The organism is Clostridium sp. C8-1-8, assembly GCF_009928445.1.
In the GTDB taxonomy this organism is placed as follows: domain Bacteria; phylum Bacillota; class Clostridia; order Clostridiales; family Clostridiaceae; genus Clostridium_AR.
On record NZ_JAABNO010000038.1, the window covers coordinates 1 to 46685 of the forward strand.

General features: G+C 30.9%; 51 protein-coding genes and 1 pseudogene. 44 read left to right on the forward strand and 8 right to left on the reverse strand.

Features of this window, described 5'->3' with window-relative positions; genetic code table 11:
• Positions 1–381 (reverse strand): hypothetical protein (locus GXK57_RS23615; protein WP_160680474.1); only part of this gene is annotated, 381 nt, incomplete at its 3' end.
• Between the two features lie 150 nt (positions 382–531).
• Here GXK57_RS23615 and GXK57_RS23620 point away from each other — a divergent pair.
• Positions 532–1821 (forward strand): transposase, encoded by a 1290-nt coding sequence (locus GXK57_RS23620; RefSeq protein WP_160680475.1) that lies wholly within the window; start codon positions 532–534, stop codon positions 1819–1821.
• Between the two features lie 105 nt (positions 1822–1926).
• Here the strand turns inward: GXK57_RS23620 and GXK57_RS23625 are convergent.
• A pseudogene (locus GXK57_RS23625) lies at positions 1927–3074 on the reverse strand (IS3 family transposase).
• Between the two features lie 280 nt (positions 3075–3354).
• On the opposite strand from GXK57_RS23625, the gene GXK57_RS23630 reads away from it, so the two are divergent.
• From GXK57_RS23630 to GXK57_RS23695, 14 genes are all read left to right on the forward strand, one after another.
• Complete coding sequence (locus tag GXK57_RS23630) at positions 3355–3678, forward strand: hypothetical protein (protein WP_160680476.1); 324 nt, start codon at positions 3355–3357, stop codon at positions 3676–3678.
• Between the two features lie 964 nt (positions 3679–4642).
• Positions 4643–5587, forward strand: coding sequence for a MerR family transcriptional regulator (locus tag GXK57_RS23635; RefSeq protein WP_160680477.1), 945 nt, complete (start codon positions 4643–4645; stop codon positions 5585–5587).
• Positions 5588–5954: 367 nt separating this feature from the next.
• On the forward strand, positions 5955–6437 hold the full coding sequence (locus GXK57_RS23640; RefSeq protein ID WP_160680478.1) for a GNAT family N-acetyltransferase: 483 nt from the start codon (positions 5955–5957) through the stop codon (positions 6435–6437).
• A gap of 271 nt (positions 6438–6708) precedes the next feature.
• Positions 6709–7497 (forward strand): sugar phosphate isomerase/epimerase, encoded by a 789-nt coding sequence (locus GXK57_RS23645; RefSeq protein WP_160680479.1) that lies wholly within the window; start codon positions 6709–6711, stop codon positions 7495–7497.
• A 477-nt stretch (positions 7498–7974) separates the two neighbouring features.
• Entirely contained in the window at positions 7975–8652 is a 678-nt protein-coding gene (locus GXK57_RS23650; protein WP_160680480.1) for a class I SAM-dependent methyltransferase, read from the forward strand.
• 462 nt (positions 8653–9114) lie between these two features.
• Positions 9115–9774 carry a UDP-N-acetylglucosamine pyrophosphorylase gene (locus tag GXK57_RS23655; RefSeq protein ID WP_160680481.1) on the forward strand — a complete coding sequence of 220 codons (660 nt, stop codon included), beginning with the start codon at positions 9115–9117 and terminating at the stop codon, positions 9772–9774.
• Positions 9775–10152: 378 nt separating this feature from the next.
• Positions 10153–10818: a class I SAM-dependent methyltransferase gene (locus GXK57_RS23660; protein ID WP_243156498.1), complete on the forward strand. Its 666-nt coding sequence runs from the start codon at positions 10153–10155 to the stop codon at positions 10816–10818.
• A gap of 232 nt (positions 10819–11050) precedes the next feature.
• Complete coding sequence (locus tag GXK57_RS23665) at positions 11051–11590, forward strand: AAA family ATPase (protein ID WP_202127779.1); 540 nt, start codon at positions 11051–11053, stop codon at positions 11588–11590.
• Between the two features lie 236 nt (positions 11591–11826).
• Positions 11827–12381: a GNAT family N-acetyltransferase gene (locus GXK57_RS23670; protein ID WP_160680482.1), complete on the forward strand. Its 555-nt coding sequence runs from the start codon at positions 11827–11829 to the stop codon at positions 12379–12381.
• 56 nt (positions 12382–12437) lie between these two features.
• Positions 12438–12614 carry a hypothetical protein gene (locus GXK57_RS23675; protein WP_160680483.1) on the forward strand — a complete coding sequence of 59 codons (177 nt, stop codon included), beginning with the start codon at positions 12438–12440 and terminating at the stop codon, positions 12612–12614.
• A gap of 28 nt (positions 12615–12642) precedes the next feature.
• Positions 12643–13101: a GNAT family N-acetyltransferase gene (locus GXK57_RS23680; RefSeq protein WP_160680484.1), complete on the forward strand. Its 459-nt coding sequence runs from the start codon at positions 12643–12645 to the stop codon at positions 13099–13101.
• A 342-nt stretch (positions 13102–13443) separates the two neighbouring features.
• The gene (locus GXK57_RS23685) at positions 13444–14265 is read left to right on the forward strand and encodes a choloylglycine hydrolase (protein WP_160680485.1); all 822 of its coding nucleotides are present in this window, start codon (positions 13444–13446) and stop codon (positions 14263–14265) included.
• Positions 14266–14362: 97 nt separating this feature from the next.
• The gene (locus GXK57_RS23690; protein ID WP_160680486.1) at positions 14363–14923 is read left to right on the forward strand and encodes a histidine phosphatase family protein; all 561 of its coding nucleotides are present in this window, start codon (positions 14363–14365) and stop codon (positions 14921–14923) included.
• A 254-nt stretch (positions 14924–15177) separates the two neighbouring features.
• Positions 15178–15720 carry a GNAT family protein gene (locus GXK57_RS23695; protein ID WP_160680487.1) on the forward strand — a complete coding sequence of 181 codons (543 nt, stop codon included), beginning with the start codon at positions 15178–15180 and terminating at the stop codon, positions 15718–15720.
• 399 nt (positions 15721–16119) lie between these two features.
• Here the strand turns inward: GXK57_RS23695 and GXK57_RS23700 are convergent, their stop codons facing one another.
• A complete protein-coding gene (locus GXK57_RS23700) occupies positions 16120–16470 on the reverse strand; it encodes a YciI family protein (RefSeq protein WP_160680488.1) in 351 nt (116 codons plus the stop codon).
• 571 nt (positions 16471–17041) lie between these two features.
• On the opposite strand from GXK57_RS23700, the gene GXK57_RS23705 reads away from it, so the two are divergent.
• From GXK57_RS23705 to GXK57_RS23720, 4 genes are all read left to right on the forward strand, one after another.
• Positions 17042–17872 (forward strand): alpha/beta fold hydrolase, encoded by an 831-nt coding sequence (locus GXK57_RS23705; protein WP_160680489.1) that lies wholly within the window; start codon positions 17042–17044, stop codon positions 17870–17872.
• Positions 17873–17893: 21 nt separating this feature from the next.
• The gene (locus tag GXK57_RS23710) at positions 17894–19234 is read left to right on the forward strand and encodes a triacylglycerol lipase (protein ID WP_243156499.1); all 1341 of its coding nucleotides are present in this window, start codon (positions 17894–17896) and stop codon (positions 19232–19234) included.
• A 434-nt stretch (positions 19235–19668) separates the two neighbouring features.
• A complete protein-coding gene (locus GXK57_RS23715) occupies positions 19669–20517 on the forward strand; it encodes a sialate O-acetylesterase (RefSeq protein ID WP_160680490.1) in 849 nt (282 codons plus the stop codon).
• A 56-nt stretch (positions 20518–20573) separates the two neighbouring features.
• The gene (locus tag GXK57_RS23720; protein WP_160680491.1) at positions 20574–21083 is read left to right on the forward strand and encodes a helix-turn-helix transcriptional regulator; all 510 of its coding nucleotides are present in this window, start codon (positions 20574–20576) and stop codon (positions 21081–21083) included.
• A 144-nt stretch (positions 21084–21227) separates the two neighbouring features.
• On the opposite strand, the gene GXK57_RS26940 is transcribed toward GXK57_RS23720, so the two are convergent.
• Positions 21228–21353 (reverse strand): hypothetical protein, encoded by a 126-nt coding sequence (locus tag GXK57_RS26940; protein WP_279285529.1) that lies wholly within the window; start codon positions 21351–21353, stop codon positions 21228–21230.
• 276 nt (positions 21354–21629) lie between these two features.
• On the opposite strand from GXK57_RS26940, the gene GXK57_RS23725 reads away from it, so the two are divergent.
• The 17 genes from GXK57_RS23725 (at position 21630) to GXK57_RS23805 (ending at position 35535) form a co-directional block, all read left to right on the forward strand.
• Complete coding sequence (locus GXK57_RS23725) at positions 21630–22574, forward strand: ABC transporter ATP-binding protein (RefSeq protein ID WP_160680518.1); 945 nt, start codon at positions 21630–21632, stop codon at positions 22572–22574.
• On the forward strand, positions 22549–23247 hold the full coding sequence (locus tag GXK57_RS23730) for an ABC transporter permease (protein ID WP_202127780.1): 699 nt from the start codon (positions 22549–22551) through the stop codon (positions 23245–23247). Before GXK57_RS23725 ends, GXK57_RS23730 begins: the two co-directional genes overlap by 26 nt.
• Before the next feature lie 12 nt (positions 23248–23259).
• Positions 23260–23847, forward strand: a complete 588-nt coding sequence (locus GXK57_RS23735; RefSeq protein WP_160680492.1) for a TetR/AcrR family transcriptional regulator — start codon at positions 23260–23262, stop codon at positions 23845–23847.
• 474 nt (positions 23848–24321) lie between these two features.
• Positions 24322–24810: a helix-turn-helix domain-containing protein gene (locus GXK57_RS23740; RefSeq protein ID WP_160680493.1), complete on the forward strand. Its 489-nt coding sequence runs from the start codon at positions 24322–24324 to the stop codon at positions 24808–24810.
• Between the two features lie 14 nt (positions 24811–24824).
• Positions 24825–25187 (forward strand): DUF4180 domain-containing protein, encoded by a 363-nt coding sequence (locus tag GXK57_RS23745; protein ID WP_160680494.1) that lies wholly within the window; start codon positions 24825–24827, stop codon positions 25185–25187.
• Between the two features lie 379 nt (positions 25188–25566).
• The gene (locus GXK57_RS23750) at positions 25567–26448 is read left to right on the forward strand and encodes a M23 family metallopeptidase (protein WP_202127781.1); all 882 of its coding nucleotides are present in this window, start codon (positions 25567–25569) and stop codon (positions 26446–26448) included.
• Between the two features lie 505 nt (positions 26449–26953).
• Positions 26954–27268, forward strand: coding sequence for a hypothetical protein (locus GXK57_RS26715; RefSeq protein ID WP_243156502.1), 315 nt, complete (start codon positions 26954–26956; stop codon positions 27266–27268).
• 281 nt (positions 27269–27549) lie between these two features.
• Entirely contained in the window at positions 27550–28977 is a 1428-nt protein-coding gene (locus GXK57_RS23760) for a serine hydrolase domain-containing protein (RefSeq protein ID WP_160680495.1), read from the forward strand.
• A gap of 27 nt (positions 28978–29004) precedes the next feature.
• Positions 29005–29367, forward strand: coding sequence for a dATP/dGTP pyrophosphohydrolase domain-containing protein (locus GXK57_RS23765; protein WP_160680496.1), 363 nt, complete (start codon positions 29005–29007; stop codon positions 29365–29367).
• Positions 29368–29440: 73 nt separating this feature from the next.
• A complete protein-coding gene (locus GXK57_RS23770; protein WP_160680497.1) occupies positions 29441–30016 on the forward strand; it encodes a hypothetical protein in 576 nt (191 codons plus the stop codon).
• Between the two features lie 120 nt (positions 30017–30136).
• Positions 30137–30562: a VOC family protein gene (locus GXK57_RS23775; RefSeq protein WP_160680498.1), complete on the forward strand. Its 426-nt coding sequence runs from the start codon at positions 30137–30139 to the stop codon at positions 30560–30562.
• A 322-nt stretch (positions 30563–30884) separates the two neighbouring features.
• A complete protein-coding gene (locus GXK57_RS23780; RefSeq protein ID WP_160680499.1) occupies positions 30885–31694 on the forward strand; it encodes a MerR family transcriptional regulator in 810 nt (269 codons plus the stop codon).
• Between the two features lie 79 nt (positions 31695–31773).
• Positions 31774–32826 carry a BtrH N-terminal domain-containing protein gene (locus tag GXK57_RS23785; RefSeq protein WP_160680500.1) on the forward strand — a complete coding sequence of 351 codons (1053 nt, stop codon included), beginning with the start codon at positions 31774–31776 and terminating at the stop codon, positions 32824–32826.
• A 211-nt stretch (positions 32827–33037) separates the two neighbouring features.
• Positions 33038–33628 (forward strand): dienelactone hydrolase family protein, encoded by a 591-nt coding sequence (locus GXK57_RS23790; protein ID WP_160680501.1) that lies wholly within the window; start codon positions 33038–33040, stop codon positions 33626–33628.
• A gap of 362 nt (positions 33629–33990) precedes the next feature.
• Positions 33991–34587: an N-acetyltransferase gene (locus tag GXK57_RS23795; protein ID WP_160680502.1), complete on the forward strand. Its 597-nt coding sequence runs from the start codon at positions 33991–33993 to the stop codon at positions 34585–34587.
• An 87-nt stretch (positions 34588–34674) separates the two neighbouring features.
• Entirely contained in the window at positions 34675–35193 is a 519-nt protein-coding gene (locus GXK57_RS23800; RefSeq protein WP_160680503.1) for a GNAT family N-acetyltransferase, read from the forward strand.
• A 78-nt stretch (positions 35194–35271) separates the two neighbouring features.
• Positions 35272–35535, forward strand: coding sequence for a DUF3781 domain-containing protein (locus tag GXK57_RS23805; RefSeq protein WP_202127782.1), 264 nt, complete (start codon positions 35272–35274; stop codon positions 35533–35535).
• 520 nt (positions 35536–36055) lie between these two features.
• Here the strand turns inward: GXK57_RS23805 and GXK57_RS23810 are convergent.
• Together GXK57_RS23810 and GXK57_RS23815 are read right to left on the reverse strand one after the other, a co-directional pair.
• Complete coding sequence (locus GXK57_RS23810; RefSeq protein ID WP_160680504.1) at positions 36056–36685, reverse strand: class I SAM-dependent methyltransferase; 630 nt, start codon at positions 36683–36685, stop codon at positions 36056–36058.
• 195 nt (positions 36686–36880) lie between these two features.
• A complete protein-coding gene (locus GXK57_RS23815; protein ID WP_160680505.1) occupies positions 36881–37261 on the reverse strand; it encodes an Rrf2 family transcriptional regulator in 381 nt (126 codons plus the stop codon).
• 755 nt (positions 37262–38016) lie between these two features.
• Here GXK57_RS23815 and GXK57_RS23820 point away from each other — a divergent pair.
• The 4 genes from GXK57_RS23820 to GXK57_RS23835 all read left to right on the forward strand — a co-directional run bounded on the left by GXK57_RS23820 (position 38017) and on the right by GXK57_RS23835 (position 41451).
• Positions 38017–38994 (forward strand): mannose/fructose/sorbose PTS transporter subunit IIA, encoded by a 978-nt coding sequence (locus GXK57_RS23820; protein ID WP_160680506.1) that lies wholly within the window; start codon positions 38017–38019, stop codon positions 38992–38994.
• Between the two features lie 52 nt (positions 38995–39046).
• Complete coding sequence (locus GXK57_RS23825) at positions 39047–39853, forward strand: PTS mannose/fructose/sorbose transporter subunit IIC (protein WP_128213002.1); 807 nt, start codon at positions 39047–39049, stop codon at positions 39851–39853.
• Between the two features lie 19 nt (positions 39854–39872).
• The gene (locus GXK57_RS23830; RefSeq protein WP_160680507.1) at positions 39873–40784 is read left to right on the forward strand and encodes a PTS system mannose/fructose/sorbose family transporter subunit IID; all 912 of its coding nucleotides are present in this window, start codon (positions 39873–39875) and stop codon (positions 40782–40784) included.
• Positions 40785–41076: 292 nt separating this feature from the next.
• Positions 41077–41451, forward strand: coding sequence for a DUF956 family protein (locus GXK57_RS23835; RefSeq protein WP_160680508.1), 375 nt, complete (start codon positions 41077–41079; stop codon positions 41449–41451).
• 222 nt (positions 41452–41673) lie between these two features.
• Here GXK57_RS23835 and GXK57_RS23840 read toward each other — a convergent pair whose 3' ends face one another.
• Complete coding sequence (locus GXK57_RS23840) at positions 41674–42219, reverse strand: VanZ family protein (RefSeq protein WP_160680509.1); 546 nt, start codon at positions 42217–42219, stop codon at positions 41674–41676.
• Positions 42220–42579: 360 nt separating this feature from the next.
• A complete protein-coding gene (locus GXK57_RS23845; RefSeq protein WP_160680510.1) occupies positions 42580–43146 on the reverse strand; it encodes a DJ-1/PfpI family protein in 567 nt (188 codons plus the stop codon).
• Between the two features lie 420 nt (positions 43147–43566).
• On the opposite strand from GXK57_RS23845, the gene GXK57_RS23850 reads away from it, so the two are divergent.
• The 4 genes from GXK57_RS23850 to GXK57_RS23865 all read left to right on the forward strand — a co-directional run.
• Positions 43567–44190 carry a class I SAM-dependent methyltransferase gene (locus tag GXK57_RS23850; RefSeq protein ID WP_160680511.1) on the forward strand — a complete coding sequence of 208 codons (624 nt, stop codon included), beginning with the start codon at positions 43567–43569 and terminating at the stop codon, positions 44188–44190.
• A gap of 153 nt (positions 44191–44343) precedes the next feature.
• Positions 44344–44811: an NUDIX domain-containing protein gene (locus GXK57_RS23855; RefSeq protein ID WP_160680512.1), complete on the forward strand. Its 468-nt coding sequence runs from the start codon at positions 44344–44346 to the stop codon at positions 44809–44811.
• A 63-nt stretch (positions 44812–44874) separates the two neighbouring features.
• Positions 44875–45264, forward strand: a complete 390-nt coding sequence (locus tag GXK57_RS23860) for a VOC family protein (protein WP_160680513.1) — start codon at positions 44875–44877, stop codon at positions 45262–45264.
• A 163-nt stretch (positions 45265–45427) separates the two neighbouring features.
• On the forward strand, positions 45428–46685 hold a 1258-nt coding region (locus GXK57_RS23865), incomplete at its 3' end, for an AAA family ATPase (RefSeq protein WP_160680514.1).

A 46685-nucleotide genomic window follows, 5' to 3' on the forward strand; every position in this document is an offset into this window, starting at 1 on the left:
TTGGTGGGTCAAGTTTACTTGCAAGATGTGGGTCAGTTTTAAGTATAAATCAATAGTATTATCTTTTTTATTGGTTAAATCCACTTTATATATATTATATTTTTTTTCAATTAAATTAGAGTAATACAAAATATTATGTTTTTGATCTATACTAAAGTCTGAAAAACATTCATTTTTTCTCGAATAAACTTTTTTAAAGTCGTTTTTCTTTAAGTCGTATATTCCATAATTTGCGATATAATCTTTGTTAGTATACATTAATGATATTTTGATGTTATTTTCATTTTTGCCACTTGCGATTTTAAAACTAAATATAAATATAAGTATTGAAAAAGATATTACTATAAAAATTAATATATATATATAAATCTTTTTTTTCATATTATCCTCCATATAATTACCTAAGTTTCGTACAAACGAAATCTTAGTATATTCCATATTATAGTTTCCATAAAATAAATAAAGGATAACACCAAGCCTTGGAGTATAATTTTCTTGCGAAGAAAAATTAATAAAGGCAGGTGTTACCCTATGAACAATTTTACCTTTACTAACGAGACATGTAAAGAAGAAACTACTTCCACTTGGTTAGCTGCAGTTATGCAATTCGGTCTTAAAACTGATGTTTTCAGTCCGCTAGAGAGCTTTAAGCTCAAGATGAAGGAAGTAAAATACTCTGTATATCAGAAACTTATTATCACGATGATGTCTATAGTCACTGGATGTGAGACAACTAAAGATATCAATGAAAAGCTTTCTGGAGAAACACTAACACTAAGTATGTTTGGAATGGAAACAGCTCCAGACCAATCTCAAATTAATGAATTAATAAGACGCTTTGATTTGGATAGTATAAATCAGTTAAGAGATATTCATGATAGACTTTTTAAGCAACACAGTAATTCTGTCAACTCTCACGCAAGAGTTGTCGTAGACTGCGATCAAACAGGATTAATAGCTAAGGGAAAAAACTTTGAATTAGCTAAAAAAGGTTACTTCGCTAAAAAGAAAAATCAAAATGGATACCAGGTTTCCGCCGCATTTGCAGGCGATAATGCTGAAGCTGTAGATATGTTTTTGGATTCTGGTAACTCTCATTGTACAGACCACTATGGCGATTTACTGAAATCTATACTATCAAAATATAATGAACAACTTCGTGACGGTAATCTAATATTAAGAACCGATAGTGGTTTTGGTTCAACAGAAAACATTGAAAAGTTAAAATCAATTTCCAAGTTGAAATTTATAACAAAAGCATACTCTACTAGAACACCAAGCACTATTGCTAAAGATATAGATTACTCAAAATATACTCAAGCTGATGAAGCTACTTGGGTATATGAACTCCCCCAGAATGGCGGAGTTAGATATATCCTAGTGCAGACTCTCTCTAAAAGAGGGAACTTAAAATATTCTATGCTTATAACCAACATAGATATTAGTGAAATGAGTCCAGTAGAAATATTCCACTTTTATAACAAGCGTCAAACCATAGAAGCTTTCTTTAAAACAGCTAAGAACATATATCATATAAAAAATCTTAGAACTTCAAAGTTTCATGGGATATATGGTTTCTTATTGTTAGTATTTATGACGCATAACTTGATAAGTTGGTTTAAGTCGACCGTTCTTTATGGAACGGACCTTGAAAATGTAGGAGTAAAAGTATTAATTAAAAGCCTTGGAAATATAAAGGGATTTGTAAAAAGAACCACTGATGGAATTAAAGTAATTATTCCACCAATTACAAAGCTGTCTAAGCTAATTGCTGACGCACTTTGCCGGCCTAAATATATACAAATGACTCTTAAGATTTAATACTTTCAATAAAAATAATCAGTATAAGTTACTCCAAAAATGACAATTTATTTTGGGGATTAATGGTCTTATGTCAATATTTTGGACACAAAAAGTCAAACTTTCTTATACTGCACTTCTAGCCAATAATTCACATTCATTTGGAGTAATGTAGTTTAGCGAAGAGTGCAGTCTCTTTTGGTTATACCAGCCTTCAACATATCTAAATATAGCAACATTAGCTTCTTCGAAGGTGCGGTATGTATTTCTATAAATTTCTTCTTTCTTTATCGATGAATGGAACGATTCTATACAAGCGTTATCATAAGGACATCCCTTTTTACTAAATGATTGTGTAATATTAAATTCGTTACATAGTTCTTTTAAATCGTTGCTTGTGTATTGAGAGCCTAAATCACTATGAAATATTAGTTTTTTATCTTTATCAGGAACTTGGCTATAATATGCATTTTTTAAGGCTTTAGTAACCAAATCATTAGTCATTCTTTTACCGAAAGCGTAGCCAATAATTTTCTTAGAATATAAGTCAAGGACTGAAGCTAAATAGCACCAACCATCTTTGATAGTATGAATATAGGTAATATCGCCTACCCATTTTTCATTAATAGATTCGGCTGTAAAATCTCTTTTTAAAACGTTTTCTGAACCATCTAATACTTTCTTATTTGAGTGAGGTTTATATTTTTTTATAGTTATCGCCCAAAGGCCAAGTTCAGCCATACGTCTTTGAACTCTCTTTAAAGATACTTTATAACCTTCCTTTTTAAGTATATGGTGAATTCTAGGAGCACCATATATACCTTTATTATCATTGTAGATTCTTTTAATAGCTATTCTTAAATCCTCATTTTCCTTTTCTCTCACAGATTCACCCTTATCAAAAGAATTGTAATATGTACTTCTGGCTACGCCTAGAACGGTACACATAGTCTTAATATCATGGTTATCTTTATTGCTATCTATAATCTCTATTAATATATCTAATTTTTCGCTGCAAATATGGCCATAGCTTTTTTTAATATTTCATTTTCCTCTTTAATCATTGCCATTTCTTTTTTCAAGGCTTTGACTTCTTTTAATGTCATAACTTCATTATCATCAACTTTAATTTCTTTTACATCTTTGATCCAGCCGTTAATTGTTGATTTTGCAATGACATATTCGCTACTTAGCTCTGCTAAGCTCATCCCAGATTTATATATATCTACTATCATGTCTTTATATTCTTGGTTGTACCTTTTGCCCTTTCCCATATTGGACACATCCTTTCTTAACTAAATAACATTTTACTTAGTTCGACTTAATGTGTCCACTACTTTATACTAACACCATAATTGCTATGAATGTTTATTAGTTTCCATAATAATCCTTTGTGGTTTATGTAAGCAATTGCATTATTATGGTACATATTTCATTTAAATGGAATCCAAATACATACAAATATAATTATTATATTTGTACGAAATCTAGGTAATTAAGAAAAAATGTACAATAACAGTATTTTACATATAAATAAGTTAGGAGTATATATTTATGGATTTTCAATTAATATTAGGAATAAGTATTATCTTAATGTCAATGATATTGACGTTATCTATATTAATATCTAAGAAAGAACAGTATAATATTTTTCAAGTAAATATTGAAAAATATGAAATAATTAATAGACCTAAATATAGATTTAAACTATTCATTACAAACATTTTATTCGGAATACTTGGAGTTATAATGGGTTTTCTTATAATTTTTTATTTCTCAAGATATTCGGGATATATTGTAATTTCCTATTTCTTAATAACAAAATCATTAGAAATGTGGACAAAACAAGGTACTGTTAAAAGGAAGATGATTAGGTAGTAATATGAAAAAAGTGCGACGTAATTATTGGAATTAAGAATGCGAATAATGATCTTTGAAAATTGAATAATACGGTGTTTAAAATTCCTATGATTCCTATAGAAGAATGCAAATATATGAATATAGTGGTATAATTTTCATGATGATTAAATCGAAGTTGTAAAAAATGCGTCTTAATAAAAGTTATTACATAATTAAAACAGAAAGCGATGAAAATATGGTTAAAATGATATGTCCTGTTTGTAAAATTAAAATGCAAGACAAAGTGCTTAAAAAGGAATATGAATGTTCCAATTGTAAATCACATCTCAAAATTTCTAAACCTTTTTGGATTCTTTATACTATTCCAATACTTATAGGATGTTTATTTCCAGTAATAGGTTTCATTCTTGCACAACATGCAATATCTGATAACAATAACTTACTAAAGTTTTTACTGAAGTATATTATTTGTCCATTAATGGGAGGATTATTTGCAGGTAGCGTAAGTTTTTTATTAATGTCATTATACCCAAAAAAACTTACAAAAATAACCTAAAAGGACAACAGATATTAAATACCTATGTATTTAAAATAATAGATAGTTATTTAATATCTCAGTTTTCTTATTTAACGCAACAACTGAAAAAATGAGTAATTTCATGGACACCGCATTATTTATGAATTGAATTTTGGGGTGTTTTTATGTGGCATTTCAAGAAAACTGCCATATGACTTGAGAAATTTAGAATACCAACAATGCCCTTTGTAAACTGAATAATGCAGCAAAAAAATATTTTAAAATACCTTTCGGTATACGGGCTTCTTAGAGATAATTAGTATAATATGGTATAATTAATGATAATTAGCACAGAATGGTAAATTAAGACTAATGTTGTAAAAAGATATTGACTTGTACCTTACAGGCACCATTATTATAAAGTTAAAGAAATTAGATTTTTTTAATTTATCGGAGGTATACAGTATGAATATTAAAATTGCATCAGAAAAAACTGGTTTAACAAAGAAGGCTATCAAGTACTATGAGGGGGCAGGATTAATCAACCCCTCAAAACAGTGTGAAAATAATTATAGAGAATATTCTGAAGCTGATATTGTTAGACTAAATTTAATTGGAGCGTTAAGGGTTTTGGATATACCAATTAAAGATATAAAGGATATAGTTGTAGGTGAAAAAGGTTTGCTAGAAGTTTTAATGAATACTCTAAAAACAATAGATGAAAGTATCAATCATCTAGAGAAAAGTAAATTAATTATTACAAGTCTGCTAGAAAGAAATTTAAATGATTACAAAACATCAGGAGAACAAATTAGAAAACTAAGAGAAACCTTAGAACTATCTAAATGCGAAAAAAAAGAATTTATATCAAATACATTAATTAGAATATTTCCAGGAAATTTTGGTGGTATGGTTGTTTCTATGTGTGAACCTTTTTTAAATGTTACTATAGATAATGATGAAAAGAAAAAAACATGGTTAAGGCTTGTTGAATTTTTAGATTCTGTAGAGGAAGTAGAGGAAAATGATTATATAATAAAAGAAATTAATAAATCTAATAATACTATGTTAGATGAATCAAAAAAAATGATGAGTACTCAAATTAAAAACATATTAAATTATAATGAAAATACTAAGAATAATATGGCACAGAGTCAAATTGAATTTGCAAAATCAATAAAAGAAAATGAAGAAGTTAAACAAAAATTTATTAGTGCTATTGAAAAAGCAAAGCATATGAAGAAAATAATTGGACCAATTCAAAAGGAGTTTGAAGAATATTTATGTATACTTAATGAAGAGTATAAAAAATATAAGGAAAATGAAGCCAAAATGTTGTCTGATATTGATGAAGCAGTAAAAGATAAACTAGGTTTTACTATTGATGAGTCAATAAAAAAATTCAATTAAGTGGGTATTCATTGTTTAAACTTAATACTTTTGTTAGTACGGAATCTTATTATTTAACGTCACATAAATAAAAACGAATAATTAATTACAACACTGCATTATTCACAATTGAGTTTTGCAGTGTTTTTATGTCGTAATTCAAGTAAAATGCCATATGACTTGAGAAATTTAAAATACCAACAATGCTCTTTGTAAACTTAATAATGAGGTGGAAAATTTTTTTGAAACACCTTTAGGTCTATGGGTTTCTTAGAAATAATTGATATCATATGGTGTAACTGATGATAGTTGGGATATAGTGCCAAATAAGTTTGAATAAAAGATGAGATGTATACATATAAAAGTTTGCATATTTATGGAGGATAGGATGAGTAATATATCATTAATTAGAGTTACAAAAAATGAAAAAGAAATTTTCTATAATTTGAACCAATTATTTGCTTATGATTTTAGTGAATTGAACAAGATGGATATAAATGATGATGGATTATATCCACAATTACATGATGTTGATGATTATTATACTAAGGACGAGTACATTTCATTTTTAATTAAAGTCGAAGGAAAATTGGCTGGTCTAGCAGTTATAAAATTTATTAATGAAGAAGGTATTAATTATTTTAGACACTACTTTATAATGAGAAAATATCGAAGGTTAAAAATAGGAGAACAGGCTGCAAGTATGATTTTTGATATGTTTCCTGGTAAGTGGAGAGTTTCTCAATTTGATTTCAATGAACCAGCAATATGTTTTTGGAGAAAAATCATTGATAGATATACAGAGAAAAGTTATATGGAGATGAGAAGAATTGATGACAAGGGTATCCAACAAGAGTTTTTTTCAAGGTAACATGAAAGAACATAATAAATCCAATAAGATTAAAGTATGTTCTTAGTTCGTAGTTTGAAAATAATGGGACATAACTTATAAAATTAAAAATACGAATAATGATCTTTGAAAATTGAATAATGCGATGAAAATAAAGGTACGATCTATAAATAAACTCATCGTATGGAATTAATTGGTTCTAAATGATATAATTACAGGTAATTAAGTTGGATTAGTAATTTATTATGATTTAATCATTAAAAATAATTATGAAATAAGGGAGAATGATTATATGGATATTTCAGTTTCAACAGGTTTATATTATAAGAAAGGCTACAAGGAGATTTTAGACATTATTGAAAGTACATCATGTAAAAATATTGAATTATGTCTTAATCAAGCATTCATGGATGTAGATATTTCTGAACTTGAAAAAGAAGTTTCAAAAAGAAATCTAAATATATTAAGCATACATACTCCATTAGAGTTTATCGCCTTTGCAAGAAAAGAAAGTGAACATTATTGGATTAACAAAAGTATTGATATTTCAAAAACTTTTGGTTCAAAAATTATTGTATCACATATGGTGTATGGTGAATATTTTGATGATAAAATCAAGGGGTTAGATGAACTACATAGACAAAATATGATTGATTACTGCGAAACAAAAGATATTATTGTAACAACAGAAAATTTACCTTATATTAATGAGGGAACATTTTTGGGGAAATTTGATGAACTATTTAAGTTTATAGACGACAACAATATATATTTAACATTTGATACAACACATTGTGCTTTTAATGGTTTTCCTATTATAGAAACATTTAAAGAGTTTAAAAAATTTATCAAAAATATTCATCTAAGTGACTTTAACAATGGAATAGAACACAAGGTTTTAGGTGAAGGTAGTTTACCTTTAAAAGACTTCATTGTGCAATTGAGGAAAGAGAAATATGAGGGGATAGTAACTATAGAATTAGATTTTGATAATAAGAAAAGAAATAATATATTAAATAATGAACAAGCAATATCAGCAATACAGGGAAGTATAGATTTCATAAATAATATTATTAAATAATTTTTAAAGTTTTAAATATCTTTCATAAGAGAAATGTTACTTCGGAATATTCTTATTTAATTCTCCAAATCAAGATTATATCTAATGAATAACTATTAGATATGGTAAAACCAAGATAACTAATGATTTTATAAAGGGAATGTGATTTATGAAAAATAATAATTTTGGCATAACTATTTGCTGGCTTATTCTTTCAGTTGTTACTTTTATACGAGGTTTAAATCAAAATAATATTATTTTAAGAGTAGCATATATTTTGATATCAATCGGATTTATTTTGACTTCTGTGGTAGCTATTAAAGGATTAAAGCAAAAAAAAACGTGAAAATGATTCGTAACATTCTTATTTAACTTCATATAAATAAAATCGAATAATTAATTAAAACACTGCATTATTCACAATTGAGTTTTGCAGTGTTTTTACGTCATAATTCAAGAAAACTAAGAAGTAGAAAATTTAGATTTGGAGGAGATAAAATGAACACTGAAAATTTTACTGGCAAGGCAGAGGCCTATGCCAAAGGACGTCCAGGATATCCAAATGCGGCAATAGAAACAATAATAGGGCTTGCGCCATCGGGCACGGTATTTGCAGACATCGGCGCGGGAACAGGAAAATTCGCAGTGAAGCTTGCGGAGCGAGGCTACTCTGTGTTTGCTGTTGAGCCAAATGCAGATATGCGTGGGCAACTTGTCATTACGCTGGCACCTTTTGAAAATGCAAAGATTATTGATGGCACCGACGAAGCCACAACACTCCCAGATCACAGCATTGATATTATCACTGTAGCCCATGCGTTACACTGGTTCAATCTGGATGCCTTTCGCTCAGAATGCCGGCGCATTGTTAGGCCTGGAGGATTGGTTATTGCTATTTACAACCATGAACCTGGCAAGGAAATGACAGGTCTATACAAGCAGACCGTTGAAGCATTTTTTACAAAGCCTACAACTTGGGAATTTCAAAACTCAATTGAGTATACCCGAGATAACTGGCTGGCTTACATCGCATCACAGGACGACAATCCACTGCCCACCGACCCAGGATATGACGCACATATTGCTGCAATAAACGCTGCGTTTGACCGTGATAGCGTAGACGGTCTGTTACACTGCCAAAGGGTGACGAAAGTATATGCTGAAAGGATAGAATAAAAAATTTAAAGCATAATAATAAATTTAATAGGAGCTATCTATCATTAGATTAGTACACATTATGAAAAAATTCCATATGACTTACGAAATTTACAATACAAACAATGCTATTTGTAAACTGAATAATGTAGCAAAAAATATTTAAAAACAACATTCTGTCTAAGATTTTCCTAGAGCTAGTTGGAATAATATTGAGTGGTTATAGTGTTCCTAACTCAACTATTAGTTATACGTGCCAGATAATCCCCAGAAGCCGTGATTATCGAACAAGTATAACTTAAGTTTCCATATAGGAACCTTATATAGGGTTCACGGCTCGAAGTTTAAGTTATACTAGCCGTTAAAGTCTTGCAAGATCTATTGCAAGTAAAACTCATAACTTAAAGTTTGATCTTGTAACCCTATAGTAATAATTAACACAGAATGGTAATAAATCACGAAATAAATTGGAGGAGGATTATAATGAGAATTTCTTTAAATGAACTATTAAATACTGAAGAATTAGATGAAAGAGCAATCTTTACAGGTGTTAAATACCCTTGGGAAGCCCTTACAAAAATCAGGGATTTCATTCTTGAATACGCCAAAAGTCTGCCAAGGGATTTTGAAAGAATAGAGGAATTTGTATGGGTTGGCAAAGGCACTACTATAGAAAAAAGTGTTCTTATAAAAGGTCCAGCGATCATCGGCTATAATTGCGAAATCAGACATTCTGCTTACCTTAGAGACAATGTTATCATTGGTAATGAGGTTATAGTTGGAAACTCAACTGAAATTAAAAATTCAATCCTTTTTAACAAAACGCAGGTTCCCCATTACAATTATGTTGGTGATTCAATATTAGGGTATAAAGCCCATTTAGGTGCAGGCGCAATAACATCCAATTTAAAGTCCGATGGAACATTAGTAAAAGTAAAATACGGTACAGATATTATTGAAACTGGTTTAAGGAAATTTGGTGCAATTGTAGGCGATTTATCAGAAGTAGGATGTAATTCAGTTTTAAACCCAGGAACAATAATAGGAAAGGATAGTATTATTTATCCGTTAAGTTCTGTAAGGGGGTATATCCCAGAGAAGAGTATTTTGAAAAATAATGGTGAAATTGTTGATAGAAAATAAAGTCGGGGAATCAGAATATCCTATTATTGCAGAAGTGAATTTTACTCTATCTTAATTCTAATTTTTCTAAAAATGTGCATTAAGGGAACTTCAACAAGTTCCCTTAAAAAGTTGAATATTATCAAAACTTTTCTTTAACATACCCAAAATATTTGATACAGATAAGCAATAATGAAGGCTAAAGACTTTATAGCTCAAACCAGTGTAGCATATTAGTATAACAAAGTAAAAGATTTAAAGAATAGAGATCCAACGTATATAGCGTGTGTTATATATTGTAAATTATGTTATAATAAGCATTACGTAAAGCTATAATCTAATAAATAATGGTAAATTAATATGAGTTAAAGGTGATGAATATCATTGGGGGGAATCTGTATGAGTAACAATATAGAAATTGTAAAAAAGCTATATTCTCAGGAACCTGCAATAAAGGGTATGCGAGATTATACTAATAAGAAGTTGAAGATTTGGGAAAACGAAGTAGTTTCTTATTTTTCGGTTAAATCAAAGGTTCTCGATATAGGTTGTGGCATGGGAAGAGAAGCATTTTGCCTGTATGATAGAGGCTTTAGAGTTACAGCTATTGATATTTCTGAAAAGGTTATAGAACCTGCCAGACAATTTGCTTTAGAAAGCAAACGAGATATTGAATTTTTACTAACTAATGGACTAGACTTACCTTTTGAAAGTGATACCTTTGATGTTGTAATAATATGGGCACAGACTTTTGGTCTTTTTTATGAAGAGGAGAACAAATTACGTATTTTAAAAGAATGCAACAGGGTTTTAAAGAGTAATGGAATACTTAGTTTTTCTGGCCATGATAAAGAATATTTAGAAGAGAACTACTCACAGTATCTTGATGGTAAGAAGTTCTTTGCTTATGCAGATACAGATTGCTATTGGGAAGCCTTTACCATAAATGAAATAACAGATTTAGCACAAAGAACAGGATTTACAGTTTTGGAGTGTAAAAGAGGCTTGGTTTATAAGGAAGAAGATGGCCCGATACTTCATTGCGTATGCAGAAAATCAGTATAATAAAGTTTTAAGTTAGGTAACTTTATTCTTATATTGCTATGTAACTTTTGAAATTTAGAATACCAACAATGCTCTCCGAAAATTGAATAATGCAGTGAATAAATTATTTTGGAAAAGCCTTCTGGATACGGTCTTTCTAGAGGTAATTGGTATCATGGGGTGTGATCAGGGATAATTAATAGAGAATGGTAAGATATTGCGAACAAGATTATTTATATTTTGGGGAGAGAAAATGATGATAATATGGATAAATGGTTCTTTTGGAATTGGAAAAACAACGATATCAAATGAGTTAAATAAAAAAATGATAAATTCCTTTATATATGACCCTGAAATGGCAGGAGAATTCATTTGGAATAATTCACCTGATTGTATAAGTAGAAAAGGAGACTTTCAAGATATACCATTGTGGCGTGAGTTTAATTATAAGATGTTAAAATATTTGCACGAAAATTATTCTGGAACAATAATCGTTCCAATGACTTTAGTAAATAAAGTGTATTATAGTGAAATTGTTGATAAATTGAATGCTGATGGTGTTCCTGTTCATCATTATATTTTAGAAGGTTCAAAATCTACTATATTGAATAGATTGTTAAAAAGAGGTGAAGTAGATAATTCATGGGCTTCTCAGCAAATAGATAGATGTTTAACTGCATTTGAAAAGGACATTAAAGGAATTAAAATTGATACAAATAATTTGAGTATAGAAGAAGTAGTTATGTTTATCTTAGAAAGGAGTTATGGTCATACAAATTCTCAATATGAATAGAACTTATAGTTAAGATACTACGGAATCTTATTATATTGCTATGTAACTTGCTTAATTTAGAATGCAAACAATGCTTTCCGAAAATTAAATAATGCAGTGAATAAATTATTTTGAAACAGCCTTAGGGATAGGGTCTTTCTATAGGTAATTGGTATTATGTGGTGTAATCGGTGATAATTAATAGAGAATGGTAATTTAGGGCGAATTAGTTATATAGCATTTATGGAGGAGTGTTAGTGATTAATAAAAGATTATTCAAGAAGTTTCCTTGCTTATATTGTGGTAGTTTTACATTAAGAGAGTTAAAAATAAATGACTCCAAGGAATTATTCGAGATATACTCCGATTATGAAAATGTAAACTTTATTACAGTTAATATACACAACACATCAGAAGAAACAAAAGAAATGATAAAGAGATTACTATATGAATATGACAATGGAATTTCTGTTTACTGGGTTATAGCCTTTAATCATAGTGATAAACTCATTGGGTTTGTTGCTATCCATAAGATTGATTATATAAATAGTACAGCGAGGATAGCATATATTTTGAACAAGAAATATTGGGGGCAAGGTATTGCTAAGAAAGCAATTAAAAAGATAACAGAACTCATTTTGGAAGAAACTCAAATTAATAGGATTGAAGCAACTATTAAGCCTAATAATATTCCATCACTAAGGTGCATTAAAAATGCAGGATATACTTTAGAATCTAAAATCTCAGGATATGTCTCTGATACAGAAGCGGATAGTATAAGAACTAGATTTCTTTGTGTCAAAACAATATAAAATTTGTTACGGAATTGTAGATAAGAACGAAATGGAATGTTTATAGGAGAAAGTTAATGAACAAGGAGCAATATAAAACAATAACAAATAAAATTTGGTTCAAATTATTAGTGGATGGAGTTTCTAAACTTTATACGAAACATGAAGTTCTTGAAAAGTATATTGGATCTTTAGAAACAGAAGGTTTCGACATTTACTACTTTGATTGTAATTGCTGGAAAAGTGTGAACTGAAGATTATAAATATAAGGTGGTAAAAAACATGAAAGTAAGAAAAATCGTTAAAGAGGATATTGACCTCCTCATAAAGATCCGTATGGACTATCTGGCTTTAGAAAAAGGCGTGTGTTCTTCGGAAGAAGTGCAAGATATTAGAACCAAGTTAGAAGAATATTTTACTCAACATCTTAACAAGGGATTCATTGCTATCATAGCCGAGAATGAAAATGAAGTGTTAGCAACTGCATTTATGTCAATCGTGGAAAGACCTCCGATAATAGCTTTTTCATCATATCTTGTGGGCACGGTATACAATGTTTTTACATACCCTAAATATAGAGGAAAAGGCATTGCAACGAAAGTTATGACTGAACTTTTATCGGAAGCAAAGCTATTAGGCGTTGCTGCAGTTGATTTAATGTCCACTGAAGAAGGAAAACAGTTGTATGCAAATCTCGGATTTCGAGTATCGAATTATACATCAATTAATAAGTTACTATAACTCCTGAGAAATAAGCGTAATCAGAAGCATAGTTACTTTGCATTCTGAAAAAGATTACGTAACTTGCAAAATTTAGAATACCAATAATGATCCCTAAAAACTGAATAATGCAGTGAATAAATTATTTTGAAACACTCTTCAGTCTACAGTTTTCCTAGGAACAATTGGTATAATACGGTATAATTAAGACGAAATGGTAGTGGTTTCCGTAGGAACAGTTAGATATAATGAATTAGGTAAATTATAGACTCCATTGTTTATATATGTAGTCTATCTATAAAATAAATGAAATTAATCGATGTACAAGCAAGTACACGAGATTATATACAGGAGGTTTCTAAAATGTGCACAAGCTTTGCAGTATATGGTCAAAACAATCCAATTTATGGCATGAATTTTGATTCAGATGACATTGATTTAAAGCTAAATATTCATAATTATGCTGATAGTGATGTTTTTTACTTTTCAGGATTAATGGATAATATTTATAGAGATATTGCTGGTATTAATAGTAATGGCTTATTTATATGTAGCCAAGCGTTAGAATATGGCCCAAATTTTCAACCATGTAGTAACGAAAATAATGTATTTGCTTTTGATGTCATTGAAGAATCATTAAGGGGAGGGGACAAAGTATCAGATTTTTTAGATATTTTAAATAATAGAAATGCTTTCTTTTCTACAAACCCCTTTTTTCCTAATATGGGCTTACATACTATAATTGCAGATAAATACGGTGATGCTGTAATTCTCGAAGAGGGAATAAATACTAATGTTATAAGTAAAATAGATGGCAAATTTATTGTTATGACAAATTTCCCAAATGGCAATTTTGAAAAACAAAAATTTGACGAAGTTTACGGATGTGGTGCTGATAGATATATAGAAGCATATAAGAATATAAATGATAAAATCAATAACTTTGGAATAAATGATGCTTTTGACGTCTTAAGAAGAACGTGTCAGGATACAACTCTTTGTTCTATAGTATTTGAACCATTAAAATCGGAAGCATATATTTGCTTTAAAATTGATTTTGATAAAAAGTGGAAAGTGTCAATAAAAGAAAAAACAATTCACTCTTTGAACGGATTTAATAATAACAATTCAATTATTTTTACCTCTGAAGGAGTAAGTGTTAAACAGCTTTATAAATTTTACTAATAATGAAAATTGGCACAGTCTGGTACTTGAGTACGAAATAGTGATTATATGAGAATAGAGTATTTAGATAATTTATAATTTCGGAGGTTGATATATTTTGCAAAAGATAGTCTTTATGCTACATAGCGAACCTGATTACTCATTTGTTGAGGAAAAGAAATACATAGGCCATGGGATAGATTTAGCCCAACTTACCGAAAATGGTATACGAATTGCTGAAAATGCTTCGTTGGACAGTAGATTAAATAATGCGGATATAATTGTTTCTTCTCCGTATACACGAGCCTTGCAAACAGCAGCAATTATATCAAAAAACAGACAATTGAACATAAAAATAGAACTTGATCTACATGAATGGATGCCGGACTTGTCTTTTCAATATTCATCTAAAGAGCAAGTTTCGAATGCAAATAGACAATGCAAAGAACATAAGGGAATTTGTCCAAGCGATAGTGACATAAAGTTTGAGAACCTAGAGGATGTCTTTAGACGAGCTAAAAAGGCTCTTTTAAAGTATAGCAGTTATAAGAAAATCATTGTAGTGACACATGAAATTGTTATACGACGATTTTCTTGTGAACCCAATATACCTTTTTGCGGAATATCAGAGATTGACTTTGACGAGTCATTTATATGCACCGAATTTCAAAACCTGTAAGAAGTAGCTAATAAACATGATTTGAAGCATGGGTACTTGGCATTATGAAAATAAGACGAAGTAACTTGCGAAATTTAGAATACCAACAATAATCCTTGAAAACTGAATAATGCAGTGAAAGAATTATTTTGAAACACTCCTCAGACTACGATTTTCCTAGAATTAATTGGTATAATAAGGTATAATTAAGACAGAATGGTAGAATGATGTAAAAAAAGAAAATTTGTATTATATACATGATGAGGAGGATTTTTATGAAGGATCCATACAAAACATGCCCTACTTTTGAAACGGAAAGTTTTATTTTAAGACTCGTTTCGGAAGAAGATTCCGAAGGTCTACTTAGATGTTATTCTGATAGTAAGGCACAAAAATTTTTTAACTCTGACAAGTGCACGGGTGATTTCTGTATTTACACAATTGAGGATATGTTGCAATGCATTAAAGCTTGGATTTATGCATATTCTCAACAAGAATTTATACGCTTTGCAATTATAGATAAATCACTATCTAAAGCTATTGGAACAGTAGAAATGTTTGGTTATGTTGGTAAATATAAAGTCAAGACAGGAATACTTCGAGTTGATGTTTCTTCTGAATACGAAAATGTAGATTACTTAAAAGAAATATTTAGTGTCTGTAACGAGAACTTCTTTGATTTATTTGAGGTTGATATGATTGCAACTAAGGCAATACCTCAAGCTGTTGAAAGACGGAATACATTATTAAAAATTGATTTCTGTGAAGGCAAGGCATATGAAGGAGAGCACTATTATTTGAGTTCAAAACAAGCATAATCCACATTATTCTTATTTCACGTCACATAAATAAAAACGAATACTTAATAAAAACACTGCATTATTCTTAATTGAATTTTGCAGTGTTTTTACGTCGCAATTCAAGAATATGGTTAACTAATAAGCCCAAGATGTATACCACTAACTTATAGTAGAAATGGTTTTGTTTAAAACCTATATTGAATAATATGTTTTTATTATGAAGAGAGCACAGAGTATATATTTTTCTAAAGGTGAATTAAAAAATGCTAGCAAAGACTGTAAATATAGAAACATATGTATAAGGTTTATAAAGTTAAATTATTGTCATGTATGCTAAGAAAATGGCTACTAGATATATAGTATAAAGTAATCCAACTACATGAAATGGACATAGCCACTACAATAGCTTTACTAGAACTAAAACACCTGACGCAATTCAATTTGACCTTCACCAAATCCTTGTGGGTCTGGCATCTTCATAGCCCACTGGACGGCTTCGTCTTTAGAATTCACATCAATTAAAATGAAGCCTGCAATCAAATCTTTCGATTCTGTAAATGGACCTTCAGTGACAACAGGTTTTTCACCTGGGTTAACATAGGAGATGCGAATACCCTTGGAACTTGGATGAAGTCCTTTAGCCATCACCCTCACTTCTGCATTAACTAAATCCTCATTATACTTGGTCATGGCTTCAATAAGATCTGGACTTGGGAGATTTCCAGCTTCTGAATTCTTTGATGCTTTCACAATCAACATAAATAGCATAATATACCTCCATATTTTTCTTAGTAAGTACCCGATAAACACTATAATAACATTATGTATTATTACCAAAAGTAATATTCTTAATATAACGGGACAGGGGGACGGAGCTTATGTCCCAGGCAGGAAAGAGGAGCGGAGATTTAGTCCTAAGGTTTCGTTGGCATATATAATACTTTAGTTATAGATCTAGTAGAATAGGAGTTCAGAAGATTATTTTAATAAGGAAATGTGTAGGGCAGCTGTAGGATTATTGGTGGTGAACCGTATCACAAATAAATGAGAAAACATCTAAGAAGCAATGCTTATTTATTAACAAATATGCTTTCGCACACTGATCATGCAATGCGTATGGTGAGGTTAGAGAAAGACTCTTTTTAAGCAAGGGGTGTTATTTTAAACAAGAGTTGATAAATACTTACAAATACAATAATATTAAGTTAGTAATTAATTTTAAAGTAATAAGAAATTTGAAAAGTGTATAATACCTAGGTGTATCTATAGACAAACATACATGAAACCTTTCTAAAATTGAAAATCTTTATTTTATTAAAAGGGAGGTGTACCTGGAGAATTGAATAGCATAAGCTATAAATGCCAAACAAAATATCCTATAGTTTTAATACATGGGACAGGTTTTCGTGATAGAAAATATCTTAATTATTGGGGAAGAATTCCTAAGGCATTGGCAAGCAATGGTTCTTCAATATTTTATGGTCATCAAGATAGTTGGGCGACCATAGAAAATAATGCGATAATGATTAAAAACAGTATTGAAAAAATAATTGCGGAAACCGGCTCTGAGAAAGTTAATCTAATCGCTCACTCGAAGGGTGGGCTTGATTCAAGATATGTTATTTCCAATCTTGATATGTCAAGTAAAATAGCGAGCTTGACTACCATTGCAACTCCTCATCATGGTTCTAAGACAATGGATATAATTTGTAAACTACCGAAAATGCTATTTAGATTGGTAGCTGTGTTTGCAAACTTATGGTTTAGAATGCTCGGTGATGGAAAACCTGATTTTCACAATGTTTGCGGACAATTCACTACATATTTTGCAGAAAAATTTAATTCCGAAAATCCGGATGAGATAGACGTTTACTATCAGAGCTATGCAGCAGTTATGAAAAGTTCTTTCAGCGATATATTTATGTTTATACCACATTTTGTTGTCAATCTTGTCGAAGGCCAAAACGATGGGCTTGTAACTCCTAAATCTGCAGAGTGGACAAACTTCAAGGGTGTTTTTAGAGGATCTACGAACCGTGGAATTTCCCACGGAGATGAAGTTGATATAAGAAGACTGAGACTTTCTAGGAAAAGTTCATCCGAAGGTGTTAATGACATCTGTGATGTTTATTGTCAAATTGTAGCTGAATTAAAATCTTTGGGATATTAAATAACATAAGGAGTAAATAAAATGGTTCTTCTAAAAAGAATACTAAGCACTATTATTATACTTATATTATTAAATTCAGTAATCTTAATAGATACATTAAAGCTCGGTTCAGTGATTAATGTCATAGCCCTTGTTTTGCTTATTGCATACTTTATTAAGTATAATATTGTTCCCATGAAACAAAAGACAGGCATGAAAAAGTTAACAATAATGATTGGCGGCTATGAGTTAGTAACTAATGCTTGTGTACTTTTTGTTCTGCAAGGATTGGTGTATTTATATATTTTTATAGTTTATAAAACGGCGTCACTTACACTAATTTCATTAGGCATTAATGCGTTAGTTTATTTAGCTGCTATTTTTATACTGCTGTGGAATGGTCTATTACGTATTATATTAACTTCATCACAAGTTGGAATAGTTTTAAAAATTTCATTGTTTTTCACTTGGTGGATTCCTATACTTAATATAATACTATTTTGGAAATGCTGTCATATTGTTCGTAGAGAATATATATTTGAAATATCAAAAATTGAACTGAATAACCAAAGAAGAGAAAGTGAGATTTGCAAAACAAAATACCCGATATTGCTAGTTCACGGTATATTTTGGAGGGACTGGCATTTCTTCAACTATTGGGGGAGGATTCCCGGTGAGTTAATAAAGAACGGAGCGACGATTTACTACGGAAACCAGCAATCGGCGACGTCTATGGAAATCTGTGCAAATGAGCTTAAAGAGCAAATACTTCAGATAATAGAAAAGGAAAAGTGTGAGAAAGTTAATATAATTGCGCACTCAAAAGGCGGCATAGATGCCAGATATGCAATCAGCTGTTTGGGAATTGATAAAAATGTAGCATCTTTAACTACCATTGGCACTCCTCACAACGGTTGTGAACTTTTGGACAATCTATTAGGAAGATTACCTGATAAATTTGTGCGAACCCTTGCAAAAAAATATAATTCTGCCTATTTAAGATTGGGGGACAAAACCCCTGACTTTTATAGCGCTATTTATGATTTAACTGTAAGTAAATGTGCAGAGTTTAATGAAAAAGTTATTAATAAAGAGGGGGTTGTCTATCAAAGTGTTACATCAAAAATGAGTAGTATGTTCAGTGCAGGATTCCCTTTGAATATATGTTATGCGATAATCTCACGTAAAGAAGGCGAAAACGATGGCTTTGTTACAGTTGAGTCGTCAAAACACGGTGATTATTTAGGATGCTACTCAACAAAAGGAAGAAGAGGAGTTTCCCACGGAGATATGATTGACTTAATGCGGGAGAATATCCATGAGTTTGATGTTTGTGAATTTTACGTTGATATTGTCAAGGAATTGAAATTAAAAGGATTGTAAAATTTCAGGAGAGCAAATTATTTTGCTATTATAACGCATCTAATAACATAATATGAAAAACAATGATCTAATGTTGTGGCCTTAAAATAAACTGAACAACCTCATTTACTTATGATACGCTGAACCTTATCATAAATAAATGAGGTTGTTACTTAAATTCTAAGTATATAAAATGAGTTATAAGAATTAAGACGCTTACTTATATTCATATATATGTAGGAGTTTTTTTATTTATATAGGGTAATTAAATTAAAGAGTAACAATATATATAAGGCAATAGAGGTGCATAACCTAACTTATAAGGATAAATACTCATATGAGAAGTGTGCTTGACAAGTAGTCTAATTAGACTATAATAATTAGGTATGAATAGTCTAATTAGACTATTTATGAGTTATATTAGTTTTACATAAACAAAAGAAAGGATGAAAAAATTGATTAAATCAGTTTTAATGTTAGGGCAGTCCAATATGGCAGGGAGAGGTTTTATTAATGAAGTACCTCCAATTTATAATGAAAGGATACAGATGTTGCGTAATGGTAGATGGCAAATGATGACTGAACCAATTAATTATGATAGACCTGTTTCAGGAATAAGTTTAGCCGCTTCATTTTCAGAGGCATGGTGCTGTAAGAATCAAGATGATATTATTGGTTTAATTCCTTGTGCAGAAGGGGGAAGCTCAATAGATGAGTGGGCTGTAGATAAAACACTTTTTAGACATGCTATAAATGAAGCTAAATTCGCTATGCAAAGCAGTGAATTAGTTGGAATTCTATGGCATCAAGGAGAGAATGACAGTCATAAGGGAAGCTACAAAGTTTACTATGAAAAGTTACTTTTAATAGTTGAAGCGCTTAGAAAAGAATTAAATGCTCCAAATATTCCGGTTATTATTGGGGAATTACCAGATTTTTTAGGAAAAGAAGGCTTCGGAAAAAGTTGCACTGAATATACTCTTATAAATCAAGAGTTAGAAAAGTTTGCAATTGAACAAGATAATTGTTATTTTGTCACTGCAGCAGGTTTAACTTCTAATCCTGATGGCATTCATATTAATGCGATTTCTCAAAGAAAATTTGGATTAAGATATTTTGAAGCTTTTTCTAATAAAAAGCATATATTAGAACCATTGATAAATGAAAGTGATTTAGTAAATTCAATTTGTTCAAGAGTACATACTAAGAATGAAAAAATATATATAAAAAGTATGGACTTTGCATTAGGAAAAATAACATATGATGAATTCTTATCACAAGTTACTAAATTTAATAATGACTAATGATATAATTGAAAAATATTATAGTACAAATTTAAAAATATGAAGGAGATAATATTTTGATACCATTATTAATTTTAGGTTTAATAAAACAAAATCCAGGTTCTTATGGATATCAATTACTATCATTAATGGAAGAGAGACATTACAAATACATAGTTAATTTCACTAAAGGGTCTTTTTATTATAATCTTCAAAAATTAGAAGAGAAAAAATATATTAAAAGAGTTGATAATTCAGAAAATGTTAGAGAAACTCAAAATTATATCATAACTGAACTAGGCAATAAAGAATTTGAAAAGTTACTATATAAGTATGGCTCTAAAACTGAGTATATAAACTTACCTTTTTATGGAGCAATGTTATTTTCTGATGAATATAAAAAAGAGGACTTAGAAAAAATAATACAGATTCAAATAGAGCAAACAAAGGAAAGAATTTTTTTATTAGAAGAATCTATTAAAAACGATAAGAATATTGAGATGTATTTTAAAAAGATGATGGAAAATTCACTTTCTCATCATTTAGTGAATCTTAAATGGTTTGAAGATTTATTAAAAGATTTATAAAAAGTTTTGTATGAAAAAATGATAAGAAAATAAAATAGATTAAAATATAAATATATATTATAGTTAAGAAGCTTCTATGTGTAATTAGATTTCACATAGAAGTTTTTATATTTAGATTGAATTCATCCTTCTTCTTTGAATGTTTTACCCAAGTAAATATTGTTGATTTAGATATTCATGCTTTCTTGATACTAATGAAACATTTCCTACTTCTTGAACTTCTCTTAATATTTCTTCTTTTACATTTCTTGTATAATTCCTGCTTTTCATAACTTACCTCCAACCACTGCCCACATTAATAATAAATACATATGTGATTGTCCAAATTAATTTAGGGGCTTATGAGAAAGAGCGAAAGCAAGCCAGCAGTTTTACTGGGAACCTGACTTTGTACCATTATAAAGGGGTGCATAGATATAGAAAAGATGTTTCTCTGGATCATAAAATAATAAATTCATGTTGCATAATTGAATTTCCAGTGCTATACTCTCTACATAAGGTACTGGAGTACCTTATGTGAGAAGTGTGAAAGTGAGGCGGTTACAATTGGCAATGATTCAAACTAAAGATTTAACCAAGTGTTATGGTTCGAAAAACAGTGTTTCTAATATTAACTTGACAGCTAACGAAGGTGAAATATATGGCTTTTTAGGGTTAAACGGTGCTGGAAAGACAACAACAATGCGCATGCTGCTAAAAATGATTCGACCTACATCAGGCGAAATTTATTACTCAGGACAATCGATTTCAAAGCTTCCTTCTGAGTTTTGGAATCAGGTGGGGTACTTGATTGAAACACCACATGCATATCCGAACTTTACTGTTGAAGAAAATCTTATATTATATGCAAAGCAAAGACTCATCCAAAGTTCGGAAATCAAGAAGCGAATTGATGACATATCACAGCAGCTTTTGTTAGATGGATACCGACAGGTTAAGGTAAAAGATCTTTCTTTAGGAAACAATCAGAAAGTCGGACTAGCAAAGGCACTTATACATAAACCAAAGATTCTTTTGCTAGACGAGCCTACAAACGGGTTGGATCCAGAGGGGCTTGTGGCTGTACGCCAAGCTTTATTGAGCATGGCTAAAAACGGCACTACTATTTTTATTTCAAGCCATTTACTAGATGAGATGGAAAAACTGGTGAATCGCATCGGAATACTGGCTAGTGGACGCCTGTTGCAGGAATTAAGCTTTCAAGAATTTGAAGGATATAGGCAATCTAAACTGTATATAAAAGTGGAGGAGTCTGTTAAAAAACTTACTGATTACCTTACTACAAAGCACTTGCAGTGTACTTCAGTAAGTGAGTCAGAAATACTTGTCTCAGGTGTACCAATTAATCAATATTCTGCTTTGTTGCATCAATTAGAGCAGCAGAAGCTAAAGCCTATGATTTTTCAGCCTGTAAAGGAAAGCTTAGTAGAATTCTTTCTTAGAACAATTAAGGAGGTGCATAATTATGAAACAGCTATGGTCAATGATTAAAATAGAGCTTTATAAAATAATACGAGGTCATATACCAATCTATATTTTGGCCTTTTATATCTTTTTAATATTCATTCATATGCAGGATAAAACCTGGGGAGCATTTTTAAGTGGTACTTTTTTCATGTATTCAACTGTAATTGGTCTGATAGGCTTCAGCATTTTAAGCACTTGGGTATTTGGGAGGGAATATCAAGATCAAACTTATAAAGATCTATTATCCTTACCAGTTCCTCGTACGAGTTTAGTTACTGCGAAGTTTTTGTCTATAGAATTGAGCTTTGTAGGGATAACTGTGATATCCATCATGGTAACTTTCATACTAGGGTATTGTTTTAATTTAGCAGATTTCAATGTAGCTTTGGCTGGAAATATTGTAAAACGATTGGTCATAGCAACACTATATAATATAGGTCTAAGCTTCTTGTTTCCGTTCATTGCCAGCATGGTACGTGGTGTACTTGCACCCGTTAGTATTTCTTTTGTAGCTTTAATTATGGCTGTTGTTTTTGGATCACATTCTGTAGGACCATATATTCCATGGTCCATTCCTGGAATATATTTAACTAATCCGCAGCTAATTAGTTGGGTGGGCAGAATGTCAATTTCTGTTATAGTATTTATTGGTGTTTATGGTACTATATTATGGTGGAATTATGTTGACCAAAAATAGGAGGAAAACAAAGTGAACGATAATGTTAGACGACGCCGAGGCGCTACGCTGGAAAATGCAATTTTAGATGAGGCGTGGCTACTGCTCCAACAAAAGGGATATGGTAAATTGACTATGGATGATGTAGCTCATGCTGTAAAAACCAATAAAAATGCCATTTATAGGCGATGGCCACAAAAATGCTATCTTATCTTTGCTGCTATAAGCCGACAATCACCAGCCATAAACTTTGAAATAGGAGATCATGGTTCATTAAAGGAAGACTTAATGGCACTATTTGAAAGCTTAAATCCAATTTTTCAGATAATAAAACCTGATGACCTGCGAGATTTGATTTCAGATATGTTTTCTAATGCAATAGCTTACGACTTATTTAACGGTATCAATAACGAAAATGATATAAGTAAATCCATTGTGACTATTATAACCAGGGCTAATCAGCGCAAGGAGATTTCACTTTCTATAAATACTATTTCTGAAAAAGCTTTAAATCTGCCATCACTGTTGATTATCAACGAGATCATACAGCATGGCAAGATTACAGAAGACAGTGCAAAGGACATGATAGATAATATTTTACTGCCTATATTTACAGCTTAGGCTATGAATTTTCTTCTTTTACATATGTACCAGAGATAAGTATCAAAATAAAAATCACAGTGTCCAGAAATAAAACCTTCAGCTGAGTTAGGCTGGAGGTTTTAAATATATTATTGTAAATTAGAATTGCACTGTAATTTACGAGTATGCATAAATAGGAATGAAATAACAAAACCTCACTGGCTGTAGTTAGAACTGGTCAAATAAACATACTACTTCATAATGGAGTCTATTAAAATAAAGCTGAGTAAATTCACCAAAAGCTTTATTTAAGTCTAATGATAGAAGCGGTACATCAGAATTCAGACTGAAATTCATTTATAGTAAACGAAAGTATAATAAAGTGCAACAAAATATATATAATAGAGTAATAAAAGTCAATAAAGTTAAACAAAGTACAATAAAATGCTTGACGGTTATAAAAAAGGCCATTATAATTTGACCATAGATTAATTTTGAAAGGGTAGATTTTTTATGGAGAATCAATTTTACACAATAGATAAAATCGCAGAAATATTAGGTATGCATCACAAAACCATAAGGAAGTTTATAACAGAAGGTAAGCTTCCAGCAAGCAAGGTCGGAAAGCAATGGAGAATTTCAGGACATGATTTGAGTATTTTTATGGAAAAAAACAATGTCAATATAAGTGATAAAGAGATTAGTGAAGAGTCAAATATTGATTTTGTTACTAATGGAGAAATTAAAGATACTGTAAATGAAAAGGTAAATGTATCTACTGTTGTAGATATCAATGATATAGATAAAGAAGAATATTTCAGAATATCGAATACTCTTATAGCACTAATGAATTGTAAAGACCCTAAAATGGGCAAATCAACAGTTAATGTGAAATATGATGAAAAGGTAAGTAGACTAAGGGTTTTATTATGGGGAAATATAGGCTTTATCGAAGAAATGCTAAGTGTGATTTCTATGCTAGTGGAACAAACTGATTTATAAGGAGAGTGAATGTTTTGAATTACAGAGTAGTAGATAAAAATAACAAGAAATATATTGAATTTGCTTCTGGCTTTAGGAAACTTTCTTCAGAGAAAGATGTGATAGATTATATATCCATATGCATGGAAAATGATGTTTATACAATATTATTGCAGCCAAATATATTATCTGAAGATTTTTTTAATCTAAGGACTGGACTTGCAGGCATGGCATTGCAGAAATTTATAAACTACCATGTAAAGGTTGCTGTTATTATTGAAGATACCGAAAAACTTAATGATAGATTTAAAGAAATGATTATGGAAGCTAATAAAGGAAATCATTTCAGAACCTTTAGCAATACTGAAGATGCTGAGAGATGGATTGCAAGCTTATGATCTTAAAAAGGTAAAGCAATTACATTTTACTTTTGCTCATAATATATCAAGCTATACGATGTTTAAGAATACAGGAAATATTAGAATATGAAAGCAATATCTTTGCTATATGTTAATTTTAAGAATATGTTAAGTTAAAATTAAGAAAAAATAAATTATATATTAATAAACTATTATTATACTTGATAAATAAGGTATCCACTTGATTTAGGATAGTGTAATTATAGGACTCCTCTACTAAAACTTAAGTAATGAAGGCTCAAAAATAGCAACTTATGGGTATTTTTGCGGCATGCATAACTTAATAGTTGAAGTTAGAACCTAAAATACAAGATCAAAAAGTGTTTATACCGTTAAGTATAGAATAGGAGCTTTAAAAATGAAAATTAAAAGAGTAAATAAAATACTAAATCTTATAACAGGTATTATATTAATTATATTGTGGGGAAGTGTTTTTGTTATACATGGTATTGCTGGTGCTGTGTCATGGGCACTAGCAAAGTTATTCTTTGCACCAATCGGTGTTCTATTGGCACTTACAAGCCTAATATTGATTATTATCTGTTTAGTAAAAAAGAAAAAGGTTATTCCTAAATTAATTACATTGTTATTGTCATTAATTCTCGCCTTTCCAATACTTATGCTTTTTAATGTTATTCATATGGAATATCCAGCTAATATTAATAAGGTAGGGCCTTCTATTACAGTATCATGGCCTCTAAAAGAAAAGACAACAGTAGGATGGGGCGGAAATACTGTAGAAACAAATGCACCACATGCCATATGGGCATCTGAAAGATGGGCATATGATTTGGTTATGGAGCCTCATAGTACAAATAGCAAGAAGCTTGAGGATTATGGAATTTACGGTAAGGAGATTGTTGCACCAATTTCAGGGACAGTGGTTGAAGCTTATGATAAGGAGAGCGATATAGAACCTACTACAGAGGATTTCCTATCTATGGAGGGGAATCATATTTACATAAAGATAGATGAAACAGGAACTTATTTGTTATTAAACCACTTAAAAAAAGGAAGTGTACTTGTAAAAGCTGGTGATCATGTAAATGAGGGACAATCAATTGGAAGCGTCGGAAACTCTGGGACAACCTCAGAACCCCATTTACATATTCATCATCAACGTCAAGATCCAACTAAAGTTATTAATCCAATCTTTGCAGAAGGGTTACCACTTTATTTTAGAGATATGGAAGGTAAAGCTATGCCTGAAAAAGGTTCAATTGTAACACCTAAAAATTAAAGAGTATGTATATGAGGTGTAGTTGAGTTTAATTATAAAAATCCTTTTTGTATAAAACAATAAGTAATTAAAATTAAATATAAAAAACAAGTAACAAGAATGCCGTGTTGTTCAGTAATGAATTTTACGGCATTTTTACTTTGTAATTCAAACATAACATCTGCTTAAGGTTTGTAAAGTAAAGAATATTCACAAGTTAAGATATGTAATATATCTGTGAAAACCCCATGAATACTATATGTTTATATCATTATTTAATTATAAAAATATATGATTTTTTCACCATATGAATTTCTATGGCTGTGTGATAATACTGTTGGTATTTGATACAAAACTCAAACTGTTGTATGGATATTTATGACTACTGGCTTAGATAAGCTTAGTGGTTTTTGATTACTTTTTTCAGATTCTGAATTCAACAAAAATAATATTTATCAGAGTCTTATTTATTATGGCTTCGATCTAAAACTAGAGAGCTTGTATTTTAATATATGCTATACTTAGGTTGAAGAATTTTACTATTTATGGCATTATTAAAGTTAATGGAATTTATGTTATAAGATGTAATGCTGGCGTTTATTGTGCTAAGTTTAAGCATATATATGCCAAAGAAAGGATGAAATATGTTGTTTGGCAGGTTGTACTAAAGGAAAAGCTTATTGGCACTGGTTCAGGTAATTTGACAGAATTAGAAAAAGTGATAAACACACAGGCTGATAAAGGCTATAGGTTACATACTATTACCACTGCTTCGGCAGGTAGCAAAGGTTTGATGGGTGGGGACAGAATTCAGGCTACACTAGTTTTTGAGAAATTATAATAGTTAAAGTAATCATTATGTTGGGATATATAGGGCTTCATTAGAAAGACTCAATCGATGAATGTTGGAAAATAGCGGGGCATTGGGATTATATGATCCTGAGTTCTGCGGATCATCACGTATGTATAACTTAATAGTTGAAGTTAAAACCCCTATGAATAACAGGTAATATTATGTTGCCAAAATTATATTCAGAGATTATATGTTAACGATATAAAGAAATATGATTACATTAGATTATGCTTAATTTTAACCAATTACTCTAAAAAGGTGGTATATAAATGAATTTTAAATTTAAAAGCTTCCTAAGAAAATTTTTTATAACCTTTGTAATATTAACTTCAGCCTTTTACATTATGGTACAAGCTGAAGTTAACGGCGATGACTTGAAGAATTTTAAGACTAAATTAGACAGCAGAGTGCCTAACCTTTTGAAAAAGTATGAAATAGCTGGCACTTCCATAGGACTTATAAGTGATGGTAAACTAACATACGTTCTAAACTATGGCTATAGTGATAAAAGTGAAAATAAACCAATAACTAATGATACAGTGTTTCAGATAGGTTCTATATCTAAAAGTGTTGCAGCTGTATCAGTAATGCACTTAGTTCAACAGGGAAAGCTTGATTTAGATGCTCCAGCTGAAAAGTACTTAACTCGCTGGCACATTCCTGATTCAAAGTACAATAAAAATGATGTAACCATAAGGAGGCTTTTAAGCCATACAGCAGGTATTTCAGTTCATGGTTATAGTGGAACTGATCCAGATAAAAAGCTTCAAAGCTTAGAAGAGTCTCTCTCAGATGGAGTTAAAATCACAGTTAAGCCTGGAAGCAAGTATAGCTACTCAGGAGGTGGGTATACAATACTTCAGCTTATTATGGAAGAGGTTACAAAGAAGCCTTTTTATAAATATGCCAATGAAGAAATCTTAAGCCCATTAGGCATGAAAGATAGCTCTTATGATGCTGAGTATTTTCCTAAAACTATGTCAAAGGCCTATAGTTTTTTTGGACAAAAGATTCCAGCATACAAATATACTGAAGCAACTGCGGCAGGCTTAAAGACTACAGTTAGTGACTTTTCAAAAATCCTGTTGGCTTGCATGGATGATGGAGCTGGAATCATAAGCAAAGAAAATCTTGATACCATGTTTACTCCGGTGAAATCAGGCTATGGATTTGGATTTTCTAGAGAGACTTTATCTGATGGAACCATAGGTATATTTCATGCTGGTTCTAATAGAGGCTGGGAAGCTCAATTCGAGATGATACCTGGAAAAAAGGACGGAATAATTATTTGTACCAACAGCGACAATGGATTTGACATTATAAATGATGTGCTTAATCAGTGGAAGGGATATGAAACAGGAAAAATTCCACCAGTATTCTATACTTATAAAAATGTTGAAGTTGCAGCATTTGTTGCACTTATAGCAGCAATAATACTTTCTATAATTTTAATAATAGCTTTATATAGAAATGTAAGGCATGGTAAGAGAAGTTTTGGAAAACTTAAAGCTAAGTTTATGGTAAGGGTTGTTATTGCAATGTTTATCCTTATTGCATGGAGATATTTATTTCATGTGGGTATGTTAGCAGTTTTAGTGCCATATGTAGTTAGAATGTGCACTTATGCGGTTTTGATACTTGTAGTTGTAAATCTAATTTATGGGTTGTTTCCAAAAAACAAGGGGATGGGGCTTTAGTCCCATTTGTCAGAAAGAGGTAATAAAATGAATGGTATAAAAATTTCAGATATGTTAAATATGCAAAAGGCTTTATATGAATTACATAAGGATACCTGGTCACCATTAGAAGCTCAATATGGTAGAAACTCTATTCTCTGGATGATGGAAGAAATAGGTGAGTGCATCGCCATAATAAAGAAAAAAGGTGATTCTGCAATAATGGAGGACGAAAATGTTAGAAAGGCATTCTGTGAAGAGCTGAGTGATGTATTGATGTATTTTAACGATACATTACTAAGATACGGAATTACAGCAGATGAAATCTCTTCAGCATACATAGACAAGCATGAAAAAAACATGGGCCGTAACTATGTTAAAGAATATGAACATAAATATGAGGATAGATAACAGTAAGGTTTTTAAATAACAACTATAAATAGTGAATTGAAGATAAGATACTATATTATTTCTAGGAGGTAGCATGAAAAAACATATAATTATCGCAGGTGTACCTCGTGCTGGTAAAAGCACAATTTCACAGATGATATCCAAAAAATTTGGGTACCAGCATATTAGCATGGACTCAATTATTGCAGGAATTGAGAAAACTTTTCCTGAAACAGGAATTGATTCAGATGCGGATACGGAACCAAGTGATAACCTAGTTAATATAAGCGCAAAAATGGCACCATTTATTCGTGCAATGATGGACAGTGGTGAGTATGATGAGCTTGATTATGGGATGGTAATTGACATTTATCAACTTTTGCCAAAAGATTATGTTCAGTATATAGATAGCTCTATATGTGACATTTATTACTTTATAACATCAGAGGTTACAGCTCAAGAAAGATATGAAATATTAAAAGCGCATGATACACCAAATGATTATACATATTACTTATCTGATACAGAAAATATGGAAAATTGTATTTCACTTGTGAAAGTAAGTAAGTTAATAAAAGAACAATGTTTAAGATTTGATTTGTCTAATTTTGAAACTGCAAATAATAGGGATGATGTTATAAATACATTTATAAAGTCTTTAAGAGAATAAATATGAATTGTGTATATTATATGAAACTAATTAATTCCAATTATGGTGTTGGTTAATAATAACACAACAACAAATTCCAACTTATAGAGTAGATTATTTATATTAGGAGGTATTAAGGTTATGGATGATGAATTAAAAATCAAAATGTATTCATTTACGGTGGATTGCAAAGACCCACGGGAACTAGCAAAATTTTATGGGGCGTTGCTCAAGTGGGAAGTAATGTCTATGGGTGAAGAATGGGCCTGTGTATACGCTCCAGGAACCAATCAGGGAACATATCCTTCCATATTGTTTCAACAGAATCATGAGTATATACAACCGGTATGGCCTGAAAAGCCTGAAGCTCAGCAGCAAATGGCACATTTAGACTTGGCTGTTAATGATCTAGAAAAGGCAGTTCAGTATGCAATCAATTGTGGTGCAACAGTGGCAGAAGAGCAATTTTCTAGTGATTGGACAGTTATGATGGACCCAGCTGGACACCCTTTTTGCTTATGTCAAATGAAATCAGTTATGGAGAGTCCACATTTTGCATTATTATAGAAAATCACTAAATTCAAAGTAAGTTCAACATATTTCTATAAATACGGATTAGATGGATTTATTACTACAACATAATAAACACTTTTAAATTACTGGCCAACCTTCATTAATAAACGAATAATATAAGCAGTATGTGAAGCTTAACAAATTCTGATTGATATAATACTAAACATATAGGCTTTTAAAATATAAATTATAAACTATAATTTTACAGAGGTTTATTTACAAGTAATGACCTTTATTAATTGTATGTATCTTTTCCCAAATACAGTATGATTGTTGTGTTTTTTAGTGATTGTAATGGAGAAGGAGAACTATATAAATGCTAAAAATAGGTGAATTTGCTGCACTTACTGGAATTAGTATTAATATGTTAAGAAACTATGACAAAATAGGCTTGCTTATTCCAGAGTATGTTGACCAAATTAATAGCTATCGTTACTACAGTGAAAGTCAGATAATTGTGGCTAACCGTATTCAAATACTCAAAGAATTAGGTTTCGTTTTAAAAGAAATTTTAATAATAAACAGTTGTTCTGATGATGATATACGTAAATTAATTGAAAAAAAGATCTTAGAAAAACAAAAGGAAAAAAAACATATTGAAGAGCAAATTAATCGGATGGATCAAATCATTAATGACATTGGGATGTATAGTGATTTTACCTTTTCTGTTAAAATAACTACTCTTGTGTCGCGGAAAGTTGTCAGTTTACGAGACAGTATAAGCAAATTTGAAGATGAAGGATTGCTATGGAAAAGATTTGAACGCAAATGTATTGATAACAATGTAAAAATCTTGAACAATGAATATTCATATGCCATAACACATAGCATTGATTTGGTAAGTAATATAATAGATACAGAGGTTTTGCGCATAGTAAGTGAAGCCCCAAAAGAGACAAAGGGGCTGAATTATTACGAGTTACCTACTATTGAAATTGCTGTTGTATCATATAAGGGAACTTACAGTAGAATCAGTGATATCAGCAGTTATGTTCATAAATATGTTAAGTTTATGGGGTATGAACTATGTTATGCACCATTACGTAAATACTTTGTGTCACCGAATAATGAGTGCGATCCAAAGGAATACATAACAGAATATTACTATCCTCTAAAAAAGATTTGAAAAGACTATTGACCCTCGTATCGCACGAGGGTTTATTATATTTGTGTTGCAACAAGATATAACTTTTAGGAGATGTAATATGAGAAAAATAATTTATATAGAGCATCATATGGATGACTATGAATGCATGTGGAATGGAATAGAGGATATATATATGAGTAAAACGGGTGAAAGCTTGCCTAATAATTTTTTCTTTAGTCTATCAAGCTTTGGTTCGTTTTGCTATTTAAAAACTAAAAAGGCTGAGCTTAAGAGGTTAGTGGCTTTAGGAGATGGGCGAACAAAAAAGATGTATGAGTTCTTGGCTCCTATCATAGGAATTGAATATAAGCACTATGAATACAGCAACTTTGAAAAAGTATTAATAAAAGCTAAATCTGAAGTTGATTCTGGATACCCTGTGGTTTTGGGAGCTATAGATATGTTTTACCTTCCTTATTATGAAAAGTTGTATCACAAGGAACATATTCCTTTTCACTATATACTTATGGTTGGGTATGATGATGAAAAACAAAGTATTTATCTATATGATTGTGGTAGATTAAAGCTGCTATCACTTTCTTATAATGAACTACGTAATGCTATGAATTGTAATTATCCTGGTTTAAGCAAACCCAATACACTTTGTACCATTAGAATAAATAAACAAATAGATAAGATTCAAATTGCCAAAGACGCTCTTGCAAGAAAAAAGTGTTTATTTCTAAATCCAACAGCAGGTTTTCTAGGATATAAAGGGTTTGAAAAGTTTATCAGTGAACTTCCAAAATGGAAGAATGAGCTTAGTAAAGAAGAATATGATAAAATATTGCTCAATATGGTAGGATTTTTTGGTTCAGTTCCAACCATTCCAAATGCTATTAAAGGCGTTGATGAGCCTGACTTCGTTGAGTTTAAGGGTGGCTTTGAAAAAATCAGTATTATATTAAGAAGTATAGGGGATGAAACAAATAATTACCATTGGATACAGTCCTCAGTTTTCTTTGATGAAGGTGCAGAAGTGATTAAACAGATTTCAGAGATTATAATAAAATACTTATCTAATAAAGAAGATAATACGCAATTGTTGCCAAAACTATTTACTAAAGTTTTAGAGAAAATGATAGAAGGCTACAATGCATTAGACCTTTGAGAGAGCTACTTCTAGTATAATTATGACTTCAGCTTTTAGGAAGACTACAATAACAATTTAAATAAATTTTAATTCACGTATAACTTAGAATTGTGTTGTTTTTTCGTTGAAAAGTAAAATTATTTACTATATGATTATTAACAAAAATAGCAAAAAATGCGTAAAGAAATTAGGGTGTATAAAGGACTTTTTTGATATTGAGGAGGGAAACATGGAAATAGTAAAAAATTATGATTCTGTAATAATAGTATTACATGAGATATACGGGATTAATGAACATATTAAGAAGGTTTGCAAGAAGTTTTCTAGGGATGGATATGATGTCATCTGCCCAAATCTAATTAACCTTTCTCAACCTTTTAATTACGCTTCTGAGAAAGAGGCATATGAACATTTTATTGATAATATCGGATTTGATCTTGCAACTAGGCAAGCTAAAGAAGTGATTGTGGAAGCTAAAAAACAATATAAGAATATATATTTATTAGGGTATAGTGTAGGTGCAACAGTTGCATGGTTATGCAGTGAGGAAGAAACTATGTGTAGTGGGATAATAGGATATTATGGTTCACGGATTAGGGATTATATGAATATCACTCCAAAATGTCCAACCCTTCTAATTTTCCCTTCTGAAGAGATATCCTTTAATGTAGAAGAATTAGTTAATCATTTGAACAAGGATAGTATTAGTGCTTATATGTTAAATGGAAAGCATGGCTTTGGGGATCCTTTTTCTAAAAACTATTGTGAACAGTCATTCAAAGAAGCACAAAAATTGGTTGACAGCTTTTTGCAGAGATAGGGGACGGAACTACCGTCCCAAGGTTTCTTGAACATAAATAACAATACTTTAATTATAGATGCAGTGGAGTTGGATTTTAAAAATATCACTACAATAGAGAAATATTGAGGCTGGCTTGAGAATTATTGATGGCAGAATGTACCGTAAGTAAATAAGTTTTACAACCTTAGGCGTTAATATAATTTGCCTAAGGTTAGTTTTATTAATAAAAATACATATAATAAGAAATTGCAATTTACAACAAATGTTCCGATATATAATATATGGTATAATTTACATGTATTATATGTTGGAACATTTTTTGAGGAGAGGTTACATCTATAGCCAAGAGGAATTAAACAAATTTATGGAGGTGTTTAGCAATGGAAATAACGGTAAGAGCCGAAGAAGTAAAGGACTATCGTAGAGTGGAAGAAATAACAAGAGAGGCATTTTCCTATCCTGGAAGAATAGAACGAGGTGGAATTGGCTCCCCATATGAACACTGGATGGTCAATGAGTTGCGTAACCGTGATGGCATTAAAGAATTAAGCTTTGTAGCTGAAATAGATGGACAACTAGTCGGCCATATTATTTGCAGTAATGCTGTTGTAAAAACACCTGACGGAAGAAAACTACCTGTGGTTGATTTCGGGCCAATCAGTGTATTGCCAAAATTTCAGCGACAGGGAGTGGGAAAAGCTCTAATACAGACAATGATAAGCAATGCTAAAAGTCTTGGATATGGTGCAATCATATTTTTTGGACGTCCAGAATATTATCCTCAGTTTGGGTTTGTTGAAGCAGTGGAATATGGTGTAACAGACTGTAATGGTGAGAATTATCCAGCTTTTATGGCGATGGAGCTAAAAAAAGGATACCTTGCTGATGCACGTGGTGGTAAATACTATGAATCAGATATTTATGACGATAGTAAAAACAGGGCAGCAGTTACTGAGTTTGACCAATCCTTTAGGTAAATTCGTACATTGGTACAAGTTTAATTCATATGTACCAATCCATCTTTAGTGATATCAAATCATTTTTATATTGGAAGGTGAAATAAAGTGAATCTAAATAATATAATTACTGACAACTTAATATTAATACCTGTGACCTTAGAAATAACTGAAGCTTTATTAGCTGGAAGTAGTGAAGAAATTGAAAAACTGGGAGTAACTATAGATGAAAAATGGCCTACTGATGATACTAAAGACATATTACCCTTTATAAATCAGAGCTTAGAGAAAGATAAGGTTCCAAGTGGATTTGAATTTTGGATGATTGTAAAGAAAGCTAATATGAAGGTAGTAGGAGATATAGGCTTTAAAGGAAAGCCAGATGAAAAAGGTGAAATTGAAGTTGGATTTGGCTTAGTAGAAAATGAAAGAGGTCATGGCTTAGGCTTTGAAGCATTAAAGGCTATTATAGACTGGGCGTTTTCTCAACAGAATGTTAAGGTTATTAAAGCAGATTGTTTGATAGATAATAAGCCTTCTGCAGGAATATTAGAAAAGGTTGGTATGAAAGAGATTGATCGAGATAAGGACTATATTTACTGGGAGCTTATAGGGGCAATGCGCTAATGTACCAGTAATAATAATTAAAGCTATTTTAATATCTAAGTAACTAAAGGATAATTACTCAATTTGAAAGGTTGATATATGGTGACAAAAATCAATGATAGCACTGAAATGCTTTCTAACTTAGATAATTTACATACCACTGATTTAGGTGTAGTTAGAATTAAGAAAAATCTTTCCTTAGATGTAGAGGATGTTGTTAGATGGTGCAGAGAGAAAATACAAGCTCCAAATGCTTTGATAACAAGAAGAGGCAAGAACTGGTATGTAGATATAGATGCTTGCGAAATAACTGTAAATGCTTATAGTTATACCATTATTACTGCTCACAAGATAAAGAAGTAAGCTAGGTCTACTTGAAGTGAGGTATAGATTAAGGCAATTAGATGGATTTACTGTTATCAGGTAAGAAGTTGAATCAGCAAATCACAATAAAGGGCTACTACAAAACTAGAATAGTTAGTTTTGTAGTAGCCTATTTTTTCGGTAATAAAAAATTTGCTGAAGCAACCTTTTTCAATTATCTTTTTTGCTCATCTGATTTTTACTTACGTATGTGAAGAAATTCTCACAGTCGACATAATCTTGCCTTTTACTGTTTACACTAAATGGCTGTCCTAGGAACTTGAAAATACTAGGCTTATCTAGCTAAAAACTGGAGAAGGGAGTAAAACGTGTGGATTCTAAAAAACTCATATTAATTGTACAACTAAATTATGAAGCTAACTAAATCATGGATTGAACAATATAATGAATTAACTATGATTTTCAACTTAGTATTAACATCAAATTTAGAGAATTTAGTAGCAGAGTTTTAATTTCTTATATCATTACAATATAATAGTTTTTAAGAATTTCATCAGCTTTATAGTTCTTTTCTGCATTTTATCATTAAAAAGTTTACTGGAGGTTTATCAGGATTATCCTTATATATGTCATCAATCTCTGCAAAGTCAACAAGTCCATAATCTCCAAACTCTTTCTCTATAGACCGAGAATCATAGAAAAATAGCTTTACCCCATAGGAAGTTTCATAATAATTTTCACCAAGCTTCGTGCCATTGCCGTACATTGGAGCTTTTTCAGAAACAGCAGTAAAAATCATATATCCACCTGGTTTTAAATGGTTGTAGCAATCACTAATAAACTTTTTTCTTTCAGATTGGTTTAACAGATGAATAAGTGCAAAGCTGGCTATACCATCATAGAGTTTATTTTCAAAAGGCATATCGGATACTGAGCCGTGATATATTTTATTTTTAATTTCATTCTGCCTTGCTATATTGATTGCTGTTTGAGAAATTTCAATTCCTGTAACTTCCATGTTGTTATCAGTAAAGGGGTTTACATTTCTTCCATATCCAATGCCTGGTATTAATATATCCTTTAGATTATTTTCAGCAAAGTAATCTGCTACTACAAATGCAATGCTTGATGGCTCAACCCCCCACATCGCTTGCTTTTCTGCAAAACTCTTTTCCCAGAATTCAGACATATAAACATCTCCTTTAAATTTATCTTACGATTGCTTGCGCAACAAATGATTTTATTTTTAGTATAAAGTCTATTTTTAGCTAACATTGTTAATATGCTACTTATAACAAAAATATAATTATATTAATTAAATATATTACAGACTGTATTTATCTACAATTAGAGTATAAAAATATCTATGAGATAAAGGTGGTGATTATATAATTTCAAATAATTTTTTATCTTTAAGATAAGCTTCAAACATATTTTCAGCTTCGTCCATTGCTTTTTGAATTTTGCACTCATGACTTTCATCCATTTCACAGGTAAACATAGGGCTACTTCCTTCAGTTGCCTCAATTACATCTAAAAGTGAAATATCTTCTTTCTTTTTACGTAAAACATAACCACCATTTACACCTGGGGTTGATTGGATTATATTAGCCTTTACTAATTGTGTTAAAATCTTTGATAAATAACTTGGAGAAATATTTAAATGGCTTGCCAAAGGCTGCAAACTTAAATTATCTCTTTTATCATACTTAATCATATATGCAACTATATGTAATGCATAATTAGTAGCTTTTGTATATTTCATATCTATCCTCCATGTATAATTACTCAGATATTACAGACTGCATTTGTCTATAATACACCGATTTATAATTTTAGTAAATACTTATTAATGGTTAAATAACTTCTATTATATTTTCTATGGAAGCCTACTGAGTTATAGAATGTATTATTGAGATAAATAACATAATTAAAAGCTTATTTTGTTTAAAGGGTATTACGTGAACTTAATGTAAGTATATTATTAAGAAATAAATGCTAATATTCCCAGGATGGAGAGGAGATTGTAATTTAAAGTAGTGTTGGAAGGAACAGCACTAAGACATGTTTATTTGTACAATATTTTGCTAAAAAACCAAAGAAGAATTGTTTGCCATATTGTTGAAATTTTATTAATAATATGGATTTAATGTTAATGTATGAATAAAAAAATTAAAAAAAAATTAAAAAAAACTATTGAAACATGTTTAAAATGATGCTATTATGGAAACGTAGTCAATAGCGAAACATCAAGCGATGGTTACCTATTAGATTACAATAAAATTTAATATTCGTAATGTTACTGATTAGATCAGGCATGAGCGTAAATAATGAAATTATTTAATATTGGTTAGCTATTTCACATAGTTTAAACAGTTGTACAAGTTATTATATATAATTAATGATTATTTTTATGTATAAACTGTGTGAATAAACTGCAACCTAGTATTATAGATTTTATTTTAATGCTCATGCCTTTTTGATTTTGTAACAAATATATAACTAGGAGGTATATGTAAAATGGTAGGAATTATTCTTGCTAGTCACGGTGAATTTGCTAAGGGCATATTGCAATCTGGTTCAATGATTTTCGGAGAACAAGAAAACGTTAAAGCTATTACTTTAATGCCTAGCGAAGGACCTGATGATCTTAAAGCAAAAATGAAAGAAGCAATCGCATCCTTTGACAACCAAGATGAGGTTCTATTCTTAGTTGACCTTTGGGGCGGAACACCATTCAATCAAGCAAATGCTCTATTTGAAGAACACAAAGACAAATGGGCAATTGTAGCTGGTTTAAATCTGCCAATGCTTATTGAAGCTTATGGTGCTCGTCTTTCAATGGAGTCTGCACATGAAATTGCAACTTTCATTTTAACATCAGCTAAAGAAGGAGTTAAGGTTAAACCTGAAGCACTAGAACCAGCAGATACAGCTAAAGCTTCTGGAGCTTCTAACCAACAATCGAATGCAGGTAAACCTGGAAAGTTCGAATATGTTTTAGCTAGAATTGACTCCCGTTTACTTCATGGACAAGTGGCGACTGCTTGGACAAAAGCTATGAACCCTACAAGAATTATTGTAGTTTCAGATGCAGTTGCTAAAGATGATCTTCGTAAGAACTTAATTACACAAGCGGCTCCTCCAGGGGTTAAAGCTCATGTTGTTCCAGTAGATCACATGATTAAACTTGCAAAAGATGATCAACACTTTGGTGGACAACGCGCAATGCTTCTTTTCGAAAATCCACAGGATGTACTTAGAGCTGTAGAAGGCGGAATACCTTTGAAGACAATCAATGTTGGTTCAATGGCTCACTCTATAGGTAAGGTACAACCAAGCAAAGTGCTTGCATTCAATCAAGCAGATATAGATACATTTAATAAGCTTAAAAAAGCTGGATTAAATTTTGATGTTCGTAAAGTACCAAATGATTCAAAGGGAAATATGGACGAAATACTTAAAAAAGCACAGGATGAATTAGCTAAATTAAAGTAATTTAATTATTTAAGGAATCTAATTTATTTACACAAAGGGAGGTTTAATAATCGTGACTTTAAATATAATTCAAATAGTATTAGTCATTATTGTAGCATTTCTAGCTGGTGTGGAAGGTATATTGGATGAATTCCAATTCCATCAACCAATAATTGCTTGTACATTAATCGGATTAGTAACTGGTAACTTATTACCATGTTTAATCTTAGGTGGTACTCTTCAAATGATCGCCTTAGGTTGGGCAAATATCGGTGCAGCGGTAGCACCTGATGCAGCGTTAGCATCTGTTGCATCTGCAATTATTTTAGTACTTGGTGGTCAAGGTCAAGCAGGAGTTTCTTCAGCAATCGCTATTGCTGTTCCTCTAGCTGTTGCAGGTTTATTATTAACAATTATTTGTCGTACTATAGCTACAGCATTTGTACACTTTATGGATGCTGCTGCAAAAGAAGGAAATCTTAGAGCTATTGAAATGTGGCAAATAGCTGCTATATGTTTACAAGGTGTACGTATCGCAATCCCAGCTGCTTTAATATTAGCAATTGGTGCTGGCCCAATACGTTCATTACTTGATGCTATGCCAACTTGGTTAACAAGCGGTTTAGCTATCGGTGGTGGAATGGTTGTTGCTGTTGGTTATGCAATGGTAATAAACATGATGGCTACAAAAGAAGTATGGCCATTCTTTGCAATCGGTTTTGTATTAGCAACAATTTCACAAATTACACTTATTGGATTAGGTGCACTAGGTGTAGCTATAGCTCTTGTTTACTTAGCACTTAGCAAACAAGGTGGTATGGGTAAAGCTGGTGGTTCAAATACTGGTGATCCAATAGGCGATATCATCGATAGATACTAAGAAGGGGGAGAGTACGAAAATGTCAAAAGAATTAAAATTAACTAAAAGCGATCGAGTTTCTGTTTGGTTCCGTTCATTTTTCCTTCAAGGTTCTTGGAACTATGAAAGAATGCAAAATGGTGGTTGGGCATATGCAATGATCCCAGCAATCAAAAGATTATATAAGACTAAAGAAGATAGAGCAGCTGCATTAGAACGTCACTTAGAGTTCTTTAACACTCACCCATATGTAGCTTCACCAGTTATAGGTGTAACTTTAGCTTTAGAAGAAGAACGTGCAAATGGTGCGCCAATAGATGACGTAACTATTCAAGGTGTTAAAATAGGTATGATGGGACCTTTAGCAGGTATTGGAGATCCAGTTTTCTGGTTCACAGTTAGACCAATATTAGGAGCATTAGCTGCTTCACTTGCTATGAGTGGTAACATACTTGGACCAATAATATTCTTCTTCGCATGGAATATTATCCGTATGGCATTTATGTGGTATACACAAGAGTTTGGATTCAAAGCTGGATCACGTATTAGTGAAGATTTATCAGGTAGCTTACTTCAAGATATTACAAAGGGAGCATCTATCCTTGGTATGTTCATACTAGGATCATTAGTTAACAGATGGGTATCTGTTAAGTTTGCACCAGTAGTATCATCTGTTAAGTTAAGTGATGGTGCTTTCATAGATTGGACTAAACTTCCTGCTGGAGCAGAAGGAATTAAGCAAGCTCTATTACAACAAGGATCAGGTATGTCATTAACTGATACTAAAGTTACAACATTACAAAATAACTTAGATTCATTAATCCCAGGTCTTGCTGGATTAGTAATTACACTTATTTGTATGTGGTTACTTAAGAAGAAAGTATCTCCAATCATAATAATCCTTGGATTATTCGCAATTGGTATAGTATTCCACTTAATCGGTTTAATGTAATATTTATTTCTTAGCCTAGGCTTTTTAGCCTGGGCTTTTATTAAAATATAAGGCTTATTTAAAGTACTTAAACTATAAGCTTTGCTAAAAATAGACTTTGTAAGGTTTTCTATAGGAGTATAAATTATACTTTGAGCTTTGAAGCCTATAAATAAAATAGAACTTATACATTAATTAAATAAAATGGTAAAATATCTGTGATTTTTAACGAACTTTTGAATACTTGATAGAAAAATATAAACAATATATAATAACAGTAAATGTGCGTATAAGTAGAAAAGAGGTAGATCTAATGGTTGAATCGCTGAATACGAAGGTGGACTTAGTAATTAATGGAACATCTTTTACGGGCTTTTCAGATTATGGTAAAATCATGATCGGAGACAAAGGTTTTGAGTTTTACAATTCCCGTGATACTCACAAATTTATTCAAATTCCTTGGGAAGAGGTTGACTACGTAATTGCTTCAATTATGTTCAAAGGAAAGTGGATTCCAAGATATGCAATCCGTACGAAGAAAAATGGTACATATACCTTTGCTTCTAAAGATGCAAAAAAAGTACTTCGTGCCATTAGAAATTATGTTGATCCAAGTCATATGGTTTCTTCACTAAGCTTTTTTGATGTGGTGAAGAGAGCAGTTAAAGCAACCTTTAAAAAGGCTTAATAAACTGGGACAGAGGGACGGAGCTTATGTCCCAGCTAGAGATTAACGGAGACAGAGTCACAAAGTTTTTGTCATAATAAATATTCTCTATAAAAAGCAGGCTAAACCTAGCAATATACTAGGCTTAGCCTGCTTTTTATATTTCTAATTTACAAAGATACAAAAAACATAATCAGCTTGTTTTATTGCTTTAAATACAGTTTAGCCTTCTAAAACTAACCATTACAGAGTTGAAGCTTTTTGTGGTTTAAGCTGTACCATCAATTTCAACATTACTATATATATCAAATAACCCAATAGCGCACCAAAGCTATTCATAAGAATATCATCAATTTGTGCATATCTACCAGAAAACATCTGAAGAAACTCAATAGCTCCAGAGAATACCAATGCAATTAATAGATTAAGTACCCACTTGCTCTTAATTTTTCTAAATACCATTGGGGTAAGGAAACCAAATGGCATAAATAGAATTAAATTTAATAACATAGCTGTTGATAAGCCATCTTCAAAAGGTTTAATGCTATAATGAATATGACCATTTAATACTTCTGTAATTCTAAAATCCATACCAATTATTCCTGTAATTCTTAGTATTGTATAGACATTAAGAATCCATACAAACTCACAGAACATAGTGGTAGGCTTAACTTCAACCTTCTTTTTTACAAACCATTTTATGCAAGTAATTAACAAAAAAATAACCAAAGATATAGGCACGCTTTTTATAAGAAAACTAAATCCCTCTTTAATGTAGGTTGATAACATATTTGGAACCTCTCTTTTACTGTAAAAGTCTACAATTTTTTATATATTGACTGAAATTAAGTAGTTAAAAGACCGAATGGGGACAAGGAACGGAGCTTTAGAACCAAATAATATTTAAAGCTTCGCTTTAATAGAAGTTACTTAGCTTATATTAAAACAATAATAAATCTGAATATCATTACAAAGCATAATCTATAAATAAGAAATAACAAGACTCCCAATGATGAGAGTCCTTTTTAAAAACTTTTTTAATAAAATCTATAAAATCTTATTCCTAGTCCTTGTTAATTCAATTGTATTTTACAATTGACAAGCATTTGTATTTTAGAATAACGGATTTATAATCAAAGCTCAAGTTTATTATTCTTTATAGGACTTGGATAACATATTTTTTTCAGAGACATCCTCAAACGCTTCAAAATAATCTAATATTTCTATACCAAAATCTATAAAGGATCTACCTTTAGCTGTAATAATATTTTCATGCCTTACTACTTTTTGCTCCAGATAGTTTTGACGAGGAAACTGATCCTCCAGACCATTTTCTTTATAATAATCTTCACCTAAAGTTGTTGTGTATAAATGATTATCTAATATACCAGCTTTAGCTAGAAACTCTGGAGCAGCGCATATAGCACAAATCAATTTTTTTTCTTTATCCAGCTTTTGTATTAGCTCAATTAGTTCAGGTTTACAGGTTCTTTCAAAGCCACCAGGTATAATCAGTGCATCTAAGTCATCAAGAGAAAGGGCTTCTTTAACTGTGATTTCTGGCATGTACTGAAGCTTTGAAGAAGCTTTAACTGGTGATTTTTCATAACCAATGCTAATTAATCTCTTATCGGGAATCCATCCTAACATGTGACAGGCCAAAGTAATCTCGAAGTCTGCCATACTTTCATAAACAAAACACAGTATTTTACTCATAATAATCTCCTATTAAGTGATTATTATTACAGGAAAATATTTTATCCACAGGGTTAAAGTGAAGCAAATAAATCTATAAAACAATCACCTTATAATTTATTTTTATGTTGTTAGTTACCATAATACCGCCTCCTTTTGTAATATTTAACCTTGTTGACATTATATCACAAAAGGACACGGATATTCAGTGTTAATTTTATCTTGCCTCATGAAATCATAGTAACATTGAGAATAGATTTTCATCGAAGCTATTCAATAAAAGAATATTAAGAATAAAAGTAGTGGATATACTAAATAAATGTTTAATTGTAATGTTATGGAATATAAGCTATAATTGTCTGATAATTAAATCTTATTGGTAAAGTGTGAAGAAATAATTAGAGATAAAGTTTTATTGGTTAGTTTGGAGGGAGTAATAAGGTGGAAGATTTAAACAGGGGTGCAAGATATGATAAAATGGTTAAAGAAAAATCTGGGGATGAACTTGGACTATTTGATAAGTATGAAGAAACTTTCATAAAAATAAGAGATAAAATAACAAGATATAATGTAAAAAATGTAATTGATTTTGGATGTGGTACAGCGAATTTATGTGGCGTTTTAAGTGAGAAAATTAATGTTATAGGAATAGATAAGAGCATTGAAATGATTCAAGAAGGTAAAAAAAAGTACCCAGAAATGAATTTTATTGAGTGTAGTATTTTAGATGTATCCAATATAAAAGAGAAAGCAGATATTGTTGTATCGTCTTATGTTCTACATGGATTAAATGAAGAGGAAAAACGGAAAGCTCTCTCTAATATGCTATTACTTAATGACCAAAAAGGAGTTATATTAATAGATTTTATGTTTGAAAATATAAAGTCAAAAGAAGAATATAAAGAAAACTTATTAAGAAACAACAGGACAGACTTGTGGGAGTTTATAGAAAGCAAGAATTTTTTTATAGTTGAAGAGTTAAGGAAATATGTAGAAGAAAATAATTTGAAAATTACTTTGGAACATGTTGTAAACCTCACCTGGATTGCAGAAATTTATAAATGAGAAATTAATAGCTTACATAATACTTTGAGAAAGGCAAATGCGCAAAAAAGCTCACTGAAGAAAGTATAATAAGTATAAATTAAGCTTTCATAAAGGTTCACTATAATAAGTAAACTAAAAATTTGAGTTGTTTCAGAAGGAATGGTGAATATTTTGATAAAATTACGCAACACTTCTAAAGCCATAATTATTCAAGATAAAAAGATACTATTTGTAAAATATATTTCAAAAAGAACAGGGATTACATATTATGTATTGCCAGGTGGTGGACAAGAAGGCGGTGAAACCTTTCTAGATACATTAAAGAGGGAGTGTTTAGAGGAACTTGGTGCTGAAATAGAAGTAGATAGATTTGCACTTATTACTGAATATATTGGAAAAAATCATAAATTTGCAGAAATACATTCAGAACTTCACCGGATTGAATGTATGTTTTTTTGCTCATTGAAATCTTCTATAAACTTGTCAGAGGCCACTAATACTGACCCTGATCAAGTAGGATTTGAATGGATTGGTTTTGATGAAATGAAAGATAAAACTGTGTATCCTGAAGTGTTAAAAAGAGTCTTTGACAAACAAGGAAACATTACAACACCTTTATATTTGGGAGATACATTTTAAGATTGATAAATCGAATTATACAATATAACATAAGAAATACTTGTGTTTTTGGAGGGATTTATTATGAAAATAGGATTGCAGGGTTATATTCAAGGAACTGTTGAGGCTGCAGAGTTTTATCAAAAGGCTTTTGGAGCTACTTTAGGGTATAATGTCCGAAATGCTGATGGTACATTTATGCATGCAGAATTAAACTTAGATGGACAACTTCTTATAGCGTTGAGTGAGACATCAAGCAGCGTTGGGTTAGAGAATATAAAAAGATATTCTCCAAGTGACTACCCAACAATGAATTTCTCTGTTTCTTTAGGAAGTGAAGAAGCGGTAAAAAAGGCCTATGAGGTTTTTATAGAACAGGGCAATATATTGCTTCCTATAGGACCATTGCCTTGGAATACTTGCTGTGCAAATGTTATTGATAAATTCGGTGTATTTTGGTACATAAGTGTTTAGATATAAAGATATTTAGCATATGGAAAAGTGCACCTCCAAACAAACCGAATTGAAATGGATGTTTAAAATAATGACATTAAGCCAATGATATTAAAAGTATCGTTGGCTTATGCTATAATAAGTATAATGTAATTGGAAATGGACTACAGAAGGAGATGATAATATGACTATGTATCTAAACACAGATAGGCCGATAAAAAATTATAAAGAGCTTATGAATGAAAAATATTTTGTAGATAAATCATTAATAATAAAATTATTAAATGAAAAAATATCTACTAAAAGTAAATATGTATGTATCACAAGACCAAGAAGATTTGGAAAATCTAGTGTTGTAGATATGCTTGGTGCGTATTATTCTAAAGCTGTAGATTCAAAAAAGTATTTTAATGAGCTTAAAATAAGTAAAGTAAATAGCTATAAAGAGCATTTAAATAGATACAATGTGATAAATATAAGTTTTAATACGATACCAGACAAAAATAAAACTTATGATGAATATATTAGTATAATTCAGAATGGAATAATAGATGATATAAAAACAATGTATCCAGATTTAGAAATAAAGGATTTTTATAATATTAGCCATATGCTAAGTCATACAAATGATAGATTTATATTTATTTTTGATGAATGGGATTATATTTTCACTAATAATTTATTTGAAGATAATCAAAATGATTTCTTAGAATTTCTTAGAAACCTTTTAAAAGATCAACCATATGTGGCACTTTGTTATATGACAGGAGTTTTGCCAATTAAGAAATATTCCAGTGGTTCGGCTCTTAATATGTTTGATGAATATACATTCTTAAGAGATAGAAGTTTTGGGGAGTTTTTTGGTTTTACTGAAGAGGAAGTAAAAAACTTATGTTTAAAAAATATAGACTTAAGCTTTGAAGAACTTGAAAGCTGGTATAATGGATATTTAACTGCGCTGGGTATTAAAGTATATAATCCTAGATCAGTTGTTAAAGCACTACAAAATAATCATTGTGAAAGTTATTGGACCAATACAGGTGATATGGACGAAGTAGCAGAATACTTGAAATATAACACTTTAGATATAAGAGATGACGTTATAGAAATGGTTTCAGGAGAAGAAATTGATATTATAATTGATGAAGAATTTAGAGCTGGACAAGGAACTCCAAGAAATAAGGAAGAAATATATTCAGCGATGATTGTTTTAGGTTTCCTATCCTATTATGATGGATATTTAAAGATTCCAAATAAAGAATTAATGAAAGAGTTCGAGAAGGCTTTAAAGGATAAATCTTTTGGATATGTTGCAAAGATAATAGAAAATTCTAAGAAAATGTTAAAAGCAACAGTTAAGGGAGATACAAAAGTTATAGAAGAAATTCTCCATGATATTCATAACTCAGAAATTCCAGTTTTACAGTATAATGATGAGAATA

Bases quoted from the DNA above. Each gene is read 5' to 3' on its own strand.
- GXK57_RS23620 (WP_160680475.1), top strand. From the start codon at position 532: ATGAACAATTTTACCTTTACTAACGAGACATGTAAAGAAGAAACTACT.
- GXK57_RS23630 (WP_160680476.1), top strand. From the start codon at position 3,355: ATGGATTTTCAATTAATATTAGGAATAAGTATTATCTTAATGTCAATG.
- GXK57_RS23635 (WP_160680477.1), top strand. From the start codon at position 4,643: ATGAATATTAAAATTGCATCAGAAAAAACTGGTTTAACAAAGAAGGCT.
- GXK57_RS23640 (WP_160680478.1), top strand. From the start codon at position 5,955: ATGAGTAATATATCATTAATTAGAGTTACAAAAAATGAAAAAGAAATT.
- GXK57_RS23645 (WP_160680479.1), top strand. From the start codon at position 6,709: ATGGATATTTCAGTTTCAACAGGTTTATATTATAAGAAAGGCTACAAG.
- GXK57_RS23650 (WP_160680480.1), top strand. From the start codon at position 7,975: ATGAACACTGAAAATTTTACTGGCAAGGCAGAGGCCTATGCCAAAGGA.
- GXK57_RS23655 (WP_160680481.1), top strand. From the start codon at position 9,115: ATGAGAATTTCTTTAAATGAACTATTAAATACTGAAGAATTAGATGAA.
- GXK57_RS23660 (WP_243156498.1), top strand. From the start codon at position 10,153: ATGAGTAACAATATAGAAATTGTAAAAAAGCTATATTCTCAGGAACCT.
- GXK57_RS23665 (WP_202127779.1), top strand. From the start codon at position 11,051: ATGATGATAATATGGATAAATGGTTCTTTTGGAATTGGAAAAACAACG.
- GXK57_RS23675 (WP_160680483.1), top strand. From the start codon at position 12,438: ATGAACAAGGAGCAATATAAAACAATAACAAATAAAATTTGGTTCAAA.
- GXK57_RS23680 (WP_160680484.1), top strand. From the start codon at position 12,643: ATGAAAGTAAGAAAAATCGTTAAAGAGGATATTGACCTCCTCATAAAG.
- GXK57_RS23685 (WP_160680485.1), top strand. From the start codon at position 13,444: ATGTGCACAAGCTTTGCAGTATATGGTCAAAACAATCCAATTTATGGC.
- GXK57_RS23695 (WP_160680487.1), top strand. From the start codon at position 15,178: ATGAAGGATCCATACAAAACATGCCCTACTTTTGAAACGGAAAGTTTT.
- GXK57_RS23700 (WP_160680488.1), bottom strand. From the start codon at position 16,470: ATGCTATTTATGTTGATTGTGAAAGCATCAAAGAATTCAGAAGCTGGA.
- GXK57_RS23710 (WP_243156499.1), top strand. From the start codon at position 17,894: ATGGTTCTTCTAAAAAGAATACTAAGCACTATTATTATACTTATATTA.
- GXK57_RS26940 (WP_279285529.1), bottom strand. From the start codon at position 21,353: ATGAAAAGCAGGAATTATACAAGAAATGTAAAAGAAGAAATATTAAGA.
- GXK57_RS23730 (WP_202127780.1), top strand. From the start codon at position 22,549: ATGAAACAGCTATGGTCAATGATTAAAATAGAGCTTTATAAAATAATA.
- GXK57_RS23740 (WP_160680493.1), top strand. From the start codon at position 24,322: ATGGAGAATCAATTTTACACAATAGATAAAATCGCAGAAATATTAGGT.
- GXK57_RS23750 (WP_202127781.1), top strand. From the start codon at position 25,567: ATGAAAATTAAAAGAGTAAATAAAATACTAAATCTTATAACAGGTATT.
- GXK57_RS23760 (WP_160680495.1), top strand. From the start codon at position 27,550: ATGAATTTTAAATTTAAAAGCTTCCTAAGAAAATTTTTTATAACCTTT.
- GXK57_RS23765 (WP_160680496.1), top strand. From the start codon at position 29,005: ATGAATGGTATAAAAATTTCAGATATGTTAAATATGCAAAAGGCTTTA.
- GXK57_RS23770 (WP_160680497.1), top strand. From the start codon at position 29,441: ATGAAAAAACATATAATTATCGCAGGTGTACCTCGTGCTGGTAAAAGC.
- GXK57_RS23775 (WP_160680498.1), top strand. From the start codon at position 30,137: ATGGATGATGAATTAAAAATCAAAATGTATTCATTTACGGTGGATTGC.
- GXK57_RS23780 (WP_160680499.1), top strand. From the start codon at position 30,885: ATGCTAAAAATAGGTGAATTTGCTGCACTTACTGGAATTAGTATTAAT.
- GXK57_RS23785 (WP_160680500.1), top strand. From the start codon at position 31,774: ATGAGAAAAATAATTTATATAGAGCATCATATGGATGACTATGAATGC.
- GXK57_RS23790 (WP_160680501.1), top strand. From the start codon at position 33,038: ATGGAAATAGTAAAAAATTATGATTCTGTAATAATAGTATTACATGAG.
- GXK57_RS23795 (WP_160680502.1), top strand. From the start codon at position 33,991: ATGGAAATAACGGTAAGAGCCGAAGAAGTAAAGGACTATCGTAGAGTG.
- GXK57_RS23805 (WP_202127782.1), top strand. From the start codon at position 35,272: ATGGTGACAAAAATCAATGATAGCACTGAAATGCTTTCTAACTTAGAT.
- GXK57_RS23810 (WP_160680504.1), bottom strand. From the start codon at position 36,685: ATGTCTGAATTCTGGGAAAAGAGTTTTGCAGAAAAGCAAGCGATGTGG.
- GXK57_RS23815 (WP_160680505.1), bottom strand. From the start codon at position 37,261: ATGAAATATACAAAAGCTACTAATTATGCATTACATATAGTTGCATAT.
- GXK57_RS23820 (WP_160680506.1), top strand. From the start codon at position 38,017: ATGGTAGGAATTATTCTTGCTAGTCACGGTGAATTTGCTAAGGGCATA.
- GXK57_RS23830 (WP_160680507.1), top strand. From the start codon at position 39,873: ATGTCAAAAGAATTAAAATTAACTAAAAGCGATCGAGTTTCTGTTTGG.
- GXK57_RS23835 (WP_160680508.1), top strand. From the start codon at position 41,077: ATGGTTGAATCGCTGAATACGAAGGTGGACTTAGTAATTAATGGAACA.
- GXK57_RS23840 (WP_160680509.1), bottom strand. From the start codon at position 42,219: ATGTTATCAACCTACATTAAAGAGGGATTTAGTTTTCTTATAAAAAGC.
- GXK57_RS23845 (WP_160680510.1), bottom strand. From the start codon at position 43,146: ATGAGTAAAATACTGTGTTTTGTTTATGAAAGTATGGCAGACTTCGAG.
- GXK57_RS23860 (WP_160680513.1), top strand. From the start codon at position 44,875: ATGAAAATAGGATTGCAGGGTTATATTCAAGGAACTGTTGAGGCTGCA.